Raw genomic sequence first — 53,279 nt, forward strand, 5'->3', positions numbered from 1 at the left:
TATACTCTTATACTTTTATACTCTTATAGCTTTTACCTAATTACTATATTTCTATCTATTCATCTAACTATATATCTTCTCTATTGTTCTATCTCGAATGCTCTTTAGAGCTACTTTCCATAATTTCCCACAAAAATTACATAATTTACCGTAATTTACAACAGTGAGGAAACAGCGCACAATTATGGATGACAGCGCACAATTATGGATGACGTTGCAAATTATGGCCGACGGCGACGAAGCCTGACCGCCACTGACCGGCGACGATCATCTATTGACCACATGGAAAGTTTCCTGTAAAAGTCGGATACCCCTATCTTTACAGGATGGAACTATGCCAAGACTGAATTTCGGAACAAAGATCGCTTTCACGACGGAAGCGGTGCGCGAACATTACTGTTTCTACGTGCATGAAATCTTGTCCTCATTCACCGAAACGAGCGACGACAAGGCGGGCGAAATCTTTTTTGCAGGCGTTTGCAAATTGCGCGACGTTCTCATGTGCCCGGATGCTTACATGAATTCGTGCTGGCGCGAGACTGTCAACGATAGCACGATCATCCGCGCAACCATCATGAGCAGCAGCGAACGTGAAGCGGATATGTTCAATGAACTATCCGGCTTTGTGAAAACCTATCGACCGCATGCAAACGTAAGAGGATTTCAAACCACCGTCCGCGCTGCGATCACTTGCACGGTTGGCCCCAACGCTGGCAAGAGTTGGCAGACACAGGAACGTGCAGCACTCGAAAACGGCATATCGCAGCCTTCGCTATCCAATCACCTGAACGGCAAGCGCGGATATGAGAACATTCGCGGCATGAAATTCAAACGGGGGATAGCTTAAATGCGTGACGAAGCAATGGCACATGCCGAACGCCTGTTCGGAGACACCAAACCGCAAACGGCGCACGACTTGATTTGGAACGCGGCAATCGAAGCCGCTGCAAGTGTTGTTGATCAGGCAAACCGGGACGGCCCTTATAACGCGATCGTTTGCGCGCCAACCATAAGGGCGTTGAAGCGATGACAAACGCACCGAGCAACCCGCACCCCGATTACATCACCGTCATGTTGCTAGGCAGCGGCTATGCCGCCGTCCATATGCGCTACTATGCCGATATGGAAGGTTACGACGTTCAGCAAACCGGCATCGGTCGATACGTCATCAAGAAAGCCGCAATCACCGCAGCCCTTATGTGGTCAACGCGCGACAAAATCGAGTTGCGGCTATGACAAGCACAGCAAACAAACGTACAGGATGGCAGGAAGCAATAATTGCATGGGCGGTTTGCGCTTCGATCCATCGCGAATATGCGAAAGGCAGCGATCCGGTTTTTACGACGCGTCAAGGCGATTTTGTGAAGCGTGAAAATAACGCGCGGGAAATGGATCAGCGCGAAGTCAACGAACAGCGCCGCGCATCTGGGGCACCGACTGTCATTGTCGCAAACGAACCGGGCGAAGTGTTGGATTTTGTAGTTCAGCATTTACGCGAACAGGCATCATTGCGACGAAGGCAAGCGACGCGATCGGCAACGAAGACGGACAAGCGCTCGCATGAACGCCTTGCTGATAATCTCGATTTCATCGCCGCTCAACTTGACAAGGCGGTTATTCGATCGGACGGGGGATAAACGCAATGTTCGTTGTCTACTGGCCGATTTCTGGAACGATCTGGTACGCATCGCGCCATGCGGAATGCTATCCGGCCGATTTTCCATCGGAATGTGTTTGGCTTATTCCGGGCACAGAGGTTCTGGATTAACGATTGACCACGTGGTAAGTTTGTGCCATCGTTCGCCCCGCTCAGTCATGGGCCTTAGACGTTGGGAAGATGGATTGCCGCCAGTGTTTCGCCGCACTGGCGGCATTTTCTTTATTGACCACGTGGTAAGTTCGTGAGACTATTCCCCTACTGAGTGAAGTTCCTTGGCTTCTCTTGGGCGTTTCCTCCTTGTGACTTGGCAAACCCGCGCATGATTAGCCCATGCGCGGGTTTTTTTTATTTCTGTATAATTACCGCTTGACCATCGCGATTACCATCGCTACAAACAACACATCAACAACGGAGTTACTGCGATGACGGCTGCACAGCACATAGTTTTGGAAGCATACCGTGCCACCGGCCGCGTTGCCTTCTACTACCCCCGCAAAAAGCGTATCAGCTTGAACGGCGGGAAGTTGCTTTTGATTGGGGAAGCGATTGCAAAAATGAACGAATGTCTTTCTAAGCGGGCTTAGAACGCAGCACCAAAAACAAAGAAACAGACAACGATATCAACACTGAAGAATGACAATGAACTTCGAACCCGGCAAGACCTATTCCACCCGCTCAATCGGCGATCACAACTGCATCATCAGCGTTACCGTTGCCAAGCGGACGGCTAAGACCATCACCACGACGGAAGGCAAAACCTTTCGGATCAGCGTCTATGACGGCAATGAGCAAATCAAGCCGTGGGGCCGCTACAGCATGGCCCCGATCATCGGCGCGGATGACAAAGACTTGTCTAGGGTTATCCACCCGGCCATTCAGGAAGCCGCCGAACGCGATAACCACGAATACAACGCGGTTTTGCAGATCGTCGGTAAAGCCATCACCGAGCGCGCGGACGGCGTTATTTACCTCGCCGATTACCGCAAGGCATCCTAGCCATGCGTTGCCCGGAATGCGGTTCACTGTGCTGGCGGAACGAAATTGATATTGGCGTTGGCATCGTCGCCGACGAATGGAAGTGTGAAAATTGCGCTTGGGATGAAAGCCAAGCACTCCCAATGAGCCCTGAAAATTGGGAAGATTTCTTGCGCACGGACGATTGAGCAATTTACGCACTCACGAAGCGATAGTTTATTTTGACCATGTGGTAATGTACCACTTGACCGTCGCAATTTAACGATAATAATCTTTCAACCACCAAAGGAAACGATCATGTCTTTTGAACGAGCCGAACTCGGAATTGATGGAAACTGTGGCGGGGCAGCCATAATGACCGACGATATTGAAGAGCGCCTCAAGGCGCTCCGGAAAGAAGTGGTCGGTTATATCGATGCCGGCGCAGCGCGAGATCACGTCGTTGGCGTGTCACAGGGTACCCTTGAGAACTGGTTCGATGCGTTAGAGGGTATCTCCGGTCGCGTCCGAACTGAACCGAAGCCAGCGCCAGAGAGCCCATTTTTCGAGTGCCCTGAGTGCGGCGGCGATTTGGCCGAGGAAGGCCATCAGCCGACGTGCACGGGCTCATGGTCACTGCCGCGCCCGACGCCAGAGCCGCAAGCAGCAGAAGTGCCAACGGACGCACTGATCAATCTGGTGAACCACCAAGAGCAATGCGACGAAGACGGCGCGATGGTGAAGGTCTCGCGCATGGCTCTCGCGGAGGTCTTGGTCTACGTCCAGTTGGTTCGACCCGACCTGAATGGTGAACCGCCGCGATATGCCAGAAGCGACCTGCCGCCACTAGCTGAAATTCAGCAGTTGATAGCCGATTTTGAGGCTCCCGATTGGGACACAAGGAGGGCCTTCGCATCCCATCGCCGCGCGTGGGTCGCGACGTGCCTTCAAGCTGTCCTCAATGAACCGCAGTCAGCGCCAGTGCAGCACGCGGCACCAACACACGCAATCGGATGGGCGCTTTGGCACCCGGAGCATGGTGTCATTGTAACAACCGTGAAAGCATCTTTTGTGCAGGCGCAAGACCTTATGAACCGGCATCCGAGGGAAGGTGTGAAACCCGTTCCGGTCGTTGTTGAACCCCTTCCGGATTGCTGCGCATCGGACCAATCAAAATGCGGCAAGCTTTCGTGGCCGTGGTGCAGCACATGCCCACATGCCGGTTTTGTGCCGGGAGCTATTCCGCCTTCCTCGCTGCCGCGATCAGCAGGCGAGAACTGAAAATGGTTGAGTACTACGGATTGTTAGCAATATGCCTCATCGGTTGCGGAGCAATGACCGCACTTATCTTCATCAATCGGTGAAAAAGGTTCGTTCCCGATGCTGCGAACGTTGGATAAGTTCGCGCACCGCATCTACGAACTAGAAAAGAAATTATCCGATCGCAGTGACCGGCCCGGCTAATCACCGGGCCAAATTATTTTGACCATCTGGCAAGTTTCCTATTGACCATCGCAATTTTCATCGCTATAAATTACGCATCAACCACGGAGTTACGGCGATGACAAACGAACAAATCAAGTTTATCGAGGCAAGCCGCAAGCAACGCGCTGCATACTTCGCATGGCAGAATGCCCCTGTTGGTGTGCAGTCTATCGAAGCACTCGCCGCCTATCGCCAAGCGACGGCTGAACAGCGCGAAATCGAAGCGAAGCGCTAACCCCAACGGCCCGGCTAGTCACCGGGCCAAGCTATTGCCAACGGAACAACCGACATGCCCGGCACCTTCCACATTGCGACCATCGCGGCCTATCCCATCAAGGATGAATTGGGCGGCGGGTTTCGTGGCGTGATGCTGATCAACGCCACGGCTGACAAGGCGAAGGAACGCCGCGCGTCCGATCGCTGCGACACGCTGGAAGCCGCAACCTTTTGGGCGAAGTCGCAAGCGCACGAAGCATATGAAGCGCAGGGCTATTCGCTTGCCGCGCTCCGTCGCAAGGGCGAGTATCAGGCTAACGTGTGGGTGCCCGCATGATCACCGAGACACCACAACAGGTAATCGAACGGCTGTTGCGCGAATTCTTCAAGGGTAAGTGACAATGACCGCACAAACCATCGGCGACGTTCGCAAGCTGATCAGGAAGGCCCGCGCGGTCTATATCCGCCCGTTCTTCGGAGTGCTTGAAGCATGGGTAAAGATCAGCAAGCCGGAAGCGTTGGCAATGTTCGCAGCCTATGCGGACGATCGCACATTGATTGACGCCCTCGATTTCGATCATTCGTTGTTCATCGAAGACGGCAACTTGTATTTGGGTTGATGATGACAAAGCAACCAGTTCAGAACGGCAAAGCATGGGTGGTGATTATCAGCGATAACGCAGGGATGCGGTTTAGCTTTGATCATCCCAACGAACGCGCGGCGCGAGAACACGCCGCAGATTTGGAAGCCGAAGGCATCACCGTCGTTGAAGTTGTCGAACTCAAGTGACCGGGACGCCCCAAATCGGCTATTACGTGACCGTGCAGCGCGACGGCAAAACGTTGATCGCGGATCACGCCCTAGCCATGGCCTTCGTTGATCCGTGGTGCGACTTCGACGCGTTCGGTACATCATCCATCACCACGGGCGGCACCCTGCCCGTTGGTCGGTTAAACAATAGGTGGCAAGCATGACAAACAAGAGCCCTATTCCCGGTCACACCCGGATTGAAACGAACCTTGGTCACGATTGGGTTGAAGTGACTGCGACAAGGCCGGATGATCCTGATTATGACAACGACGCCGTTGATATCAAATTCACCGGGCGCGATCCTGTTGCCGTATCCATCCGCTACACCGACTTGCGCGACGTTCGCGCATTCGCACAGGCATTGCTACATGCTGCGGACTATCTCGCGCCCATTGAACCCCCTGCTTCGCCCTCCTCTGCCGACACCACCGAGCGCGCGAAGGCCATCGTAGCGGAGGCATGGCGCCAAACCTGCGCTGGCCCCGGTGAGTTCGATGACTACGCTGTTCCGCTGATCGCCGCCGCCCTCAATGAACCGCAGACACCACCGAAGTCAATCACGGATGACGAACTGTTCACGCTGACATGCCTTGTCGAACATCTCCGATCGGTCGTTGATCCGGATGACGAAGCTTGCAAGGAACGGCGCGCGGAAGCGGCTTTCCGGTATGCGAGCAAACTTTCGGACATCGTTAAGCGTTGTTCGCCGTGATCACTTGCAGTGTCACCGTTGAAGTAAAGCTAGAGGGAAAGCTGATCGAAAAGCGGGATTGGCCCGCTGTTGACATCATGAAAACGGGCGTAACTCGCGCATGGGCAACGCGACAATTCAACAAACTTTGGACCGTCCGAGAACCCGACAAACATATAGGTGTGTATTGGGAAGCACGATATGGCGAGGAACAAGGTAATCAACGGTTGACCGGTTCGTTATCCGGAGTGAACAGCCTGCGACATAAACGCGGAATTTTTGAAGACTATTAAAAATAGCCGCTTGACCATCGCAATTTTCATCACTATAAACAACGCATCAACAGCGGAGCGATGACCAATGGCTAAGGCAACTGTTACCGTCACCATCAAGGAAACCACGAACGGCTTTAACGAAAAGGCTTTCAAGTGGGGAACGCCTTCGGTCTATCGCAAGGGTGAAGTCAGCTACACGCTGAATAGCTGGAAAACCAAGACGGAAGCTAAGCGCAGCGCTCGCCGCGAGTACGGCAAAAGCCCCGTTCGGTTTGTCGAAGCCTGAACCCCTCCCCGGCCCGGCTAACCACCGGGCCAGCCACTCACTAGGACCGCACACCATGCCGCGCTACATTGTGACCGCTAGGGATAAGTTCCCCGCCGCTGGCGAAACGCCTGGCACTTATGAAATCGACGCCAAGACCAAAGCGGACGCAATCAAGGAAGCCAAGAAACAAGCCGGATGGCGAAGCCGCCACGATAGCCCGGTGATTTATACCGCCGTCAAAGACGAATGAAACCCCGGCCCGGCTAACAACCGGGCCAAATTATTTTTGCCATCGCATAAATAACCGCTTGACCATCGCAATTTTCATCGCTATAAACAACGCATCAACAACGGAGCGGCGACCATGACGATGCAGATTGCGAACACCATCCTTGCCCAACTTGGCGGTAACAAGTTCCTCGCCATGACCGGTGCAAAGCACCTTGTCGGCGGTGATGATACGCTGCGGTTCAAAATCCCGGCTTCGAACGGCATCAATCACGTTTCGATTACGCTGGATTGCAACGATACGTATCGCGTGACGTTCGGCAAATTTCGCAAGCTGGAATTGCGCATTGTTCACACGCAGGGCAACGTGTACGCCGATCAGTTGCGCGATCTGTTCACCAATCAAACCGGGCTGGAAACCAGCCTGTAACAATCCCCGGCCCGGCTAACCACCGGGCCACCCAACCGAGCTAGGAGAGAGAAGGGCCGAACTAATGACGTACATCAACAGCGCAACCGTATGCGGTCAAACGATACACGTCGTCAAAGACTGGTACACGGGGCTTTGGGAAATCAGATATACGCCCGCATATGGTGGGCAGTTGTGGGCCGGGCCTTACAAGACGCGCAAGGAAGCTCGCGAGCGCCTAGACCGAGAGAAAGAGGAAAATTAAACCCCCAAAGCCCGGCTAACCACCGGGCTAATTTTTTGTGCGATGCAAATGCTGGCGCGAAACCTGTTCCAACGTCCGTAACAATATAGAATTTGGCAAATCGGTCAACCTACCATCACAATTTTCATCGCAAATTATTTCGCAATTTTCATCGCAATTCGCTTGACCGAATGGAAAGTCGCCGCTACAAATAACGCATCAACAACGGAGATACGGCGATGGGCTACAGCATCCGAACCACCAAGAGCAAGACCGGCACGTTTTACGCTAACGTCAATACCGGTGCTTACGGTCAGGGTTATTCGGTTCACCGCACCGAGGAATTCGCAACGGCTGCGGAAGCCTATCAGGCTGCAAACAAGTGGAAGACGGACAAGGCCGCAGCGAACAAGGCCAAGAAAACCGGCAGCGATCTTTCGGCCGCTATCAAGGCGATCGTTGCCAAGCTGAACATTTACCTTGCCGACTTGGACGCAGAAATGCTCAGCCGTCAAAAGACTTGGGTTGCCGGGCGCGTTGAAGCCGTCGCCGCGTTCAAGGCTTCCGACGAAGCCAAGACGATGCGCCGCAACGACAATAGCAAGTATTATCAGCAGTTGCATCACGTCGCGGGCGGCAAGACTTGGTATGCCGTTGTCAGCATGACCGAAGCCAAGCGCAACGCCTTCATTGAAAAGAATTGCGAAATGATCCGCGATGCCCGTAACGCCCTGATCGGTCGCAAACTGGCGGATAACAACGTTACTTCCCTCGCCGATGAAACCATTGCGGTGAATTACAGCGACGGTTTCGAAGGAAGCTTTACCGTAAAGACCAACGCGGGCGAAACCAAGACCGTCACGATTAACGTGATTGGCGCGGGCGGTTACAATATCCAGTGCTATCACCAACGCACATTGGTTCACGTCCGCTAGGACCGAACCCCGGCCCGGCTAACCACCGGGCCATTTTTTTTGATTGACCACCTATTGACCATCTGGAAAGTTTCTGACATTATCCACAGGGCCGGAACAGGGGTCATTTTTTTTGAATATCGTGGAATACATCGCAATAGCCGCGATCATCATCGCGAGCGCAACAATCGTTGGCACGGTGCTTCACACCACCGGGGCAAGCATCGAACACGCAACGACCGAGCATCGCTAATGGCTGCTGTTCGCAAACTCTACATACGCTTTTATACGGACGCACAAGGCCGCCGATGCGCTCGCTACTTTCGGCGGATGCAGTGGCGGGCAATCTCGCCAGCCGTCGCACGGGCCATGATTGCGGCTGGCGAGGCCAAGATTGACACGCGCCCCGAAAAGGTATCCCCTCCCCCGGTTTTACAACCGGGAATATCGGGACATGCTCAAGCGTGAATTGAAGGTGTTAGGCGTGCTGATCGCGGCCGGAGTGCTGCTGTTCTGCGGTTTCTTCGGCTACACGTTCGCCAATACCATGCGCCTGAAACGGGATTGCACATTGCTCACACCCGACAAGGTTCTATCCGTGCGCGGTGTTGTCATGGCGCGAGAGCATCCCGAACAGCGCGCGTATCAGTGCGCCGATGGCGTCCATTGGGATTAGATCACCCCGGCAACTAAGCCGGGGCATCCAACTTGCAAACGTCTGCCTCGCGAAACGTCACCACATGCGGGACGGCGCTAGGCTTCGGCGACTGAACGAAACTTTCATAGTAGTAATAGCGACCGGCGTTGATCGCGATTGCTGATCGGCCGATATCATCGTTATCGGTCTCAATGGTCACAACGTCCGCGTTGTCATGACCGATTAGATTAACCGTGAACTTTGCCATTCGTCTTTCCTTCCTGTTTAATACCCCTGCCACACTGCGAAATCTTCAACACGTGCGTTGCGATCGATCGAATAGAGATCGGCGCGCGTATCTTTGTTCTCGCTAAAGTACGCGCGCGGCGCGCGGCCAACGTGATGATAGCCGAGCGTTTCGCAGATGGTGCCTAGCGTCTTTGCAGACACGTTGCGCACAGCCGTTCCCTTGATCCGGTTCGCTACCGCCTGCGAGCTAATCCAGCCGCCACGGAAGCCCGGCAGCGCGTCCGCAACGGCATCTAGGATAGCAATCTCAACCGGCCCGCGCGACTGCCGCACGGCTTCCGGGGTTGACGTGGTGTTAGGCGCTCGCATCGGGACGGCCCCGCGTTCGATCGGGTAATTCAACAGCCAATGCGCAATATATCGATCGCCGCCGACGTTCAGCCATCCGTCATAGAACCAATCGAAATAGCGCTTATCCATCCCGCGCTTTTCTAAGTCTTCCTTCGATTGCAACGCGCTGTAGAAGATCGCAAAACGTCGGCTGTTCTTATCGACCGGGATTGCATCTTTGTGGTTGCTAAAGAAAATCCAGTTGGCCGGGTTGTCTTCAATATCCTGATCGACGCCCTTACCCTGAATTTCAATCGTGTCTTCCGAAATCATCGGTTTCAGAATTTCGATCATGTCGCGTCGTTCGTCGGTTTTGATTTCGTCAACGATGATGAACAGCTTAGATCGCATCCACGCGTTGAACTTCGAACCGCTTTCGATTAGCTCGCGCGCTTTCGGTTCATACGTGTACATTTTGCCGATCGCGGCTTGCATGATGATTTTCAACGCTTTCTTGCCGACACCTTCAACCGATTGGATCAGCGGTGCCCACGGGATTTTGTGACCGGGGAAGCGCACGTTATGCGCAAGGTATTCGATCAAAATCGCCCGATCGCTTTCGTGAGGAAACAGCGCCGCAAGATGATTGAGGAACGGTGTCACGTCACCGGGTTCAGCGTTGATGATCGCGGGTTGATACGTGTTGACACCGAGCCGCCCCAACGCATCGGGGATCATTTCGCGATATGGACGCGACGGCAGAAAGCGAATGTGATCAACCTTCGGAATTGTCCATAGCGTTGAATTCGTCGCGGCTTCAAACGGCTTGTTCACCGTCTTGCCCAATGCATCGATGATGAATTTTTTACCGCCGTAGCTGCTACCGTTGAACTTGGTCGCGTTCATGAACCGACCGCTGGCGGTTAGTATCTCGCCCGTTCGTTCGATGTAGACGCAGCCTTTGAACCATTCGCGTTGCTCGCTATCGGTCAGCAACTCGCCAACCGGCACCGGCATTGATTGCGGCGCTTGTGTCTGCTGCTGTTCATGCGGCATCGGTGCAGTTGTCGGCACGTCCGATGATAGCGAATGCGGCTTGCGCTCTTGAAGCTTCTCGCCGAACAGCCGCAGCGCGTGCAGATTGCCGTTGCGTCGCTCCAAGGATGGCCACCCGACCTCTGTGTTTCTGACACTGTTCCAGTTTTTTCTAAGGTATGCATCGGATGGTGCGCTTTGACCATCAACAATGTATTGCGAACACCATTGCGCCCAAACATCATATAGTTGTTGTTCAGGCGCGAAATTCCATGCGGCTTGCTTCCATGCACTTGAAAAACTCACCCAATCTGCACGGTCCAAGTCATTCGGGTTCGTTTCTTGCAACGCACGTAAACACCAATCCCAACCCGGTGCCTGCATTTTCGGTTCGCCAAGCGGATAGCGTTCACCAGTGCCGTCAATGACGGACACGCCTTGCAATGCTTGCTCTAGAACGACCGGATCAATCGGGTTATTGTAATTCCCGAGTGCCCAACACGTCACAAGATGCGGGCTGGCAGGGTTCTTAAGATGGAACGTCCCCGGCAATCGCAACACTCTAGTTGGATCGGTAACGCGTTTATCGCCATCGAACAGCACTCTAAGTTTGCGCTGTAGCAGAGTGAAGCCGTCAAGATTTCGATGATGCAACGTTTGAAAATAGCAGTGAAACTTACCCGGCGACGACTGTACAGCGAACGAAGGTGCTGGCGTCCATTGTGCTGCACGTTGGTAGTTCTGTTCGGCTGAAAGCGTGTCAAGGTCGATAACGTTGCAACGGATCGCACGAACGTTTGCATACTCTCTGCCGTTTCCATCCATGTCAGAAATATTGACGAAACAACCAAAACCCGCGTTGTTCCAACCCACGATTTCGGCCCACAATTGTGGGAGCGTTCCCCTTCGAGGAATTGCGGCAACATCCTTATTGCTGTCGTGGATAAACCTTACGTCGATGACCGTTGTATTGGGGTCAGACTGTGTAAGGGCAGCAACATAGTGAAAGGCGCTGTTGTAATCTTGAGCATCCATCGCGATTAGCCGCTGATCGTGTCGGCGGCTTGTGCGTTAGCAGGCGAGCGCCAGCGTTCAACGTCTTCAAAATTCCAGCGACGCGGTTTCGTCCCCGGTATCGGCGCGATGAACCGCCCGCTGTTGATCATGTCGTACAACGTCCGCTTTGGAATACCCAAGTGGTTCGCAACATCAATTAATTTTAGGATTTTCGGCACTGTTCCGACCATTGACCATGTGGAAAGTCGAGGTCAAAAGCCGTATCTGCTTCGCCCGATCCGCGTCAATCGATTTCCCACACCTTTCCACACACCCTCGCAATTTTCCGCAACTTTCCACTTGCACGAATCTAGCAAATCAGATCTATGATCGACTCACCACTTGGAAAGCGACGATCGCGCCGCCGTCAACTATGTGAGCGCATCCATGGCGAAGGTTCTCCGGTGATCCAGTTCGTTCTTTATGCGGTCGTGCTAATCTTAACGATTGCGCTCGCGCTCGCGGTTTCCAGTGCGCGTTACTACCGGAACGTTGCTCGCTCCAATGCAAACGAACTTGCGATATTGCGAACCAAGTCACACGACATTGCATCGAATTTTCTGGATTGTTGCCGTTTACTTTCCATTCACCGTAATGGACGGCTTAACGTTTTTACCTTCGCGCGCGGCGATCGTGTTTTTACCGTGGAAACAATGGGGTTGCTGTCGGATAACACCGACGAATGGCGAATAATGGCGGGATTGACACAATGATCCGAGTTAGCGTTCACTTAATCAGTGCAATTGACCACAGTGTTACCGAGCTTGCCCGAATGGATATTTGTAACGATGGAACAGGCAGTTCCGTCAAACGGAACTATGACGGTCAGGCTTTCGTGTACGAAGGAACAGCGTATATCGGTCGGAACGCCGCCGCTTTAGATCGCGCTACACCGTCGAAAACAGGCCGCGTCATCAACTGGCCTAGCCAACGGTTTCATATCTGGAACTTAGTGCGCCAGATGCTCACAAACATGGGATATACCAACGGGGAACTTCGTTCACCGGCTGGTAAATAGTGCTGACACCGTGAAATCACGGATGGACGGATACGAATTAACCACCAACTCGGGATAGCGGCGATGAATGCAACAATTGAAGCGAAATCGGCGGCAGCGAAGTTCCTTGATGAACACGAACGAATTGAAGGCGAGTTGGAAACCGCCCGCTTGACCATTGAGGATCAGCGCCGGGAGTTAGAAAAGAGCGACGCGACGAATTCGATGTTGCGTGAAGCGCTGGAACAGGCGAACTCCGACAAGAATTCGTATCTTCAATACGCGTTTGAGTTGTCCGCACAGTTGCAGTTCATCGTTTCCGGATCGGCCCGCGCTCTCCAAATCGCTCATAGCGTCCGCGCTCGCATCGCATCACAGGCCAACGGCATTCCGCCCGTTCCAGGCACTGATGTTGATCAGTTGCAAGGCATCATCAGCCGTATCGGTGACAACAACGAAGTGGCGGGCGACGGCAACGGCCTAACCAACGGTATGATGGTTGACCGCGAAGGCAAGCCGATCGCGCCGCCGTCCGTCGCATCCCAATCATTGAAGATTGCGAGCTAGTCCAATGCGATCATCAACGATTGATCAAGTGACCGTCGCGCTTAAACGCGCGGAAGCCGATAGCCTCGAAATGATTGCGCGACGTTTGCGCCAAGAGGCGTCCGAACTTGAAAGCAGTTTGCTTTCACAACGCTTCGTCCAAGTCATCGGGCGAGCCAACCGCGCAGGATAAACCAAAGCCATGGTGAAGATCATAGATCGCGACGACCGCGTGATGATCTTCAACGGGAATAGAGTGCTTGGGTACGTTGAAGATGATCGATTGTATGGATTTGATCCGGACAATTACGCGGTAGAAATCTGCGCAATCGACAACCGTAACGAAATCGCAACAAGGTTCATGGAATGGCAGGCGCGACAATAGCCGACAGCATGCGAGACATGTTCGGCACACCAAAATATTGGAGGGACGGCGAAATCTATTTCGTCGAAAACGACTTCCTCAAGATGGCTTATGCCGTGACCGCCGATCGATCCAAAGTCGGCACGATCGGAATTGTGAACGATACTTTCGTTGAATTTATTAGCGAAGGCCAACGCGGTCTTTGGGACGCCGCATGCCAGCGCCCGAGCTAGAACTAGACGAACGATTTTTCGAGGTGATCGCACGCAACGAAACTTGCGTGTTGACCAAACATCGCACCACCGGAGCACTAGGAATTTGGAAACTCGAATGGAGGGATCGAGGGGACTACCCGCCCGGCTTTGAAAGCAACGCATGGGCTGCTTTTCTAAAGACTTGAAGGAACGGTAAGCGGGCGAACCGCAATCGCCTGAACTAACGGGGTACTACCCATGGCAAAGTTGATGAGTAAAGAACAATACCGGGAAGCGGGGCTATCGCACATAAAACACATGCGCGAACTGCTGAAAAAGCACGGCGACGACGCGAAATTAGAACTTCACGCTGATCACATGCGCGCGTTGCTCGCAGCAGCAGAACCATCAAGTAAGTGACCTAAAGGACCGGGGCGCGAATGCCCCGGCTTTATTCCAAGCCGCCAAGATACTTTTTGCGCTCGCTTGGCTTCATACCTTGCACGGCCGGATGGTCGGTTGCCAGCAATTGAACGATAACCTTGGCATTACCGGTTTGGATGGCGTAACGCGCCACGTCCAATTGCAACAGATCGCTACTCCCAAAATGATATAGAATTGCGCTGTGCGACAAGTCTAGTTCGCGGCCGATCGCGCGTGCCGTGGCGTAAGGCCATAGCCTCACCCCGGTTTCCAAAATTTGCTGTTTCACCTGATCTGAATGCGTCATTTCATAATTGCCGTATGATAGCGTGAATGGCTTTTTCATCAGTTACAAACCCTGCATATCCGCCAGCCTCACGCACAATAGCGTGAAACTTTGCCTGCGCGTTCGCGCGTTCATCGCTTGGCGATTGTTGCCAACCCGTTGGCTTGACTTCCAACGCTGTAAACACACCAAGCTTAACCCATGCATTAGCACTGGCTAACCACGCTGTCACCGGGGTTATTCCAATAAGATCGCTTGACTTTATTTCAGCGTTAAGCGCAGCACTATCGTTACCAAGGCCATAGCGAATCAATCGCCCGGTGTCATCGAAACACGCACCGCTATTGTTCCGCCACATAGGGCCGATCTTCGCGAACGCCAAGCGCGTCTTTTGTTGTACAACGGTTTCACTAGACATTGGTTAATGTTCCACCCGAGTAATAAGTGTGCAGAAGTGCACGCAATTTGCGCTCCGCGTCATCAAAGAACCAATTGAAGACGGGTATTTCCATACGCTCAGCAATCCGCAACGCTTGCCCCGTGCCACCCGTCGCTTTACCGTCTTTTGTCCAACAGCAAACGAAATTAACCGGTTGGTTAAGCGATGATCCAAGCATGATTGCCGAGTTGCGCGCGTGTAGCGCCCTCGCCCATTGCGAACACTTGTCCCACGCCGGATGAAACGACGCGGCATGTTCAACCCACTTGCACGCATCAGGGCCTTGCACGTCTGCGGCGTAGAAAATTTCCTTGTGACTGAGCGCAACACTATCGCAACCACGCTCAAACGCTTGATCAGCCCGCAATGCCCCGCCAGAACGCAGCATAAACCCTTGTGCAGCGAGGTACGCACCCCACAGGCGCATGCGTTCGCAAACGTCATCGGGCGTCCTACGTGATCCTATGCCTGCATAGATCATCGCCACACCGCTTTCACCATTCGACGTGAAGCCGTCTTGATCGAATACATCATCGTGCCGTAGTCACAGCAGACAACGCGACCGTTCAGCATCCCGAAGTTTTCAATCTTCAAATCGACAAGGAACGCAGGAAGCGACTTAGGCAAATCCCTTTGCCGCAACGGTTCAACCTTGTCCTGTATCAACACCGTTCCAGCGTTCGAAATGAAGACGCACGGGGCGAACCATTTTTGCATTTGCTTATCGCCCATAACGAACGACCAAATTTCGCTTTCGGCGACGTTCTGAAACGAACGCGCGGCACGCTCGATTTTCACGACCAAGCGCGAGTTGGGTTTGCAGTGATAGACCTTCCGCGCCGAACCTTCCGCTATCAGCGCACCACAAAGAACAGACTGCAACTCGCGTTCGTTGAACTTGCTCATTTGCTCGCCGCCTCAATCGCTCCGAAAGAAACGTCTTCAATGGTTGCATCGCGCCATCGTTGAACATCGATCGTGTCAACAACACCGCCGAAAAGCGCCGTTGTAAATCCGACTTCCTCAACTTGAAGCACAAGCAACGGCTTTTTGAACGCGCGTTGCAAAACTCGAAATCGGCGATTGCCTGACAACTTAATCATGCATTCCCCGCGACGCTGTTGCGCAACTCATCGACAACCTGCTTATTTCCGTTCTGAATATTTTCGATGACAACATTCATCGCTTTTTCCGACGTGACATAACGCTGATCTTGCAATGCGACGATCTTACCGACCATGTTTGCGGCAATTGCCAGCATTTCCAACGAAGTGAGTTTTCCCGCATGCTTTTCGAGAAGCGCGGTAATGTCTTGAAATGCGATTTCGTGTTCCGGCTTCGAACGAAACACACCAAACTTTGTCATCAAACCCACCCCTCAATTTGCGATGCCAACTTTTCCATTTCGACGCGCGGCAATGCTCGCGCACTGAGAACGTCAACACCCGTCGTCAAATAGAAGCGCCGATAGCTTTCCTGATCAACACGACCTAACGCGCGCTGATGCCCTGCCCAAACTGCTATGGCGTGATCCAAACGCTGTTGCATTTGAATGCGCTCGATTTGAGAGTTGATGGCACCCTTCCCCGCGAATTCGTTGCCCGTCGCAAATGAAACACGCCTGCCAACATCGGCCGGGCTTTCCAACTCCGCAGCCGCGCGCAACTCCGCAAGCTTCGCGCGATCCAACAGGATCAAATCACCATCGATCTTTTCGATGCTGCCGCGCCCTGTTGGCGTCACTTCCGGAGCATGACCGCAATGCGGGCAACACGGCTTGCATGCCTCATACGGACGGCTGCACTTCCGGCAAGCGGTCAAGGCGATTTCTTCCGGATCAGGCGCACGCTTGGCGCGCTTCTCTCGCCTATCCAGCGTCCAAAAACGCTTTCTGTCCGGGTATCCGTGGCGCTTATAGTTGCTGACCATATCTATGATCAGCCCGAAAAGCTTGCCGGGGAACGCTCGCAACGCTCGCCCCGCCTGTTGCAGATACACGGCAAGCGAAGCGGTTGGGCGTGCCATTATCACCACTTCGCAAGCGGGAACGTCGAAGCCCTCGCCGAACAAATCGACGTTGACCAAAACCCACAAACGACCATCGCGAAAGCGTTCAACGTAATCATCGCGCACATGGTCAGGCGTCTTTGCCGACACGGACGCGGCGGGAATTCCGACTTCGTTAAACCGCCTCGCCATGTCATTGGCGGTTTCAACGTCGGTAGCAAACACAATGGCGCGCTTGCCGAATGCGCGGCCAACGTATTCCTTGACGACATCGCCAACAATCCGCGATTTCTTAGATGCTTCCCGCATTTTCACAGGCGAGAAATCGCCGCTATCGGTAATAGCGTCGTCGCCAATTTCAAAATCACTTGCCGGAACGACAAGCTCATAATCCGTAATCGCGCCCAAATCCATCAGTTCGCGCGTGGATGGCCCGATAACCATGTCATCAAACACGCCATCGGCATGACGACCTAAGCCCATACCATCGGCGCGCGTAGGTGACGCGGTGACACCAAGCCCGTAAGCATTGGTGAACATTTCAACAGCACGGCCCCACTTATTGCCGCGTAATAGGTGATGGGCTTCGTCAACGGTCCAAAAATCTTGCTGTGCGGCCCAATCCTTCAAATCGTCTTGGCGGGCAAGCAACGTATCAACGCCTGCAACGCTGCAATTCGCGGATGGATTGATAAACGATCGGCCGAATTTGCTGCGATGCTTCGCGACGATCAGCGAAACAACATTCTGCGGCCCGATAATCCGATGCATGATGCCGCGTTCAGCGACATGCATAGACATCTGCCCCACCAACTCTTTGCGATGGGCAATTACAGTCTGTTGCGCACCGAGTTGGTTTTTATCCAGAACGATATCTGAAACGATGACAGACTTACCGCCGCCCGTTGGCAGCACAGCAAGCATGTTGCGGCGTCCGGAATTCCAGCCGTTGTATATTCCGCTCTTTAGCTGTGCTTGATCCGGACGGAGAACGATCACGCGCGCACCATCACCATGATAAGCCACGTACCATCAGATAGCGGCCCGGTAACTGCGGCATTGTCCCATGCCGGGTTATGCGTCATCTGATCGTTGCAACAACAAACAACGTGATCACCGCCGCCGCATTGGCAGAACAGCAGGTAATCAACATCAGGGTTGCCGTTCTTCATTGATGCGAAAATGTCTTGAAGTGATGCGCTTCCATCGAACAACATGATGAACGGGCGCAACCGATGTTCAAGCAACAGCCATGCGCGAAACTCGATTTGCGCCTGTTCGTCATCACCGTCGCGCAAGAAATGCGGAACGTCCGTTGTCTTGTCGATATCGAGGATGGACGCCACCGCCGCTCGCAAGCAATCGCCGTATGAGTTCGGCGGATCATGCTTGACGATGCAGTGATGCGGGATCACGCGCGCACCCAATCCGGAACGGTCGCGGGTTCGGCTGTCTCGCCTTCGTTGCCCGGAATAGGCATGAACATGCCGAACCAATCCGCGCTTTGGATATCGCGAAGAACTACGGGCTTGGTGATATCGATGAATTCGGGGAAACAGATACAGCCGGTTGGCGATGCCGTCGCGAGCGCTGCAATGGAATTCGCGTTCCAGTACATCGCGCCAGCCGAAGCGGTCGGGATTTCATCCGGTGCCCATTCCCGCCAAGTGTTGAAGTAGTTCTTTGCGGGAAGCTGCACCATCCCGTTTGCGGGGTACTGGTATCCGAACGTCGTCTTGATCGTGGTGTAGTTCAGGGCAGGATTTGCGACGATCACCAAAGATGAACCAAACGAGATTTCTTTCCGTGATTGCGCAATCAACACCGGATCAACCGCAATGGCCGTGCGTTCGTCCGGGCCTTCGCTTGCCCCTATTCTTTCGATCGCTACCAGCTTGCCGTTCGTTACCACGACGAATAATTCGTTCTTTTCGCGCTCGATATAGACCGATTTGAAGTATTTACGATCATCATCCGGGGCGAGCAGCATGGGAATTGCGGTCATTCTGGCATAAAGTTCGCATGAAATCTCGCAGTTCATCGATTTACCTCGCCGTTGGAAAAAACTTTCCAGCCGGTTAAATTCCATTTGACCGCGTTTGTCAATCGTGATTAAGTGTCTTTCCATCCATTTTCCATCTGGAAAGGCGACAATCCATGAAATTCACCTTGACGATCTCCGATGCGACCAAGGAAGAAATTACCGCGTTCCTTGGCGGATCATCTGTACTCGCCCTGAGCGTTCCCGCTGTTACGATCACAAACGGCCCCGCCGTCACCACGGGCGCAACGTCCTCTGTGCCGATGCCGCAGAATGGCGGCGCACCGAGCAACGATGACGAAGGCCCCGCGAACGCCAACGCGCCTAGCTTTGATGCTGCCGGTCTTACTTGGGACGATCGCATTCACTCCAAAAACAAGGCGATGAACGCGGACGGCACTTGGCGCAAGCGTCGCAACGTTGACGCAGGGCTTGTGGCGAACGTTGAGGCGGAATTGCGCCAGCGGATGCCGCAGATGCAGCCGCCCGTACAGCAGATGCAGCAGCCCGGCATGAACAACCCGCAGCCCGCGCCGCAGATGATGCAGCAGCCCGTCATGCAGCAGATGCCGAACCACGTCCCGCCGATGCCGGATCAGCAGCAGCCGCAGATGATGCAGCAGCCTGTTATGCAGCAACCCATGATGCAACAGCCCGTCATGCAGCAGCCCGGCCCGATGGATTTCAACGCGTTCATGACGCACTTGGCCGGGCAGATGGCGAAGCGCGACCCGAACGGCGCACCGCTGATCAACACCGATTATCTTGCCGGTGTCGCGCAACGGTTGTCGGTGCAGTTCGGGCGGCAATTCAACGCCATCACCGATATTGCCAATTTCCCCGACGTGATCGCCTTCGCTGTGAACCTGATCACCTTGGATGGCCGCTGGAATTAATCGAGTGCGGTTGTTGTCTCACGACCGTTTCGGACGGGCGGTCTCGATATCCGGTTTGACAACGTAATTAGTCCCGACTTTCCGCGCGACATTTTGAGGAAACGAATGCTTACAATCAACGCAGGCGACTTACCGCGTTTCATGGCTTGCAATGGTTCGGTCAGGATGCCGGTAGCGACACCGGCATCCGCGAGCGATACAGCCCAACGCGACGAAGGCACGGCAGCGCATTACATGGCAGCAGCCGTTTTCAACGGTCAACATTCGTTGGAAGAACTTATCGACCGCAAAGCGCCGAACGGCGTTTTCATGACTGCCGAAATGGCCCAACACGTTCAGGCGTATCTTGACGTGTGCGTTAGCCATCCGGGCGGCAAGATGGAAGTAGACACTTCGCACGATCGTTCACCCCATTGGGTTGTGAATGGTCGCGCGGATTTTGCCGCTCTTGGTCACAACTCCGGCGCGCTGATCGTTCTGGATTTCAAATACGGTTGGCGCATCGTTGAACCGGAAAACAATTGGACGCTGATCAGCCACGCGATCGGCCATTGCAGACAATCGCAATTCGCCCCGCCGTCATCGGTAACATTCGGAATATTCCAGCCGCGTCCATATCATCCGGACGGCACCTTGCGAACCGTGACGATTGCTTACGATGAATTGACGCGGTTGTTCGATCAACTGAACGGTACGCTTTCGAACCCTGCCGATACGCTCAACACGAACGGCAGTTGCGGAACGTGCCAAGCCAACGCAGTCTGCCCGGCCGCGCGCCGTGCTGAAATGAACGCAATCGACGCGTGCGATACTGTATTCACTGACACAATATCGAACGAATTGCTTTCGTTCTCACTCGACAATCTCAGCCGCGCGCAAGACATGATCAAGCAACGCCTTGCTGCGTTCGGTGAACTTGCAAAGCATCGCATCGCAGCCGGGCAAGTTGTCGAAAACTATTCGGTGAAAATGGGTCTAGGCAATTCCGTGTTCAAAGAAGGGCTAAACGCCCCGATGCTCAAATTGATCACCGGAATTGATATGACGGTTCAGAAGCTTTGTACGCCAGCCGAAGGAATACGACGCGGCGTATCGAAAGAAATCATGGAAACGCTTTCCACACGACCAACGACAGGCGTTCAGCTTGAACGCGTGAAGGCAAGCAAAAAAGCTGAAAGGTTGCTTGGTAAATGAAAGCCTTTGGCTACCGGGCATGAATTGGGAAAACCGTTCGTTGCGCGGTTGGCATTTGGATCATAAGCGCCCTTTAGCGTCATTCGACTTGACCGATCCTGAACAACTCAGGGCGGCTTGTCATTACACCAACCTGCAACCGTTGTGGTGGCGGGAAAACCTAGAGAAAGGTAACAGATATCATGCCGACTGAGGTCAAGACAGGTGTCGGAAGACTGGTTTGGGGAAATCCCGCAAAGGCGCAAGTCAAGAAGCAGCAGGAAGGCCCGCAGAAAGGCCAGCCCGTTTTGAAAGACGGGCAGCCCGTCAATCAGTGGGCATTCGGCATCGCCTTTCCGAAGGCCGAATTTCAGGCGACGATTTGGCCCGCAATGTCGCAGGAAGCGGCAAGCGGATACCCGAACGGGACGCCGCCGCGCTTTGCGTGGAAATATCAGGACGGCGACGGCATCGATAGCAACGGGCAACCGTTCAACAAGCGCGAAGGCTATGCCGGTTGCTACGTTCTGACGGTTTCGAGCGAAGCGTTTGCGCCGCCCATCTATAAATTCGAAAACGGCGCATATCGCCAGATGGAGCCGCACGAAATCAAGACCGGTGATTACGTCGCGGTTGCGTTGAAACTTGTTGTGAACGTGCCCGCGTCCAATTCGACGCACACACCATCGCTCTACATCAACCCCGTTGCGATCGAATTCGTTGGATACGGCAAGGAAATTCAGAACGGCCCCGATCCAATGTCGCTTTTCGGCGGTCAGCAACGCCAGTTGCCGCCCGGCGCGAGCCCCACGCCGATCGCACCGGCCAACGGCGTTTCGATGCCCGGCACCGGCCCGCAGATGCAGCCACAGCCGGGCCAGATGATGCAGCAGCCCGGTCAGATGCCCATGCAGCAGCCGCAGATGATGCAGCCCGGTCAGCAGCCGCAGATGATGCAGCCCGGTCAGCAGCCGCAGATGATGCAGCAGCCGGTTCAGCCCGCGCATGACTTCGTTCATAACGCGGGTCAGCAACCGATGATGCAGCCGAACGGCTACCCGAACCCCGGCCATCCGCAGAACGGTCAGCCGGGCCAGATGCAGCCCGCACCGCAGATGATGCAGCAGCCCGGTCAGATGCCCATGCATCAGCCGCAGCCGGGGATGATGCCCCCAAACCGCTAACGGTGCAGCGGGTTTGTAAAAAGTGCGGAGCGGCAGGAAACGAACCCTGCCGTTTCGGCCCGACTACACCGTTTAACGATTGCGTCCCTTTTGAAAGCGCCCGTGTGTTTGTTCGTCAATGACACACGGGCGCGATTATCGACATGAACGGCAAGCGATACGATGTTCAAGCAATGCAGTAAGTGCAATCAATGGAAATCCGTCGAAAATTACCACAAGAAGAGACGTGGAAAATTTGGCGTTGATGCTCGTTGTACTGCTTGCGCGCGCATCTATAAACAAAATCGCAGCAAGTTGCCAGAAGTCAAGGCAATGGAAGCAGCCCGGTATCAGAAAAAGTATTCTAATCCCGCATATCGCGCGAAAGCGCAATCAAAGATGTTGAAGAACTATTCGACCATAAACGGGCGAGCGAAAGCAATTCTGCGCACCGCTCGCAGATCGCTTGCATCACAGATCACACATTGCACTGTCACGCTTGAACACATTGTCAAAGGGATAGAAGCGGGAATTTGCCCCGCCACCGGAATTCGGTTTGAACTAAATAGTCAGACCGCGAGAAAAGCAAACCCTTACGCGCCTTCTCTCGACAGAGTAGATGCGTGTAAGGGCTACACGAACGAAAACACCCGCGTTGTCATTTGGCAATATAACATGGCGAAAGGTGAAATGACAGACGAGGAATTACTTGCGTTGTGCAAAGCGGTCGTTGAGCGCAACCCATGAACTTAGACAACGCGATAGTCTTCGATACGGAATGTTTCCCCAACGTGTTCACGTTGCAAGCGGAAATGCTGCACAAAGACGTTAAGAGCGTTTGGGAAATATCCGACTTCCGCGACGATCGCGCCCAACTCTTGGCGTGGTTCGAATATCTGCGCGCCAATCAAATCCCGATGATCGGCTTTTTCTCACTGCAATATGATTACCCGCTTATTCATTCGCTGATGATGAACCCACGCGCGACCAACGCTGAACTTTTCGCGAAGTCGCAAGCAATCATTTCATCGCAAAATCAAAACCGCTTCGAACATCAGATTTGGCAGCGCGACCGCTTCGCGCCGCAAATCGATCTGTTCAAGATCAACCATTTTGACAACAAGGCGAAGACGACAAGCCTGAAAGCGCTGCAAATCAATATGCGCTCGCAAACCGTCGTTGATATGCCGGTTGAAATTGGCAAGCATCTTACGCACAACGAAATCGGCGGTTTGCTTGTCCCCTACGGAATACATGACACGTCCGAAACCAAGCAATTCGCGCATCATTGCATGGATGCGATCAACTTCCGTATTGGTTTGCTCGATACGTTGAAGGGCGATATTCTCAACTTCAACGATACGAAGATTGGCGAGCAAATTCTAATCCAGCGCATCGGTGAAGACGTTTGCTTTGATCGCAAGGAAACCGGATACGGCAAGACCCCTCGCCAAACAATCCGATCGCGGATCGCGCTCAACGAAATCATTTTCCCATATATCCACTTCAACAATCCCGAATTCGCCCGCGTCCTAGCGTGGATGAAACAGCAGGTTTTGAAGCCGGAAGACTTGGTTACAGAAGACGAAGTTTATTTGGATGATCAGCCGACTGGCATTATTCAAACCAAAGGCGTGTTGAAAGGCGTCAAGGCGAACGTTGGCGGTTTAGATTTCCATTTCGGGACGGGCGGCATTCACGCCAGCGTCACGCCGCAACGGATCATCGCAACCGATGCATGGTGGATTGTTGACGTTGACGTTGAAGGCTACTATCCATCAGCAGCCGTCGCCAACGGCGTTGCGCCCGCGCATTTGGGCGATGCCTATGTGCGCGAGTACGGCAAGCTAAAACCCGAGCGCAAGGAATGGCAAAAGCGCAAGGGCAAGAAATGCGTTGAGGCGAACAGCCTAAAGCTTGCCGGTAACGGCGTGTACGGCAAGAGCAACAGCCCGTTTAGCTGTTTCTATGATCCGCAATACACAATGACAATCACGATCAACTGCCAACTGATGCTTTGCATGTTGGCGGAATGGCTGATCGCGGTCCCCACTCTGCAAATCATTCAAGCGAACACGGACGGCATTACCTACCGCATTCACCGCGATTATGAACCGCAAGCGATCGAAATCCGGAAACGTTGGGAAGCGTTCACGTGTTTGACGCTTGAAGACGTGCGCTATCATCGCATGTTCATCAGGGACGTAAACAATTACGTCGCCGAAGACTTGAAAGGCAAGCTGAAACAGAAAGGTGCTTATTGGCATCCTGACCCGCTCAATTACGCGCAAAGCATCAGCGAAAGCCAGCCGCCCGCGTGGCACAAAGACTTGGGTAATTGCGTAAGTATCATGGCCGCAGTCGCCGCGATGGTTCACGGCATCCCCCCGGAAGTCTTCATTCGCGCGCACACCAACAAGTTTGATTTCATGTTGCGCGCGAAGGTTGGCCGCTCCGATCGGCTGATGTTGGGTAACAGCGAGTTGCAGCGAACGTCGCGTTATTACGTCGCGAACAGCGGCGCGGGGTTACGCAAGATTAGCCCGCCTTCCCTGCCCGGCAACGCAACACACGGCGCATTCAAGAAAGCAAACGGCGTGAGTGAAGCCGACTATTTGCGCGTGATGAACGCGAACGGATGGCAGCATGATCCGACCGTTTGCACAAAGAACAAGAGCAAATATGAGGATCGCGTAACAGCGTTTGAAGCCGGTTGGCTTGTCGCGGAATGCAACAACGCGTCCGCGTTCGATTTCGCGAACGTAAATTATAAGTATTACATCGATGAAAGCAGGAAGCTAATCATATGAGCCAACAAGACAAACTCAATAGGTTGAACGAATTTGCTTTGACCGTCGCACAGGCAGCAATGAAAGCGGGCTTCGATCCGAAATGTTGCGGCGTAGTTTTGCCGTCCGATTACTGGCACGCCTCGCTTTCCGACATGATGCAATCTCGCGCGTTTGCGGACACCTATGTTCGTGAGAGCCGGGACGGCATGTTTCGCTTGTGTGACGTTGCATTCATCAACGATGTTCGTTTGCCGAACTGGAACAACCTGAAATGAATACACCTAAGCTAATCGGCCTTTGCGGGTTCAAAGGCGCGGGCAAGTCAACCGTTACCGCGTCCGCGATCTTCAACCCGGCAACTTCGTTTATCTCGCTGCCGATCTATCAAACGAATTTCGCCAAGCCAATTTATGACATGCTCGCCGCGATCGTGCCCGGTGATATCATGTACAACAAAGCGCGATGGGATGAACCATTGCGGGAATTGGACGGCAAGACCGTTCGCTTTGCTGCGGATACGCTAGGCGTCGAATGGGGACGCAACCGGATGGGGCGCAACATCTGGATTAATCAGATGCGTACCGAAATCAAGCGCAGCATGGAAACGGGCGCGCACGTCGTCGTTGACAATATCCGCTTTCTTGACGAATTCGACATGATGAAAGAGTTGGGCGCGCAAACAATTGCCTTCCATCGTCCTTCCCTTCGCTTCCAAGGCATCGCGCTACCGCCAACGGAAATGTATATTCCCGACATTCAACCACGTTGCGGTCATTCGATCGTGAACCGCGAAGGTCACTTTGCAGAAAGCACGCTTGAAATGCGAGCGTTATTGAAAAGGATCATTGAAGCATGAAAGTCGCAATCATCAAAATGCACGACCATAGCAAATGGCGTGCAATTGCGTTGCCGGAAGGCCAATCGGCAGACTTTGACGAAGGCCGGGCCGAACGTCGGTGGCTTTGGCCCTATCTTGGCACGGATTATCATTTACTCGAAATTGTTGAAGTCGAGACAGAACCGCCAATGGAAAAGCCCGGCTAGAGACCGGGCTTTCTTTTACCGCGCGAAGGGCCAGCGAAGGCCGGGAAGCGGGCCGCGATCATCGGGCGGCTGTTCCTTCTGCAAAGCGCTGGCGGGGCATCCCTGCTGCTGCAACAAGGTGTTGTAAGACAGGATTTGCCGCGCCGTGCCGTCCGTGTCCTTATGGGACGGATGCATATACCCGAACGTGCAAATCCCCGCGCTAGTCGCGCATCCACCCATTCCGCTCAAGAGCGCGAGTAACAGCATTGGACGGCATAGCTTTGACAGTCGCATTGATCTTGTCCCGTTGTTCGGTCGCATGTTCGTTCAAGGATTTCTGCCGGGCTTTTTCACCGGCAACGCCGCGATTACGTCCGTACTGAGTTGCAACCAACACTGCGATTGCGGACGCTATCGACCATCGCGCCCAACCCGGTAGGATTAGCCAAATCGGCGCGATCCATTGCCAACAAAACCCAACCGCAACAATGATCAAGATCGCGGGCACATACCAAGGCACATGGTTCCAAAGCCATTCGAACCACCACATTAGTTGATCTTTCCGCGCTGATAATCCGCGACGGTTGCCAACTTCGATTTGTTGACTTGATACGCAGTCACGATCGCGATTGCCGCGACGATGCCGAACCATGCGAAGCCGGGCACAGCACCGAACCAATCCGCAATCATGTCTTTGTACGGCGCAACCGTGTCATGCGTATCAGGAAGCAATTTCAACGCACCACCGCCGATCGCAGCCGCGCCGCTGAACCATCCGGTAATCCGGCTGATCAATGACGCATTCTTGGCCGGGGGAAGCGACGCGAGCGAACCGCTAAGATCGTCTTCGGTCTTGTATGCGCGAGCCGGGGCAATCGGCCGGTGCCAGCCTTCCGCCTTGGCGGCATCGATCGCGGGCGCAAGATCGCGCGACGGGTAAGCAGCCGGGCTATCAATGCCGCGATCGGTGAAGAACGCTTTGATTGCGCCCAACGTCTTGCCGCCAATGCGCCCATCAGCTTCACCGATTTCATGATAGCCGAAGCCGATCAAAGCCGCCTGATACGCCCGCAACACTTCGTCAACGCGTGCCGTGGGCACTTGGACGGCGAGCGCGGCAGTCTTCGGCGGCGGATCATTGGCGAACACACGGCGCTGCGCTTCGATCCAATCGGCATCCGCAGCGGGATAATGCGTAACGCCCGCTTCGTGACCGGCTTGCGCTTTAAGGAACGCGATACCCATCGCCGAATTCCAAAACGCGTCATCCATGACGGTGTTTTCGGTCAGGCCGGGAACGCGCGCTTTGCAATACGCGATGTAAGACGGCACGTTATTCCCGCCTGACCACGTGGCGATTGCGTCTTTGAATTTCTTGTTTCGGTAGTGATCGGACGTGCGCCACAATTCGAGTTGCGCGCAAATGCCCTGCATAAACGACGGGAAATAAGCGATGTTGTTTCCTTGGTTCAAACCGTCATAGAGATATTCGGTTTGGACGCTGCCCCACTTCACCGCAAGTTTGTTGGTGGTTGGCGCGAACTTTTCGAGTGACTTGCGTTTGCCGCTGATGCCCCACATTGCGCCGGGGTTCTTCGATCGAATGGGGGCGGGAATGATCATAGCCGGAATTCCTTGCGATGATTGTTGCGATGATCACTTGACCACCGCTAGAATTGCAACTAACTATATCACAAACGGTTAAACTTTCCAGCCTGCAAGTTTTTTCCAGGTGGAAAAAAGCGCTAACCGTGACTTGCACGGACTAGTTGCGGCGGATAGTGTCCGCCCCGCAATGAAATATCTGGCACTCGCATTAATCGCTTTGGCTTCCATCGGGTTGGCTTGGCAGCATGCCAATGTCCGGGCGCTACAGGCAGAAATCCTGCGTTCCGCTACAGAACATCAGAACGCCGTTACTGCGCTTCAGTCGTCCGTTGCGGCGCACCGAGACACGATCAACACGCTGTTGCGGCTAGCCGCAACAGAACAACGAAAGCGCGCCATCCTAGACAGGATCAGCGCCCTAGCGCCAAATTCCTATATCGTCGTACTAGGTGATAGCATCACCCAACGCGCACCGTTACCGGCGAGTACATGCGGCTTGGCGCTGGTGAACGCCGGGATATCCGGTAGCCGCACGTCGCAAATCGTTTCATTTGTAGAGGAAATGGACGCAATCGGCGCATCGCCAGCAGCTATCATTGTTGCAGTAGGTGTAAACGATGCACAGTCCCGTTATAAAACATCACCCTACTTTCGAGCGACGTATGATGATTTGATCAACCGCATATCATCGCGTCGGATTGCACTAGCAACTTTGGCACCGATCGATTTTGCGGGGTCTGACGGGAAAAACATTTCGCCAACCCTTGCTAAATCCATCGATCATGAAATCCGTGCGATTGCAGCGGAAAAGAAACTCCCGATCATCGATCTAAACGGCTTGTCTTCGTATGAATTGATTGATGGCGTGCATCCTGCATTGAACAGCTATGCGAGTTGGATTTCCGCTATTGTTGGAGGTATCAACGAGATACTTCCCGAAAAATGCGAACCTACCGAATTGGCGTCACCATCAACAACGTTTGAGCCGCAACGACGTTGAGCGCCCCGCCCGAACTCTGAATGGCCGCAAGCTCGAAATAATCGCCTGCCGCATGTTGAATAACAGTGTTGAACGGGCACACTGTATTGTCACCCGCGAGTGCTGGCGACGTTGCCACCATGCGCAGCGGCGATCCGTTCTTGAAAATGAACGCCTCGCGAATGCCGGTGCTATTGCTCGCGAAGCCGATATGCCCCTCGAAACGAGACCACCCGGCCGCGTTGAAGGTGATGCGCGACGTATTCGATGATGTACTGTGCAAATTGTAATCATCGAAATTTTCAGTAGCGAACAGTATTTGATTATAGGCCGCGTTCGTAATGCTCTGATCAGCGGACATAGCCAAGCAGGTTGCGCCGACGAATGGTATTCTAGCGGGCAAGAGCGCCTCATTGAACGCCGCCGCGATTTGAGAATGACCAAGATCGTTCGGATGCTCATTGTCACCGCTGATGCCGGTTGTGTAGTTCACCCAATCATTCGTCTTCACTAGCGCGACCGGGTAGTTATAGAACTCATTGACGACGCCGCGCACGGCTGCGTCAGCAGCATCGAAAGCCGCCGAAGACCATACACCGCCACCGAGCGAATAGCCCGCTGCATTCGGGCGCGAAGCCTCTGCAACTAGGACCGGTGCGCAAGAGCTTGGTGCGGCCAACGTCCCGAAATAATCGACATAGACGGGGCCAAGCGTACCCGTGACTTTCAGCACAACGGTATGGCTGCCAGTGCCTAGACCCGCCAGAATGACTGCGTTATGCGTGATCTTGTTATCATAGGCACCGTCCGAGATACCATCGGCAAGGCTATCGCCCGTGAAGGTCGTAAAGCCGTTGCCGGAAGTCGCACCATCAACAGCGATCGTGCAGGTTCCATAGCGAAAACCGCTACTTCCGTCTGTATTGAATAGGCCGACCACTAGGCCGTCACCCGTGAATGTCCAACTCAGGGTGTCGTTAAGTGTGGTCGAATACATCAGGCGTCCAGCGCCCGCATTCAAGGTGGCAGCTTTTTCATTGATCGCTGCGCCAATGGTCCATGTGCCTGCCTTGGTAACGCTGGCGTCGTTGATCGGCACCGCTGAAGCCAAAAAGGCGTTGGCGAGGAAGCTGCGCATCTCGCCTTGGATTTTCGCCAGTGTCGCCGCCGCAGCGCCGCCCCGGTAAACGTCGTTATGGTAGGCCATCCAAGCCGACGCCTCGCTGCGACGGTTATAGGGGGCTAGGTTTGCGAAGGCTTGCTTAGTGGCAAAATTCGATGCTCGACCGGAGGTCGAATAGTTATTGTGAGTGAGACCAAGACGGTTCGCGAGAAGATAATTCCAGCCAAATTTGGTTGCCGTGCTCGCGCCCGTTCCCGTGCCGATACTATCGGAAAAGACGTTGAACGCCTGACCCGCCGCGATTGGAACCCGATTGTTCGAAACGTTCAAGTTGCGTCGCGCATTAGGAATATTGGCGAGGTCAGATAGATTGTTTGCGGTTTGTGCCGCACCCGCAGCGGTTCCGGCATCGCCGCAGCGATAGAATGCAACAGCAAAAGCATCCGCATTCGTGAACGCTCCAGATGCGGCACCGCTCGACAACGTAAGCTTTCTGTAACCTGTGCCGTCAACAACCGTGCCGGTGACAATGTACATCGCCCAAACAGTTGGATCAGTTGTTTTCTGAAACCGAACAAACCCCTTAACCGTATTGGTGCTGTCATCCCATGCATCAAGGATGCCGGAAATTGTGCCGCCACCGACTTGCGTATTATCGATGTATGCAGCCGTTGCGCTTGCAGGCGTCGCGTTGTTCAGGCGAAACACACCCGCGCCCGGATCAGCGTCCGTTGTCGTGCTCGAATACGTTAGTTTGATACCAACACTTTCACCAATAGGGCCGGTTGAACCGACATCACCCTTTGAAGCGAGCACAGCCCAATAGGTTGCGTTAGGCGGCGCGTGACCGCTCGCAGCCGTCGCATTGATCCAAACGTAAGACGAGCCGCCCAACGTCGCGACTTCAAGTTGATTGTATGTATGCGCGTTGTCATACGGAGCGGGAACACCAAACCCGCCAAAAATCCCATCGAAAACCCAAACACCGCCTTCCTTATGCCATTGCTTTTTCGTTGATGGTTGCAACGCAAATTGTTCATCTTCACCAAGCGATGGATCAGGTTCGGTTTCATCGATACCGACGAAGATAAAAAAGCCGGTCGTGTTCAACGCCGCAACCAACGTGGAAACGTCTGCCATCGCTTGCCCACCAGCAAAGCGAAACGGCGACATTTGCAAAATTTTGTACGCCGAACCGGCTGCAATCGCACCAAACGGCCAAGGTTCAATGATCAAATGAGTATTATCATCCACGTCCTGAATTGTGCTCGAATACCCATTGCAAACGAACGTGTCACCGGGACGCGCGTTAGGCGACGACCATATGCAGCCCGCACCAACGATCGTTGTTGCACCCGCACCAATCGTTACGGTGCCTGTGCTGTAAGAATTAAGCGGCATTGGGCCATCCCCGAAAACGGCACCTTACCACGTGGTCAGCGCCGCTTTACCACTTACCCGATTTGGCTTGCCGCGTCCAATTCTTCGGGCGTCTTCGCGGCTGCTATCCGCAGCAGAATGGTTTCCGCGATCAGTCGGGACGCATCACGCTACGGGCAGCGCGTCACCGGAATTTGCCTGCGTCAAACCTTCGGCGGCTAAAATTGCGGTGATTTCTTCAATGGTCGTCGCGGCCCGGATCGCGACCACTAGCCGACGCCGCTTGTTTTCCGCTTGCATCATTTCGTCGGGTTTCGACACGACAAGAGCGGCGTAATCGTTGACGTGCATTCCTTCGATCGTTGCAGCTTCCGCGAATTCATCCGGAACGGTTGCATCGCTTCCGTCCCGAACAATTGCAAGCGCCATTTGCCGTTTGCTGAAATGCGCGATGTTCTGTGCATTGGCGGCAAACACAACGTTTATGCGGTTCTCTGCTTTTGCCTTCGCAGCCGGAACCGGATCAACCTTGATCCGCATTAGACAACCTCAATCGATAAGCTGGTTTCGATGATCGGGAAAGTACCGCCGATTTCGACAACGTATTTCCCGACATGATCAAATGATAATTCAATAGTTCCGTCGTCAACTGTTTCCGATGCAACGACTTGACCGTTTGCGATCACGCGGACGGTTGCAGGTTGATCGATCGCCAAGGTTGCCAGTTGATCAACAGCGAGTTGCGACGGAGCATCGCCCGTCACTTTGATGGTTGGCCGTTCGATCACCGCACCGTCAACAACGTATGAACTTACGATGTTGTCACCATCGTAAAAAACGTACTTCGCGCCACCCGGTTCAAGCACCGTTTCCGCGTAGTCCTCAAGGGATGGCGCGACGAAAAGAAACGTTTGTGTGATACGTCCGGTATCGTCATAAATCACAATCATGGTCTATCCTGATGGGCGTTGAAAGATGGTGTAATAGAGCGTTAGTGTCGTTGCGAACGCCTGCGACATAAACGTTATGTTGGAAGTTGATAGTTCCGCAGCCCACCAGTAATCACTTGAGTTGCCCCGGAATACGGCTGGCGTCCAACCGTAAACGTTGCTTCCTTGCTTCACATATCCCATCATCAACGGCACTTCCGGCAACGTTGCTGGAAAACTCGCTGATGCGGTGCCTTGACCACCACTGTTATTCCCCGCAGCCGTCAACGTTCCTTGCATCAGGAATTGCAGCCCGGACCATCGGCTATCGAACTGCATTTGTTCAAGTTGAGCAACGGTGACATCGTATCCCGGCAAACTTACCGAGACCAGATCAACCGCACCACCTTTGATCAGAACACGTTGCGTCATCAGTTTATCTGCTTATTGAACACGATGAAATCCATGTAGTGATCATTGATGTTGCCGCCGATCGGGCCGAACGTGATCCGATCGCTTTTGATTACCGAACCACTAGCGGCATCGGCCAAACCAACAATGCCACCATAGTTTAAATCATGCGGGTATTGCCCAACGCTTCCGTTTTGACTTTCATGAAAGAACAGATAAGGGCGTTTTGTCGAAAACGTTAAAGGGAAAAAAACATCGACAGTAAAGCCGCTGGCAGCGTACACGCGTCCCGACATGATGATCTGCATCACCTGCCGCGTAGAGCTAAATAGAAAATCCCCCTCCGTTGTAGTCGATAGCACGTCAATTCCCGGTTTGGAAATCCACATTCCAACAACACCGAAACCGGGGTGATATCCTATCAATGTTCGCTGAACCATCGGATCACCAAGTTTGCCAAAGAATGTAATACAAGTTCAACGTCCCGAAATAGGAGGTTCGAACATATTGAGCATCATCCACAACTTGGAAATGATCCGTGTAACACACCAAATAAAACGATGTTCGTGTATAAATGAACGATCCGGCATCACGTATCGCGACGGCTTTGTTGTAAACCGGGCCAAGTACGTTACTACCATATGTAATGATATCGATCGCAGGAATGCCGGGGTAAGTTTGTGAGTAGTTGAAAATTGAACCGAAGTTGAAAGACGCGCCGGGGATCAAGCCAACCTCAACCGGCAAGCCACGGTTCAACCTGCTATCGTAAGCGAGATAGCGATAATCAAGCGCAGGCGGGCTTTGCGCGTCAAAACCGGGCTTGCTGATCGTCACCCGGCTAGTATCGATATACATTCGCTTTGTCATTTAATCACTGATGATGATCTGTCTGTTGGTCGCATCAATAAGGAATTTGTTGTCAGTCGATTGAATTTTACCGACCGTCAACGTCCCCATGTTGCCGCTGATCGCGCTCAACGAAATCACGTTCATCATCGTTGCGGTAATTGTGCCATCAATGAACATATTTGCTTTGATGCCGATCGTTGAAACACCGTTCACCGTGCCGATAGCAAATATGTCTTTTGGAGCGCCAGCCGCACCGGACGCAGGGCGAGCGACGCGAAAGTTATCAGTGATAAACGTTGCACTGGTGAGACCGGGCCCGCCGTTGAACAGATTGAAGCCGGTTGCATAGCCGTTCACGTCAAGCGTGATGGCATACTGCGCAGCGGCATAGCCGTTCAATGTCGCGATGGCTGTAGCCTGCGTGGTGACGGACGCGTTAACATCATCAAATTCAGCATCAACCACAAGCTGATAATCAGCGAGCGCGGTTTGCGTATCAACGGCAACTGTTCGCACTTCATCAATGCTTGCATTCGCCGCGCCGAATTGCGCACTGATCTGCGTTCGCAAGAATTTCTTATCCAGCCAATTCCTGCCGTCTTGATTACCAACAAGCGACGAAACCAAGTTTTTGAAATTGTCCAAATCGCTTTGAAACTGCCCCATCAACGTTGTAATGTTGTACTGAATATCAGCGTTCAAATCAGCGTAACCGGTTTTGATATCCAACGTGGTGACGGTCACACCAACATCATAGACGGTCGTTCGTGACGGTTCGGTGACGATGCGTGTCCGAACCGTGTATTCCGTGTTACCAACCACGCCATCAAGCAACGCGACCGTGATCGCAGCCGGAACGGTCTTCAACAAGATGCCATCGGGTTGAGCAGTTGGAAAATACTGCACTTCAACCGCAGTCACCGTGACATCGTTTATTGCGTTCCAACTCGCGCGAATTCCCGGCAGCGCACGCCCGTCATCACCTGTCAGCGCAACAGCAATCGCCGTAAGCGTATCAACTTCGGAAATATAAACGGGCGTACCGTTCGGCAACGGAAAGCTTGGTATGATCGGGCTAGCACTGTCATAAATAGCGCCGTTGCGTTCCTGCAAGCCCAAGATAACGTTGCGCGGCCCGTCCTTTTCGAGCGAAACAAGTTGCTTCGCAGTGACCGCGAATGTTTTGGTGTTGTTGTATCGAGCGGACACCCAATCAACCCAATCGCCAACTTCCAACACCTGAAAGCGCGGGCGAAGCGTGACAGCCCCGGTTGCTTGGTAGCGATTTTCGCGCAAATACAATGATGCCAAATCGTTGGCTTGTCGCATGCTGCGAACTTGCGGGAAATCAATCGAAACATCGCGCGTGCGACGATCTAGCGTTAGATACACCGGATCAGTTTGTTCTTTGTAGCCGTTGGATGACCATACTAATTCGGGATCGGTGAAGTTGCCAGAAACAGAATTCACCAACTCCGACATTGACCGCAATTCGGTTCGCTTAAAGTTGCCAGCCGTGGAAATGATATCAGTATCGTAAAACGTCATCACGGACGGCTGCGCACTGCCGACGATCGGCCAAGACCCTTCAAGCGCATCAACACCCATCGCGCCGCAAGCAAGTTGCAACGTCTTGATATTGTCGCCGTGATTAGCCATGCAATCGAGGAACGCCGAAACCTGATATTTCGTAAGCCCGTCAACCGGTGATAACTCGTCACAAAGAACAGCAGCAGCCGTGTACTTGTCTAAGGGAAGGTCGCTAGGCTGCATATCCATTCCGCAGAACACATCACCGTTGACTGCAAAACCGCGTCGATAGCAATACTCCGCAACCACGGGATTTTCACTGTAAGCCCACGTAGAAACGTCATTCCAACGTTGCGAACCTGATCCGCCTGCGCTGCTATCCCGCCGCCAGTCATAAAGCGGCGCACCCTTGAACTCAAAAAACAACTCAGGAAACGAATTCATGTTGTCTTTGTCGAATTCAACACGAACCATGGCGTAGGACATTCCCAACCCGATATTGTCGGATGCCCATCGCCCTGCGGGATTAGACTGTGCTTGCAACAACCCATCGGCGGTAGTCTGCCGACCATCGTAATACTTGATCCAAATGTAACCACTGAATTCAGCAGTTGTCACCGGGAAGCCCCAACCATCCCCACCGTCCGGACCGAGCGTTACATAGTTGCCATTGATCGCAACTCGATTGATGCCCGAAGTGTAGAAATCCGACAGGACGTAGACGCGTTGCATCGTCCGATTGGCTTGGTTGAACGTGTTAACGTACACATCATGACCCGCCGTTCCGCAAAGACCGATTGCCACTTTGCGCGAAACGTTCGTGCCGTACTGCAACGACAATTCCGAACCTGATGCAGTTGTTACGCTATCAGGCTTTGGCATCATTGCTTGGATCAGATAACCCGCAGCAACACTCAAGCCCGCGCCAATGATCGCCGTTCCGATTACCCCGGTAGCAGCAACGAAAGAACTAACAGCGCCGAAGGCTGCAACGCCAACTTCTATAAGTGGTGCGATAAACGGCATTAGCGATCAACCTTGAAGGCAGTTTTGACTTTGGAATGAGGGAAGAAAATCACGCCTTCGTCGGTACGTGTCATAAACCCAATTGACGTAAATACACCGCCGCAAAGTTCGCCTTTTTCGTTCTCAACAACGCCAATGTCGCCGCGTTGCGCTTGAAGCGGATGAATGGTTTCGAACTTCGCCGCAAATGCATCTTCGACATTCTGAAAGCCGTGCGCGAGCAAGCATTTTGCAGCGCCAATTGGGCTATCGTATTTGATGCCTTCGTACATCGGATGACCGGTGATCGCTGCGACCGCATCGGCCGGGATCAGATAGCAATCCGAAACTCCGTACTGCGACGACAACGCTTGGTGTTTCTTGATGACCGCAGCAAGGGCCTTATCCCAATCTTTCACGCGCATGGCATTCACCTTCCGAACAACGATCGCCCGGCCGCACTAATAAAAGCGCGGTTGAAAACAGATGGGCTGTTCGGGTTTTCCTTGCCCCAATAGACTTGTTCGCGTCCGCGTGTTGCCGCGAATAGAAAGAACCCATCACCGGGATTGCGGCGCTTTTGATCTAGATCAGAACGCTTGCGGCCATTGATACGCGTGTAATCGAGTGCGCGGCTTTCGCAATTCGCAATGATCGTATAACCAACATCTTGCGTATCAACATGATCGATTGTATCAACGTATCCGCGTTTCATCGCCTGAACGAAAAGCATTTCATTCGTATCGGGATGAAAATACGCATCGTAAATCGTAACAGGACGATCACGATAATCTTCGGCTTCGATCGTCTGCAACACTTCCGGCGTCAATCCGTCATCCGGAGACGCTGAAAGCGAGACGGTGAATTGCGAAGCGGTCAACCCGGTATCGTCGCTTAAATCGGAAACCGCGATTGCGCCGCCCGGCTGATAAACGATCGATGAATAGGTGATCGGCACGATTGATTTTGCAAACCCATACGTGCCCGTTCCGAAATCGAAACGGATCAACCCGCGAACGGCAATCCGGCCTTCGTCTAAAAGATTGAGAACCGACGATGGAAGCGTGATCACAGCGTTTGTACCCCGCCGAAGTTCACCGGGGCATCTTCGACGGTGCCACTTTCAACCCAATCGGCAATGATGAATTTGCACCACGGACGCCAAAGGCGGCACACGGCGACGCCAGCCGTGAACACCGACGAATGCAGGAACGGGGCAACCGTGACGGACGCGGTTGATGCACCCCCGGTCACGTCTTCCATAACCTCATAATACCCGTACAGGCCCGCTTGCTCTAACCCTACCCGATCGCCCGCCTTGAACTGGAAACCCGCCAGCGGAAGCCCTGACAGCCCTAGCGCGCCAGATAACCCGACACTCGCAACCGAGCATGTCCCGTTCCAGCCGGGCGCGATATCGGTTGACGCTTTGGCGTTAGGATATGCGCGCAGGGTTGACTTGCGAACGTCATACGCGATGAATTTTTGAATACCGCCGCGAAGCGATTTCTTCCATGCCTGCCAAATTGCGGCATCGTCCCGGTTGAGAATTGCGGTTTTGAATGATCCTTTCCAAGTTGGATCATTCACCTGAGACAAATTGACTTTGTTGCCGTTGCCGAACGGGGATGCTGCAACGTTGTCCATCAACTCAAACCAAGCTTCGCTCATATGAGCGTTGTTCGGCAATTGGCGCGGATAGGTGATGGCCATTAGCGATAATTCCGCTTATTGAGTTGCCTGTTGGCTTGCGCAACGCGACCCGTGAAGTTCGCGCGATCTTCCGCCTGCACTTGCCTCAACTTTTCCAGATCATCAGATGTAACGCTGCCACCGATGTTGTTGGTGACTTGCGGCGCATAAACGATGCTTTGCGAACTGCCGTTGTCGTTACTCGCCTGTTGACCGTACATCTGGACGCCAAGCGCGCCTGATGGCCCGCGCTTCAACGGCAAGATGCCTTCCGCCCCCGCCTCGCCCATCAATCCCGCGCCCGATGCGAATTTGAACAGCGTCGGCGACTTCACGATTTGCCCTGAATACGCGCTAAGGCTTGGCGAATTGTAGACACCGCCTAATGCATTCTTCACGGGCGCGGTTGGGCCGTATCCACCAATGCCATCGGTTGCGTTGCTGCCAAGACCGAATAGACCGAGAATGCTACTGCCGATGCCGCCGCCACCGAAGCCACCCAACAACCCCTGCAACGCCTTCGCGATCGGCGCGAGGATCAACATTTTGATGATCATCTGTTGAATGGCTTGCAGAATGATGACGCCCGCGTTTTTGAAGCCCTGCCCCATCGAAGTAACGCCGTTCATCACGTCTTGGATCGGCTGCACAAGGTTATTGAGCGCACCGGTAACACCGGTATCGAGCACCTTAGCGAAATTGCTGCTATCCAATTCGAGTTGCTTCAACTGCTGTAACGGTGCTGCTGCAATTGCTGCCGCGTCCGAAGTGGCTTTGATGTTGCGCGAAAGCACTAGATGCGCTGCGGCCATCTGTTCGGTATTGGTCTTATCGACCAACCCTTGATCAATCCAATGTTGCAGCGTATCGGACGCCGCCTTTTGCGCCGATTGCATGTTGAAAATGCCAGCCGTCGCCTGTTGATTGACGCGGTTCATTTCGGCTTGCGCCTGAACACCGAGCATGATTTTTTTCGCCATGGCATCGCTAACGCCGACACCTTGCAAACCTGCCGCGTTCAATTCGAGTTGCTTCAAAGTGACTTGCTGCTGAACGGTTGCAAGATCGCCAAGAATTGTAATGCGCTGTTGTGACTGCTGGTTTTCCGCCAACAGTTGCGCTTGCGTCTTTGGATCAGGTTTTTTCGGCCCGGCGTCTTTGTTCGGGCCGACATAAATGCGTTGCTTGCCATCACCACCACTCGCGGCATCGCCAACCGCGCCAGTGCCTTTCAACGCGGCAACGCCTGCCGTGATCGCCGCAGCAACAGCGAGTAGAGTTGCGACGATCAGCGAGAACGGAGCGGTAAGAACAGCGACGACGCCAGCCGCAGCCGCCAACCCATATGTTGCGGCTTTGCTCAACTGATCAAGCCACCCCATTGCATCAATAACGGCACTCTTGAAATACTGCCCCATTTTCGTTGTGGCTCTATTCCAAGCATCGTCAAAATCGCGTGCTTTCTGCACAAGGTTTGCTTCCGCCGAACCGTTGAATTTCACGCTTTCCGCGATTGCAGCGGTAATGCCCTCTCGCCCTTGCGACATGAGACGAACCCAAGCTTGCGTTGTCGGCAAGCCTGCCGCTTCAAGGATATTGCGCTTTTGGACGCCGCTTGCGGTTTGTGCCACAAGATCGGCGACGTTCATCAGATAGCCGCTAAAGTCTTTCGCGCTCTTGCCGCTCGCGATCATAAGACCTTTCAGCGAACCCATGTTATGCTGTGCTTCGTCAACCGACGTTGCAAATTGCATCATGCCTTGCGCGAATTCGTCAGTGGAAATGCCTTTGAACGATGCAGCCTGTTGCAAGCCGTGAAGCTTTTCAACGCTAACATCAATCGACTTGCTCAGATCGTCCAATGCGCGAGACGATGCGATGGTTGACGACACGATAAAGAGCATTGCCGCACCGAGCGCAGCAAACCCAAGTGCGAGCAACCGCACTGGCGTAAGAATGCCTGAAATCGTGGTGCCGATTTCCTTGAACAATCCCGCCGCGCCTTTCGGTGCGGTTGCGAGAACTTGCCCGATTTGGCCCGCCTGTTGTGCGAAGATTTGAAACAGCGGTTGACCACCAATCAAACCTTGCCCCACGTCAACCAACTGATATGACAAATTCTTGGCTTCGAAACTTAAGCCTTGCGCTGCTACACGCGCGTTGTTCGCGCCTTTGTTGAACGCGGTGAACTGATCGTTCACACCTCGAATGCTGTTCACCTGTTGAACGAACGCAACCTTAGTATCCATGATCGCGGCGGCATGTTGCTTTTCGTTCAGCGCGCCGACTTTGAGCGCGTTGTTGATTTCGTTCAGCGTTACTTTGTATTGCTGACCGGCTGCAAACAACGGATCATACTTCGCGCGCAATGCGTCCAAGCTCGCGCCATACGCCGCGATATCGTCCGCGCGGCCCTTGGTATCGCCCGGCAAAAAAACGCCTGCGTAGCGGTTCACCGTCGTTTGAATTGCTGCAAGCTTACGAAGGCTTGCGGTTTGATTGTCGTTTGCAGCCGCAGCCGCATCAGCCACCTTTGCCGCTGCGCTAGTTGTTTGCGTTGCCGCGCCGATCGCCGCAGCCGTCACCTTGGCCGCGCCCCCGGTGTTGGTCAGCGCCGCCGAGGCATTGTTCGCGGCAGTCTCAACAGCCTTGGCCGCTGGCACAAGATTTCGGAGCGCCGGTAAGGCTTGCTCTAGCCCGGACGTGTCACTAGCGAAGCCGATTTGTGCGATATCAGCCATATGGCCCGCCCCTTACCGCCGCCGCGCGGCATCCTCTATTTCGCGCCGCTGTGCTTCGGCCCGCCTTTCGTGATACGCCTGCAACTCTTTGTTGGTTTCTTCACAGAACGCGGCATCCATTGCGCGCAAAATAGCATATTCGTCCGCACTTACCACACGGTCTAATGCTGTTTTCCATGCCAAAAATTCGGACCAAGGGATAGGGAAGCAGACCCCATCATCAACCCGCCTCACGCCGTCCGATATCTCGAAATACCACGACCAAAGGTATTCACCGCCCTCCGGAATGATGAATTCCGGAGAAGCCGTGTCAAACTGTTCGTTGCGTTCGCGGCGAGTTTGTCCGTTTTCGTCCGGTGTTTCATACCGAATGTGAACGGAAATCGCTTCGCAAAGCGCAATCTCTAAGTCTGAAAAAAACTTGCGGTGTCGCCGATCTTTTCGCTGATCTGATCGCGGAACCACGGCAATTCATCAAAGACTTTGTAGACCATCGCTTGATTGAACGCAGGCTTTTCGCCGTGAAACAACGCGGGTTCAAAGTGGGTCTTTGCGGGAATAATCGTGTCACCGTCCCTGCGTTCCGGTTCGTCAACCACCTCAACACCGGTCCAATCCCAACCGGTCATTGCCGTAAAGCAAATGAGGTTGTGGTTGGCTTCGATCTGATCGGCATCAAACGACTTGCCGCGCCGGGAAAGAATGCTGGCGTTGTTCTGAATTTTCTTCTTGACCGCTTTCATCGCTTCATCATCGATCGACAAGAGCGGCACTTTGATGCCGAGCAATTCGAGTGAACGCGGATGAACAATTTCAAGAATGCCTTCGGCCGGTTTGATGTTTGAAAGTTCGGGCATGGTCGCTGTATCCTTTGGTGTCGCTGTTGCAGATAAAGAAATAGCGGCGAGTTGTTACGCTCGCCGCTATCGATTGTTGATACTTAGGTAACGGCTGCGGTTGCGCCCGAATACGCGGACGCCGAACCGCTGGCGTTCGTCGCATTGACGCGCGCCTGAATGATCTTGCCGACCTGTGCGGAAGTCAGGGTGAACGTGTTGGCGGTTGCGCCTGCAATCGCGACACCGCCAGCGTACCACTGATAGGTATACGTGATCACAGCATCGCCGGTAAACGTGCCGTTCGAAAGGTTGAGCGTCGTTCCCTGCGTTGCCGCGCCAGTGATCGCCGGAAGAACGGTGTTCGTCGGCGGAACGCCGCCCGCGAGCGGGTTAACAACAACTTCCTCTTGGTTCAGCGCGAGTTGAAAAACTTCAAGGTCGAAGTCTTCATTCTTGCCGTTCGGGCGCGTCGGCCCCATCACCAAGCCGCGATTGTAAATCACGGTGCCAACACCGCCGACCGATGCCGGATCATTGCGGACCATCTTGAACGCATAGTTCAGATTGGTCTTTGCGGCGGCGCGCAATGCGATCTGACCGGGATCGGTCGGGATGCGTGCAAATTCCAGCGTCGGCGAACCGGCATCGGTCAGGCCCTTCGCCTTCTGAATAACGGTCGTGTCCCACGTGTCATAGTTCAGCACGTTGGTTTTCGAACCGGTTTCGCCGACGTTGCCGATGGATTTGACCTGAACCCATACCAAGGCTTCGTAATCGGCTTTGACCAAATCCGACTGCTGCGGCGTGGTGCAGAAATAGAGTACCGAACCCGCATTGGAGTTGGCGAACGCGACCGGGACAAGCGCGCTCGAAAGCAGCGCGGCGGCTAGGAACTTGGTTTTCATAGGAAACCCCTTCGGAATGGATGAATAGCGCCACGCGACGCGCGCCGGGCCATCTCTCTCATATTCGAAGACTTTCCACAACGATTTACAACGCCTTTCCACTCAAGACTTGAAACAGCGATATGGCAAGCCAACCGGGTATAGCAGTTCTGATCCGTTAACCACCTGACCGGACGCCACAGGGTTTTCGTATATTTCAACGCTCGCCTGCCCACTGACCAACCGCGTGTTCTTTGTGAAGAATGAAGCGAGTTGATCCAAGTAAGTCATTGGGGGATACGGCCCTTGTTCGTCAATCGGCCAATGCAAGATGATGCGAAACACGCCCTGATAAACCCGACTATCGCCCCAATAATCGCCTGTTCGGTTGTTCACGATGTTGACGAATTCAACATATTTGCCGTCCGGTGCTTTCTTGGTGTTGTCAAAGGTTACGCCAATCGGCTTGATCGGCATTGCCGGAATTGCGCTCGCTGCAACAGCCGCGATGCCTGCCGTTTGCAGTGCCTTCAACACGTCCGTTTCAATCATGTTCATTTGCTGCCCCTACTTGCCGGTGATCGCGCGATGATCTGCGCTGCAACTCTGTTGACGATCGTTTGCCAATTTTGAATTCCACTGATCAGAAACCCGTCATAGGCTTCGCGATACTTCGCGTAATTCGCGGTCCATCCGAAATAAATCGTTTGACCAAGCGTGAAATTCGCGAAATCCGCGATAGCGGTTGCGCTATCCCATGCATATCTCTTATCGGGATCACCGCGAACCGGGCCGCTTGGAATTCCGGTTAGCGACATTTGACCGGACGCGCGCAAAAAGCCGGTATCAACACGCATCTTGCCGCCCTTCGCTACGGGCGTTTGAACTTCGTTGATCAAGTCTTGAGTTGCCTGCATCGCCAGCGCTCGCATTCGCTTTTCGGTTTCGGTAACGAACCCCTCAACCGTTGCGCTGAAATTGTAGTTTCGGCTTCCAAGCGTTCTTTCGTAATTGTACGGCCCGTATTTCGCTTGCCTCGCCATGATTAACGACTTTCCAGATGGTCAAAATAGCGCTTGATTTGCGTTTCCGTTGTTGATAGACCGACATTCCAACAACGGATTACCCATGGCTGAAACACTTGCCGACCTAGAGCGGTTGCTTGGGCCGCCTTCCGACTTCATACTTTCGCACCGTCTAATTCAGCCGTTGCGGCGTTGGGCTATTGCGATCGGTATCGCGCCGGTCGAAGTCTACGCCATGACAAACGTTGAACTTTCCAACCTTTACCACGAACGGGCCGACGAAATAAAGTCGGAAACCAGCGAGTTGCAACGGTTAGCCGCCGATTTGTTGCTGAAACTTACCGCGACCGTCCAGAGCAGCAAAGTTGATCCGGATTTGTTGCGCCATATCATCCGCGCCGAACTCGAAAACTTGCCAACGCGCAAGATCGAAATTCTAGGGCTGCAATCGAACATCATCCTTGACGGGCCATTGCATCAATCGACGGAACGCGTGATACAGATTTGCGCGATCAACCATCCCATTATGATGGTTGGCCCGGCCGGTTGCGGGAAAACGACGATCGGCAATCATGCGGCGCGAGCGCTCAACCTGCCGTTCTACATCACAAGCACCGTCACCGAGACGCACGAACTAACCGGGTTTATCGACGGCCACGGCATCTATCATCGCAAGCCATTTCGCGACGCTTTCGAATACGGCGGGGTATGGGTTGCCGACGAAATCGACGCTTGGGACGCGGCGGCTTTGCTGGCGGCTAACAGCGCCCTAGCGAACGGCTACAGCGTGTTTCCTGATAGCCCTGCCCCAATAGCCCGGCATCCGAATTTCCGCATGATAGCCACGGCAAACACGTTCGGGCACGGTGCGGATAGGGTTTATGTGGGGCGCAACGAATTGGACGCGGCGAGCCTAGACCGGTTCGCGACTATCAACGTCGGTTATGATTTGACGCTTGAACGGATGCTATGCAACGGCAACGTTGAATGGCTGGAATACGTTTGGCGCACTCGCAAGAAAGTCACCGAAAACAAGATCAGGCACGTTGTTTCCACCCGCGCAATCATCATGGGATCAGCCGCGTTGCAGGTTGGAATTCCGCGCGATGAAGTAGAGGAAATTTACCTTTGGAAGGGCTTGTCTAAGAAAGATCGGGATAAACTCGATCATGAGTGACGTGAAACAGTGTAGCGCTTGCAAGAATGAAAAGTCACTCGACAGCTTTTATTTGTCGCGCGGAAAACCTGCGGCCGAATGCAAGTCATGCGCTGCCATCAGAAGTCATCAACGCTATGTTGATAATTATGAAGGTCGAATAGCTGCCAACAAGAAACACAAAGAAGAAAACAAAGAATGGTATCGGGATTATCATAAAGATTATTATCAGCGCAATCGTGCTAAATTGATTGAACAATCTGGCGACAGATATTCGAGTTTAGAAGGTCGCGCGTTGTCTTTGCATAATTCCGCGAAACGCAGCGCTTCGAAAAAGAACATAGATTTCACCTTGAGTTTAGGGCGTGTTCAACTCGGTTTGATGATCGGAACATGTGAACGGACAGGGATTGGTTTCGATTTGACACCTTCAAATAAGACTTGGCGCAATCCGTTCGCACCCTCTCTCGATAGAATTAATAGCTTTAAGGGCTACACCGACTGCAACATTCAATTGGTTGTAACTCTCTATAATTATGGAAAAGGTCAACACACCGACGACGAATTTATCAATTTTTGCCACATGGTTGTGTTGAAAAATCCAAGAAAAATGACCGCGTAAATGCCCGTAACCGTATCCGGCAAAACCTTTGAATTGCGCGACCACCTGAAATCATTGGGCGGTCGCTGGAATGCTGACAGCAAGGCTTGGGAATTTTCTTCGCTATCGCCCGCACAACGCAGCGAGTTGAAGGCGCATGTTGGCGTTGTCATCGGCGAACAGTCGGAAGCGCGGCCCGAACCGATCAGCTTTGAATTCGATGATGACGATGACACCGTTGATCTAAACGACTTCGGCAAACAGCGTTCGAATTCCATCGCGCCCGGCCGAACCAACGTTCACGGCGATGATCCGACTTGGTTCAACTATTTCCGCGATCAAAACCCGATCGGCTTTTTTGGCTTTTCCAGCCTTTCGGCAATGGTCAAGTATCTTGAACGATTGCCCGAACGCGACCGCAACGGGCGCGGCTGGATACGCGGCGATGAAAGATGGTCGGGAACCGATTGTATGGGCGATGCGATCGATATCGCGCGCAAGGGTTGGAATGACGGCGTTGAACTCGCGCAAGAGATACACGAAGCACTGATAGGCCAGCACGCCAAGGAACGCAGGCGAAAGCATACGGTCGCAGGCGGATCAGTGAACATCGGGCGGATGCTTGCAGGCAACCCCGCACACATGATCGCGCGTCCCAAGCGCGAAGGAAAAAAAGTCGTCACGTTTTTTGTTGAATGTTTCATGTCAGCGGGCATCGATGCTGATAACGCAATCATTCGTGCTGCGCTGATCGGCGCGATTGCGGACGTTCTCGAAATGAACGGCTATTCCTGCGAAATCGTATCGATCGCAACGGCTGTGACCGTTCGGCGAAATGATCCGGCATACCAAGTTGCAACGACATTAAAAGCCGCTGGCGAAACGCTGAACTTGGACGATGTTGTTTTCGCGTTAGGTCATCCCGCCTATTTCCGCCGCCTTGTGTTCGGCTGTGTCGGAAGTGATCACGCCTTGCGCGACGAATGGCGATCGATGGGTTTGCCATCGCGAGCATTCGATACCGATCATGCACCCCGCGCAAACGAGTTGTTCGTTGACAAGATCGCGCTAGGTCATCAGCGCAAGATTGATCACGACGCACCGCTGATCACGCGCGCAATGCAGATTTGGGATTTGATCGCGGACGGCAACTTGCCCATGACACTTAATCGAGAGGATGCAGCATGACCGATCATAACCACTTATCTGCCGGCAATGTGGAAGCCGAACTTGACGCTTGGGTGGACTCTCTGCCGGAGAACAACGACCTTTGGTGCGGCTGGCATCCCGTCCATGGCTACACAGTTCACTGGGGCGTCCACACCTCTCCGAAGCTTATCCGGCTCACTGAGCAGAACATCAGGCTTGGTTACGAGGTGCGCCGCGTCACCCTCAATGAACCGCAGACATCTGGCGTGTGGCAGCCGATTGAGACGGCTCCACAAGACGGGTCGGAAATCCTGATCCTGACCTCGACAGGCGTAACCCAGGCTCGCTTTGCGCCGGGGGAATGGCATGACCACCACGAAGGCCGGGAATACGAAGGCCCCGTGTGGGTTTGCTGCGATGACCAGTGGCAAATCGAAATCGAAGACTGCGGCAAAGACGGGATGTATCACGGCATGGCGACGCATTGGCAGCCACTCGGGCCATCCCCACTGCCGCGCCCTCAGAGCGAGTGTGCGCCCGTCATCGAAACCGAAATCATCCTAGACGCTATCAACGATCGCAGTCCGCGCGTGCGTGAGGCAATCGAACGGATGCTTTGCAAATTCAACGTGACGCGGAAAGAGGCTTGCTAACGATGATCATCGCAATGATTAAAGGCGCAACGCGCGTGTGCGGAAAAGCACAGGGATATTTGGGCCTTCCGGTTCGCGACGTGATGCTAGTTGACAAAGCAACATCACAACACGCGCCAGCGATGGAAACCGCTTGGACGCCGACACCTGATGAACTTGACCGGCTGAACAAAGGCGCGAACGTCATCGTTAGAATTTTAGGTGAGGTTCCGCCCCCGATGATGTTGACCGTTGACACGGAATTTCCAACGGAAGATTGACCGGAAACTTTCCAGCTGGTAAGTTGACCATCTGGAAAGTCGGATGGTCAAGCGGCATGCAAAACCGTGGAATGTCTAAGCGGGAAGCGGCGGAATATTGCGGTTGCCGCACCATCGCGGCGTTTGACCGTTGGCGTAGGGATGGTGTTATAAGCATTGAGCCAATCCCCGGCACCAACGTTTTCGATCGGGTTGCAGTGGATAGGGCGTTGAATGCGGTTTCGGGTATCACTGATGCCCCTGCCGTTGAGTTGTCACCCTACCAGCGAGCCAAAGCCGAACATGCGAGTAAAGCGCAAGCCGCTTAAGCTGAAAGGCATCAACCGCGTTCCGATGCGGTTAGCTGATGGCTCAATCAAGTTTTATTTCTATCATCGCGCCACTGGAATAAAACTTGATCCGGACAACCTCGCCGAAAGCTACGCGGCAGCGGAAAAGAAACAGCGGACGCGCAACGATGACACGCTGGTTTCACTGATCCGGCATTTCGACACGTCCGCTTATTTCGACGCGTTGAGCGAGGAACACCGCAAGCAATACGTTTGGAAGTTCAAGCGCATTGAAGCGAAATGGGGATGGGTTCCTGTAGCCACGTTCAACGATGCCGACGACGCGCTAGAATTTCGACGGGACGCGCTCGCGTGGCACAATGAGCTAGGCAAGAAATCCACGCGATCGGCTGACAACCTCTTATCCGCCCTCGCCCGCGTGTTGTCCTACGCCAAAGAAAAAGTTGTGATTAAGTTCAACCCGCTGGATACGTTCGAACGGCTTTATAAAAGCCATCGGGCGGATAAAACGTGGTCGGAAGAACTACAGCAAGCGTTTCTAAAGAACGCACGCCCGGCCATGGCAACAGCAATGTACCTAGTCCGCAACACGGCTATGCGGGCGCACGATATCCGCAAATTCGATTGGACTAAATACGACGGCGAACGCGTCCAAGTTCGATCGCGCAAAACCGGCAAGTCACTTTGGATACCGGCAACCCGCGAATTGAAAGCGCATCTTGACGGCTTGGACCGTCGCGGATCGCTTGTGCTTTTGACGGTGACTGATCGCGCATATCAGCGGCGTTACTTCAATGAGCATTGGCGCGAAGACGCGGACGCGATCGGCGCAGGCGATTTGAACTTTCATGACAACCGGGGCACCGCCGCAACGCTACTCGCCGAAGCTGGCGCAACTGCTTTGGAAATCGCCGAAGCGCTGGCTTGGACGGTTGAGCGCGCACAGAAAACAATTGAAGTTTATCTAGCCCGTCGCGGCACATTGGCAGCGCACGCCATCGCAAAGCTTGAAGATTACCGCGATCGGAAAGCGAATGCTGGCATACCAAGCGACGCAAGAATCACCGAAAACGGAACAACCTAAGAACAGATTTTGCAAAATATTTGCAAAAGGGCGGTTTTTGCAAAATGTGCCGATCCGCTAAGTTGTTGAAATCTCTTTCTTAAAATGGTCGGAGCGAGAGGATTTGAACCTCCGACCCCTAGTCTCCCAGACTAGTGCGCTAACCGGGCTGCGCCACGCTCCGAACGTCGTTCCATTAGCTAGGATCGCCGCTTTGCGCAAGGCGAGGTGACACCATTTTGCTGTCTCCGCCGAAAGGCCTCGGAACTGGCCCAAAGCCGACGGAGTCCGGCGTCAGGCGTCCTTCAATGCCTGATCCAGCATTTCGCGGCAGGCGATGAGCTCGGCGAGCACCCGTCCGAGGCGCTCCCGGTCGATGGCGCTGGGGCCTGCGGGCGCGGCGGGGGTGCCGCCCTTGCGGAAGGTGGTGAGGATTTCCTCGTCATCGGTCTCGGAGAAGCGGAAGTCGATGCCCTCCTCCTCCTCGCCCTGGTAGTCGTCATCGTCGCTGTCGCGGGCGCCGCGGACGCCGGTCTCCTCCTCGGGCTCCATCAGGCTGGCGCCGACGGCGTCCTCGATGGCGCCGAACGAGACCGCGGCCGCGCTGTCGGCGAGGCCCTGCACCGATTTGACGCCGTGCTCTTTCAGGATCCGCTGCACCCCGCGGATGGTGTAGCCCTCCCCGTAGAGCAGACGGCGGATGCCCTTGAGCAGGTCGACGTCGTCGGGGCGGTAATAGCGGCGGCCGCCGCTGCGCTTCATCGGCTTGATCTGGGAGAATCGGGTCTCCCAGAACCGCAGCACGTGCTGCGGAATGTCGAGTTCCTGCGCTACTTCGCTGATGGTTCGGAACGCATCCGGCGCCTTGTCCAAATGCCAAATCCTTATCCAGAGGGCGGATTACGCCTCGGGTTGCGCCTTGCTGGCGTCGCCATTGGTGCGGTGCTGGGCGTTGATCCGCTGCTTCAGGATCGCCGACGGCTTGAACACCATGACCCGGCGCGGCGAGATCGGCACCTCGGTGCCGGTCTTCGGGTTGCGACCGATGCGCTGACCCTTCTTGCGGACCATGAAGGAGCCGAACGAGGACAGCTTCACCGTCTCGCCCTTCTCAAGGCAATCGGTGATCTCCTTCAGCACGAGTTCCACGAAGGCAGACGATTCCGTGCGCGACAGCCCCACCTTCTGGTAGACGGCTTCGCACAGATCGACACGCGTTACGGTTTTACTTTGATCGGTCATCGCCCTGCCCCACATCACGGCGAACAATTGTTGTCTGAAATTATGAGCTTACGTTACGGCGGTCAACAGCGCTCATCAATGCAGGCGCATCGATAATTCGCGCCGATTCTGGCAAAATTTTATGGACTGTGGCTTACCAGCGCACCAGCGCGGAGCCCCAGGTGAAGCCGCCGCCCATGGCTTCGAGCAGAACCAGGTCGCCGCGCTTGATGCGGCCGTCCTTGCGCGCCACCGACAGCGCCAGCGGGATCGAGGCCGCCGAGGTGTTGCCGTGAAGGTCCACCGTCAGCACCACCTTCTCCGGCGCGATATGGAGCTTGTGCGCGGACGCGTCGATGATTCGCTTGTTGGCCTGGTGCGGCACGAACCAGTCGATGCTGTCGGCATTGAGCCCGGTCGCCTTGAAGGCGTCGACGATCACGTCGGTGATCATGCCGACCGCGTGCTTGAAGACCTCGCGGCCCTCCATGCGAAGATGGCCGACAGTCTGGGTCGAGGACGGGCCGCCGTCGACGAACAGCTTCGCCTTGTGACGGCCGTCGGAGCGCAGATGCGTGGTCACGATCCCGCGGTCGGTCGCGGCATTGCCCGGTTGCTCCTGCGCCTCCAGCACCACGGCGCCGGCGCCGTCGCCGAACAGCACGCAGGTGCCGCGATCGGTCCAGTCGAGGATGCGCGAGAAGGTTTCCGCCCCGATCACCAGCGCGCGCTTGAAGGCGCCCGTGCGCAGGAAATTATCGGCGGTGGCGAGCCCGAACACGAAGCCCGAGCACACCGCCTGGAGGTCGAAGGCCGCGCCATGGTTGATGCCGAGCCCGTGCTGCACGGCGACCGCGCTCGCGGGGAAGGTGTTGTCAGGCGTCGAGGTCGCGAGCACGATCAGGTCGATCGACTGCGCGTCCACGCCGGCGTCCGCGAGCGCAGCCTGCGCCGCCTTCAGCGCCAGATGCGAGGTGAACTCGCCCTCGGCCGCGATATGCCGCTCGCGAATGCCGGTGCGTTGCACGATCCACTCGTCGGACGTGTCAATGCGCGCCGCCAATTGGGCGTTGGTCACCACCTGCTCCGGCAAATAGGAGCCGCAGCCCAGCACGACCGAACGAATTTGAGTCACGAAACAGCCTCCTGCGCGGCCTGCACGGAACTGAGTGCACCACCTTCGCGATTGAGCATCTGATTGATCTTGTTGAGGAGATCGAATTTGACCATCTCATAGCCAACATCGATCGCATAGGCAAAGCCTTCGGCAGCGATTCCGCCATGGCTCTTGACCACGATCCCGTTCAACCCCAGCAACACGCCGCCGTTGGATTTGTTCGGATCCATCTTGTTGCGCAGGGCCTGGAAGGCGTTGCGCGCAAAGAGATAGCCGAGCTTTGACAGCCAGCCCCGCTTCATCTCGTCCCGGAGCAATTCCGCCATCTGCCGCGCGGTTCCCTCCGCGGCCTTCAGCGCGATGTTGCCGCTGTAGCCCTCGGTGACGATGACATCCGCCACCCCCTTGCCGATGCCGTCGCCCTCCACGAACCCGAGATAGTCGAGCTCGGGCAGGTTCCTGGCGCGCAGGATTTCGCCGGCCTCGCGAATCTCCTCGTGCCCCTTGATCTCCTCGACCCCGATATTGAGCAGGCCGACCGTCGGACGCTTCTTGTTGAACAACACGCTGGCCATCGCCGCGCCCATGATGGCGAGCGACACCAGATGATGCGTATCGCCGCCGATGCTGGCGCCGAGGTCGAGGACGACGGAATCGCCGCGCCTGGTCGGCCACATGCCGGCAATGGCCGGACGGTCGATGCCCGGCAGCGTGCGCAGGTGGAAGCGCGACATCGCCATCAGCGCCCCGGTATTCCCGGCGGAGACCGCAACATCCGCCTCGCCCTTTTTCACCGCATCGATGGCAAGCCACATGGACGAGGTCCTGCGGCCGCGCCGCAGCGCCTGGCTCGGCTTTTCCTCGCCGCTGACCGCGACATCGGTGTGGATGATCTTCGAGGCCGCCTTCAGCGCGGGGTGGCGGTCGAGCTCGGGTTCGATCTTGGCGCGGTCCCCGATCAGCAGGAATTCGATCTCGCGATGCCTTTGGAGCGAGATGGCGGCGCCTGGGATGACCACCGCGGCGCCGGCGTCGCCCCCCATGGCGTCAAGCGCGATGCGAACCTTGCTTGGCATAAAAGTCCTGGAAACCTGGGTCTGGTGCGGTCTTGAACGAGCGGGGCCGCAAATGGGTTCGCCACGAACATGGCGGTCGGTCAAGCGCCACGCCGCACCCGGACCGGGGCGCGACAATAGCGTTTTGTTATCCCGAAACAACCTCTTGCCCCCAGCCTTTTGCATTCGGGAGCATCGGGCTGCGGACGGACTAATTCACAAGAAGTACATCAAAATCAAACGGATAATCGAGCTTTTCAAACCACCGCCGCAAACATCTCGCCCCGTCCCGAAGCGGTCCTCTGGAGAAGGTGGCACCTATTTGTCTTTCTTCCCGTCCTGAAGTGCCTTCAGGACCGCAAAGGGGTGGTCCTCCGGATCGGGGGCGATAACCTCGGGCTCAAACACGACCCCCGGCTTGCGCGGATAGGGATCGACCGCCAGGAACAGGGCATCGGTGGCAAGCCTCCCAAGGTCGATGATGCCATTGACGATCGCCTCCGGCGGGTCGGCGACCTGCTCCTGATCGTCGTGCCCCTCCTCCATCAGGTCGGCCAGGCGGCGGACCTCGGCCTCGGGGGCGAATATCAGGTCCACCTCCTCGTCGATGTCGCTCTCCATCGGGTCAAGCGTGACCACACAGGTCTGGCCGATCCGGGCGCGAACGTGCCCCGTGACCTGGATCCGGTTGCCGCTTTTCGGCACGACATCGAAATCGGCCTGGACCGAGATAACCTCGCGCAAGCCTGCCGTCTCAGCCATGGCCTGCCGCTCGGCGGCCGAGGCCTCGAGCTTGCGATGCAGGCCGGTATCCGGGATCTGTGCAACGATGACGGGCACCCGCCAGGGATCGGGCCCGGATGCTGGTATCGGTCGGGTCATGGCGTCACATCCTCAGGAAGCGCTGGAGGAAACTTGAAGGACGCACCCAGCAGTGCGGCCTCGCCGGTCTGGGCGAGGTTGGCCTCGGCCGCCCTGGCATAGGCTGCGAGCTGCTGCGCCTGGTCCATGCCGGCCCCATTCAAGATATTCTTGCAGATCGCGGATGCCAGCGCCTCGCCGCCGCCTTCCATGGCCTGATCGTAGGCCTGGACCCGGCCGTAAAACGCCTCGCCGAAGGCCCGCATCCGCTTCGGCACGGTCTGGTCGCCTATCCCCATCTCGCGCAGATTGTCGTCCATGTCCTCGCAGAAACGGTCGAACAGCGCCTGCGACAGCTCGGTGGCGCTCTGGACCGTGCGCAGGCGGCGCAGCAGCAGCCAGAGGTGCAGCAGCAACAGATCGAAACGCCCGTTAACGGTATCCGGCACGCCCAAGTCGCGGTAAAACATGGGTTCTCGCGCCTGCGTCACGATCATGCCATAGATGGCTTCAATGGTGCCCGGCGAGGCTAGGCGGGGTTTCCTGAAGTGATTGAACGGCCAAAGCATTGTGGTTTCCGCAAGCGGGCGCGCGCGTGTTGCATTCAGAGCCTCCGCCCGGTACTTCAGCGCCTCGCGCGACGCAAGGGGACGGAATCAGTTCCGCTATGACGATAACGAACCAGACCAGCCTGCGTGCAGACAAGCCGCGCGGCCTTCATGCACGTTGGCGCGGCTTGCGCCTGTTCGCGGCCGCGGCCCTGGTTGGCGCCGCGCTTGCGGGCTGCACCGGCGAGCAGTTCCAGAAGGGTTACATCCTGCCGCCCGGCGCACTGGAGCAGATCCCGATCGGTGCGAGCCAGGACCAGGTGCTGATCGTGATGGGCACCCCCTCCACCGTCGCAACCCTCGACGGCGAGGTGTTCTATTACATCTCCCAGCGCTCCGAGCGCATTGTCGCCTTCATGAACCAGAGGGTGGTCGATCAGCGCGTCATCGCGGTCTATTTCGACAAGAACCGGCGTGTGCGCCGGCTTGCGAATTACG

74 protein-coding genes and 1 tRNA gene (1 of these 75 only partly in view) are annotated in these 53,279 nt (G+C 54.7%); 38 read left to right on the forward strand and 37 right to left on the reverse strand.

Annotation, left to right across the window (positions count from 1 at the left end; translation table 11 throughout):
• Positions 1-334: 334 nt before the first annotated feature.
• The 17 genes from AC0L23_RS11185 to AC0L23_RS11265 all read left to right on the forward strand — a co-directional run bounded on the left by AC0L23_RS11185 (position 335) and on the right by AC0L23_RS11265 (position 8,831).
• Complete coding sequence (locus AC0L23_RS11185; RefSeq protein WP_473356919.1) at positions 335-847, forward strand: hypothetical protein; 513 nt, start codon at positions 335-337, stop codon at positions 845-847.
• Positions 848-1,030: a hypothetical protein gene (locus tag AC0L23_RS11190; RefSeq protein ID WP_473356920.1), complete on the forward strand. Its 183-nt coding sequence runs from the start codon at positions 848-850 to the stop codon at positions 1,028-1,030.
• Positions 1,027-1,236 carry a hypothetical protein gene (locus tag AC0L23_RS11195; RefSeq protein WP_473356921.1) on the forward strand — a complete coding sequence of 70 codons (210 nt, stop codon included), beginning with the start codon at positions 1,027-1,029 and terminating at the stop codon, positions 1,234-1,236. The genes AC0L23_RS11190 and AC0L23_RS11195 overlap by 4 nt, the downstream gene beginning before the upstream one ends.
• Positions 1,233-1,637 (forward strand): hypothetical protein, encoded by a 405-nt coding sequence (locus AC0L23_RS11200; protein WP_473356922.1) that lies wholly within the window; start codon positions 1,233-1,235, stop codon positions 1,635-1,637. The genes AC0L23_RS11195 and AC0L23_RS11200 overlap by 4 nt, the downstream gene beginning before the upstream one ends.
• 662 nt (positions 1,638-2,299) lie before the next feature.
• Complete coding sequence (locus AC0L23_RS11205) at positions 2,300-2,656, forward strand: hypothetical protein (RefSeq protein WP_473356923.1); 357 nt, start codon at positions 2,300-2,302, stop codon at positions 2,654-2,656.
• 276 nt (positions 2,657-2,932) lie between these two features.
• A complete protein-coding gene (locus tag AC0L23_RS11210; RefSeq protein ID WP_473356924.1) occupies positions 2,933-3,895 on the forward strand; it encodes a hypothetical protein in 963 nt (320 codons plus the stop codon).
• 280 nt (positions 3,896-4,175) lie between these two features.
• Entirely contained in the window at positions 4,176-4,334 is a 159-nt protein-coding gene (locus tag AC0L23_RS11215) for a hypothetical protein (RefSeq protein WP_473356925.1), read from the forward strand.
• A 54-nt stretch (positions 4,335-4,388) separates the two neighbouring features.
• Complete coding sequence (locus tag AC0L23_RS11220; protein ID WP_473356926.1) at positions 4,389-4,652, forward strand: hypothetical protein; 264 nt, start codon at positions 4,389-4,391, stop codon at positions 4,650-4,652.
• A gap of 64 nt (positions 4,653-4,716) precedes the next feature.
• Entirely contained in the window at positions 4,717-4,935 is a 219-nt protein-coding gene (locus tag AC0L23_RS11225; RefSeq protein ID WP_473356927.1) for a hypothetical protein, read from the forward strand.
• A 2-nt stretch (positions 4,936-4,937) separates the two neighbouring features.
• The gene (locus tag AC0L23_RS11230) at positions 4,938-5,105 is read left to right on the forward strand and encodes a hypothetical protein (RefSeq protein WP_473356928.1); all 168 of its coding nucleotides are present in this window, start codon (positions 4,938-4,940) and stop codon (positions 5,103-5,105) included.
• Positions 5,102-5,290, forward strand: a complete 189-nt coding sequence (locus AC0L23_RS11235) for a hypothetical protein (protein ID WP_473356929.1) — start codon at positions 5,102-5,104, stop codon at positions 5,288-5,290. The genes AC0L23_RS11230 and AC0L23_RS11235 overlap by 4 nt, the downstream gene beginning before the upstream one ends.
• A complete protein-coding gene (locus AC0L23_RS11240) occupies positions 5,287-5,838 on the forward strand; it encodes a hypothetical protein (protein WP_473356930.1) in 552 nt (183 codons plus the stop codon). Before AC0L23_RS11235 ends, AC0L23_RS11240 begins: the two co-directional genes overlap by 4 nt.
• A 339-nt stretch (positions 5,839-6,177) precedes the next feature.
• Complete coding sequence (locus AC0L23_RS11245; protein ID WP_473356931.1) at positions 6,178-6,378, forward strand: hypothetical protein; 201 nt, start codon at positions 6,178-6,180, stop codon at positions 6,376-6,378.
• A 55-nt stretch (positions 6,379-6,433) separates the two neighbouring features.
• A complete protein-coding gene (locus AC0L23_RS11250) occupies positions 6,434-6,610 on the forward strand; it encodes a hypothetical protein (protein WP_473356932.1) in 177 nt (58 codons plus the stop codon).
• A gap of 114 nt (positions 6,611-6,724) precedes the next feature.
• Positions 6,725-7,018, forward strand: a complete 294-nt coding sequence (locus AC0L23_RS11255) for a hypothetical protein (RefSeq protein WP_473356933.1) — start codon at positions 6,725-6,727, stop codon at positions 7,016-7,018.
• Positions 7,019-7,480: 462 nt separating this feature from the next.
• A complete protein-coding gene (locus AC0L23_RS11260) occupies positions 7,481-8,176 on the forward strand; it encodes a hypothetical protein (RefSeq protein WP_473356934.1) in 696 nt (231 codons plus the stop codon).
• 433 nt (positions 8,177-8,609) lie between these two features.
• The gene (locus AC0L23_RS11265) at positions 8,610-8,831 is read left to right on the forward strand and encodes a hypothetical protein (RefSeq protein WP_473356935.1); all 222 of its coding nucleotides are present in this window, start codon (positions 8,610-8,612) and stop codon (positions 8,829-8,831) included.
• 13 nt (positions 8,832-8,844) lie between these two features.
• Here AC0L23_RS11265 and AC0L23_RS11270 read toward each other — a convergent pair whose 3' ends face one another.
• Genes AC0L23_RS11270 through AC0L23_RS11280 form a run of 3 tightly spaced genes read right to left on the reverse strand, consistent with a single transcriptional unit; the run spans position 8,845 to position 11,653 of the window.
• Complete coding sequence (locus AC0L23_RS11270; RefSeq protein WP_473356936.1) at positions 8,845-9,060, reverse strand: hypothetical protein; 216 nt, start codon at positions 9,058-9,060, stop codon at positions 8,845-8,847.
• A 17-nt stretch (positions 9,061-9,077) separates the two neighbouring features.
• Positions 9,078-11,441: a DUF5906 domain-containing protein gene (locus AC0L23_RS11275; protein WP_473356937.1), complete on the reverse strand. Its 2,364-nt coding sequence runs from the start codon at positions 11,439-11,441 to the stop codon at positions 9,078-9,080.
• Positions 11,442-11,446: 5 nt separating this feature from the next.
• Complete coding sequence (locus tag AC0L23_RS11280) at positions 11,447-11,653, reverse strand: helix-turn-helix transcriptional regulator (protein ID WP_473356938.1); 207 nt, start codon at positions 11,651-11,653, stop codon at positions 11,447-11,449.
• 135 nt (positions 11,654-11,788) lie between these two features.
• On the opposite strand from AC0L23_RS11280, the gene AC0L23_RS11285 reads away from it, so the two are divergent.
• The 5 genes from AC0L23_RS11285 (at position 11,789) to AC0L23_RS11305 (ending at position 13,983) form a co-directional block, all read left to right on the forward strand.
• Positions 11,789-12,175, forward strand: a complete 387-nt coding sequence (locus AC0L23_RS11285; protein WP_473356939.1) for a hypothetical protein — start codon at positions 11,789-11,791, stop codon at positions 12,173-12,175.
• 368 nt (positions 12,176-12,543) lie between these two features.
• Positions 12,544-13,026: a hypothetical protein gene (locus AC0L23_RS11290; RefSeq protein WP_473356940.1), complete on the forward strand. Its 483-nt coding sequence runs from the start codon at positions 12,544-12,546 to the stop codon at positions 13,024-13,026.
• A gap of 181 nt (positions 13,027-13,207) precedes the next feature.
• Positions 13,208-13,390, forward strand: a complete 183-nt coding sequence (locus AC0L23_RS11295) for a hypothetical protein (RefSeq protein ID WP_473356941.1) — start codon at positions 13,208-13,210, stop codon at positions 13,388-13,390.
• A complete protein-coding gene (locus tag AC0L23_RS11300) occupies positions 13,372-13,602 on the forward strand; it encodes a hypothetical protein (protein WP_473356942.1) in 231 nt (76 codons plus the stop codon). Before AC0L23_RS11295 ends, AC0L23_RS11300 begins: the two co-directional genes overlap by 19 nt.
• 219 nt (positions 13,603-13,821) lie before the next feature.
• Entirely contained in the window at positions 13,822-13,983 is a 162-nt protein-coding gene (locus tag AC0L23_RS11305; protein ID WP_473356943.1) for a hypothetical protein, read from the forward strand.
• 31 nt (positions 13,984-14,014) lie between these two features.
• On the opposite strand, the gene AC0L23_RS11310 is transcribed toward AC0L23_RS11305, so the two are convergent.
• Genes AC0L23_RS11310 through AC0L23_RS11350 form a run of 9 tightly spaced genes read right to left on the reverse strand, consistent with a single transcriptional unit; the run spans position 14,015 to position 18,846 of the window.
• Positions 14,015-14,332, reverse strand: coding sequence for a hypothetical protein (locus AC0L23_RS11310; RefSeq protein ID WP_473356944.1), 318 nt, complete (start codon positions 14,330-14,332; stop codon positions 14,015-14,017).
• Positions 14,295-14,690, reverse strand: a complete 396-nt coding sequence (locus AC0L23_RS11315) for a hypothetical protein (RefSeq protein ID WP_473356945.1) — start codon at positions 14,688-14,690, stop codon at positions 14,295-14,297. Before AC0L23_RS11315 ends, AC0L23_RS11310 begins: the two co-directional genes overlap by 38 nt.
• Entirely contained in the window at positions 14,683-15,198 is a 516-nt protein-coding gene (locus AC0L23_RS11320; RefSeq protein ID WP_473356946.1) for a hypothetical protein, read from the reverse strand. Before AC0L23_RS11320 ends, AC0L23_RS11315 begins: the two co-directional genes overlap by 8 nt.
• Positions 15,189-15,617, reverse strand: coding sequence for a hypothetical protein (locus tag AC0L23_RS11325; protein ID WP_473356947.1), 429 nt, complete (start codon positions 15,615-15,617; stop codon positions 15,189-15,191). Before AC0L23_RS11325 ends, AC0L23_RS11320 begins: the two co-directional genes overlap by 10 nt.
• Positions 15,614-15,814 carry a hypothetical protein gene (locus AC0L23_RS11330; RefSeq protein ID WP_473356948.1) on the reverse strand — a complete coding sequence of 67 codons (201 nt, stop codon included), beginning with the start codon at positions 15,812-15,814 and terminating at the stop codon, positions 15,614-15,616. The genes AC0L23_RS11325 and AC0L23_RS11330 overlap by 4 nt, the downstream gene beginning before the upstream one ends.
• Positions 15,811-16,077, reverse strand: a complete 267-nt coding sequence (locus AC0L23_RS11335; RefSeq protein ID WP_473356949.1) for a hypothetical protein — start codon at positions 16,075-16,077, stop codon at positions 15,811-15,813. Before AC0L23_RS11335 ends, AC0L23_RS11330 begins: the two co-directional genes overlap by 4 nt.
• Positions 16,077-17,717 carry a DEAD/DEAH box helicase gene (locus AC0L23_RS11340; protein WP_473356950.1) on the reverse strand — a complete coding sequence of 547 codons (1,641 nt, stop codon included), beginning with the start codon at positions 17,715-17,717 and terminating at the stop codon, positions 16,077-16,079. Before AC0L23_RS11340 ends, AC0L23_RS11335 begins: the two co-directional genes overlap by 1 nt.
• Positions 17,714-18,133, reverse strand: a complete 420-nt coding sequence (locus AC0L23_RS11345; RefSeq protein ID WP_473356951.1) for a hypothetical protein — start codon at positions 18,131-18,133, stop codon at positions 17,714-17,716. The genes AC0L23_RS11340 and AC0L23_RS11345 overlap by 4 nt, the downstream gene beginning before the upstream one ends.
• Positions 18,130-18,846 carry a hypothetical protein gene (locus tag AC0L23_RS11350; protein WP_473356952.1) on the reverse strand — a complete coding sequence of 239 codons (717 nt, stop codon included), beginning with the start codon at positions 18,844-18,846 and terminating at the stop codon, positions 18,130-18,132. Before AC0L23_RS11350 ends, AC0L23_RS11345 begins: the two co-directional genes overlap by 4 nt.
• A gap of 41 nt (positions 18,847-18,887) precedes the next feature.
• On the opposite strand from AC0L23_RS11350, the gene AC0L23_RS11355 reads away from it, so the two are divergent.
• The 8 genes from AC0L23_RS11355 to AC0L23_RS11390 all read left to right on the forward strand — a co-directional run bounded on the left by AC0L23_RS11355 (position 18,888) and on the right by AC0L23_RS11390 (position 25,827).
• Positions 18,888-19,655: a hypothetical protein gene (locus AC0L23_RS11355; protein ID WP_473356953.1), complete on the forward strand. Its 768-nt coding sequence runs from the start codon at positions 18,888-18,890 to the stop codon at positions 19,653-19,655.
• A 105-nt stretch (positions 19,656-19,760) separates the two neighbouring features.
• Positions 19,761-20,849 (forward strand): DUF2800 domain-containing protein, encoded by a 1,089-nt coding sequence (locus tag AC0L23_RS11360; RefSeq protein ID WP_473356954.1) that lies wholly within the window; start codon positions 19,761-19,763, stop codon positions 20,847-20,849.
• A gap of 182 nt (positions 20,850-21,031) precedes the next feature.
• Positions 21,032-22,012: a hypothetical protein gene (locus AC0L23_RS11365; RefSeq protein WP_473356955.1), complete on the forward strand. Its 981-nt coding sequence runs from the start codon at positions 21,032-21,034 to the stop codon at positions 22,010-22,012.
• 162 nt (positions 22,013-22,174) lie between these two features.
• Complete coding sequence (locus AC0L23_RS11370; protein ID WP_473356956.1) at positions 22,175-22,738, forward strand: hypothetical protein; 564 nt, start codon at positions 22,175-22,177, stop codon at positions 22,736-22,738.
• Complete coding sequence (locus AC0L23_RS11375; protein WP_473356957.1) at positions 22,735-24,801, forward strand: hypothetical protein; 2,067 nt, start codon at positions 22,735-22,737, stop codon at positions 24,799-24,801. Before AC0L23_RS11370 ends, AC0L23_RS11375 begins: the two co-directional genes overlap by 4 nt.
• On the forward strand, positions 24,798-25,058 hold the full coding sequence (locus AC0L23_RS11380) for a hypothetical protein (RefSeq protein ID WP_473356958.1): 261 nt from the start codon (positions 24,798-24,800) through the stop codon (positions 25,056-25,058). Before AC0L23_RS11375 ends, AC0L23_RS11380 begins: the two co-directional genes overlap by 4 nt.
• Positions 25,055-25,639: a hypothetical protein gene (locus AC0L23_RS11385; RefSeq protein ID WP_473356959.1), complete on the forward strand. Its 585-nt coding sequence runs from the start codon at positions 25,055-25,057 to the stop codon at positions 25,637-25,639. Before AC0L23_RS11380 ends, AC0L23_RS11385 begins: the two co-directional genes overlap by 4 nt.
• Entirely contained in the window at positions 25,636-25,827 is a 192-nt protein-coding gene (locus AC0L23_RS11390) for a hypothetical protein (RefSeq protein WP_473356960.1), read from the forward strand. Before AC0L23_RS11385 ends, AC0L23_RS11390 begins: the two co-directional genes overlap by 4 nt.
• A 202-nt stretch (positions 25,828-26,029) precedes the next feature.
• On the opposite strand, the gene AC0L23_RS11395 is transcribed toward AC0L23_RS11390, so the two are convergent.
• Together AC0L23_RS11395 and AC0L23_RS11400 are read right to left on the reverse strand one after the other, a co-directional pair.
• On the reverse strand, positions 26,030-26,359 hold the full coding sequence (locus tag AC0L23_RS11395; RefSeq protein ID WP_473356961.1) for a hypothetical protein: 330 nt from the start codon (positions 26,357-26,359) through the stop codon (positions 26,030-26,032).
• A complete protein-coding gene (locus AC0L23_RS11400) occupies positions 26,359-27,432 on the reverse strand; it encodes a hypothetical protein (RefSeq protein ID WP_473356962.1) in 1,074 nt (357 codons plus the stop codon). Before AC0L23_RS11400 ends, AC0L23_RS11395 begins: the two co-directional genes overlap by 1 nt.
• Positions 27,433-27,604: 172 nt before the next feature.
• Here AC0L23_RS11400 and AC0L23_RS11405 point away from each other — a divergent pair, with 172 nt between their 5' ends.
• Positions 27,605-28,417 (forward strand): SGNH/GDSL hydrolase family protein, encoded by an 813-nt coding sequence (locus tag AC0L23_RS11405; protein ID WP_473356963.1) that lies wholly within the window; start codon positions 27,605-27,607, stop codon positions 28,415-28,417.
• Here the strand turns inward: AC0L23_RS11405 and AC0L23_RS11410 are convergent.
• The 16 genes from AC0L23_RS11410 to AC0L23_RS11485 all read right to left on the reverse strand — a co-directional run bounded on the left by AC0L23_RS11410 (position 28,368) and on the right by AC0L23_RS11485 (position 42,825).
• The gene (locus AC0L23_RS11410) at positions 28,368-30,920 is read right to left on the reverse strand and encodes a hypothetical protein (RefSeq protein ID WP_473356964.1); all 2,553 of its coding nucleotides are present in this window, start codon (positions 30,918-30,920) and stop codon (positions 28,368-28,370) included. The genes AC0L23_RS11405 and AC0L23_RS11410 overlap by 50 nt on opposite strands.
• 144 nt (positions 30,921-31,064) lie before the next feature.
• Positions 31,065-31,439 carry a hypothetical protein gene (locus AC0L23_RS11415; protein ID WP_473356965.1) on the reverse strand — a complete coding sequence of 125 codons (375 nt, stop codon included), beginning with the start codon at positions 31,437-31,439 and terminating at the stop codon, positions 31,065-31,067.
• On the reverse strand, positions 31,439-31,849 hold the full coding sequence (locus AC0L23_RS11420) for a hypothetical protein (RefSeq protein WP_473356966.1): 411 nt from the start codon (positions 31,847-31,849) through the stop codon (positions 31,439-31,441). The genes AC0L23_RS11415 and AC0L23_RS11420 overlap by 1 nt, the downstream gene beginning before the upstream one ends.
• Positions 31,850-31,852: 3 nt before the next feature.
• Positions 31,853-32,260, reverse strand: a complete 408-nt coding sequence (locus tag AC0L23_RS11425; RefSeq protein ID WP_473356967.1) for a hypothetical protein — start codon at positions 32,258-32,260, stop codon at positions 31,853-31,855.
• The gene (locus AC0L23_RS11430) at positions 32,260-32,679 is read right to left on the reverse strand and encodes a hypothetical protein (RefSeq protein WP_473356968.1); all 420 of its coding nucleotides are present in this window, start codon (positions 32,677-32,679) and stop codon (positions 32,260-32,262) included. The genes AC0L23_RS11425 and AC0L23_RS11430 overlap by 1 nt, the downstream gene beginning before the upstream one ends.
• A gap of 4 nt (positions 32,680-32,683) precedes the next feature.
• Complete coding sequence (locus tag AC0L23_RS11435) at positions 32,684-33,097, reverse strand: hypothetical protein (RefSeq protein WP_473356969.1); 414 nt, start codon at positions 33,095-33,097, stop codon at positions 32,684-32,686.
• A 12-nt stretch (positions 33,098-33,109) separates the two neighbouring features.
• Positions 33,110-35,647 (reverse strand): phage tail protein, encoded by a 2,538-nt coding sequence (locus tag AC0L23_RS11440; RefSeq protein ID WP_473356970.1) that lies wholly within the window; start codon positions 35,645-35,647, stop codon positions 33,110-33,112.
• Entirely contained in the window at positions 35,647-36,051 is a 405-nt protein-coding gene (locus tag AC0L23_RS11445; protein WP_473356971.1) for a DUF6950 family protein, read from the reverse strand. Before AC0L23_RS11445 ends, AC0L23_RS11440 begins: the two co-directional genes overlap by 1 nt.
• Positions 36,052-36,056: 5 nt before the next feature.
• Positions 36,057-36,698, reverse strand: coding sequence for a DUF2163 domain-containing protein (locus tag AC0L23_RS11450; protein WP_473356972.1), 642 nt, complete (start codon positions 36,696-36,698; stop codon positions 36,057-36,059).
• Positions 36,695-37,339 (reverse strand): hypothetical protein, encoded by a 645-nt coding sequence (locus tag AC0L23_RS11455; protein WP_473356973.1) that lies wholly within the window; start codon positions 37,337-37,339, stop codon positions 36,695-36,697. Before AC0L23_RS11455 ends, AC0L23_RS11450 begins: the two co-directional genes overlap by 4 nt.
• The gene (locus AC0L23_RS11460; protein ID WP_473356974.1) at positions 37,339-40,059 is read right to left on the reverse strand and encodes a phage tail length tape measure family protein; all 2,721 of its coding nucleotides are present in this window, start codon (positions 40,057-40,059) and stop codon (positions 37,339-37,341) included. Before AC0L23_RS11460 ends, AC0L23_RS11455 begins: the two co-directional genes overlap by 1 nt.
• A gap of 12 nt (positions 40,060-40,071) precedes the next feature.
• Positions 40,072-40,524: a phage tail assembly chaperone gene (locus tag AC0L23_RS11465; protein ID WP_473356975.1), complete on the reverse strand. Its 453-nt coding sequence runs from the start codon at positions 40,522-40,524 to the stop codon at positions 40,072-40,074.
• Positions 40,464-40,916, reverse strand: coding sequence for a hypothetical protein (locus AC0L23_RS11470; RefSeq protein WP_473356976.1), 453 nt, complete (start codon positions 40,914-40,916; stop codon positions 40,464-40,466). The genes AC0L23_RS11465 and AC0L23_RS11470 overlap by 61 nt, the downstream gene beginning before the upstream one ends.
• Before the next feature lie 83 nt (positions 40,917-40,999).
• Complete coding sequence (locus AC0L23_RS11475) at positions 41,000-41,803, reverse strand: hypothetical protein (protein WP_473356977.1); 804 nt, start codon at positions 41,801-41,803, stop codon at positions 41,000-41,002.
• Positions 41,804-41,905: 102 nt separating this feature from the next.
• Positions 41,906-42,340 (reverse strand): phage tail terminator-like protein, encoded by a 435-nt coding sequence (locus AC0L23_RS11480; RefSeq protein ID WP_473356978.1) that lies wholly within the window; start codon positions 42,338-42,340, stop codon positions 41,906-41,908.
• On the reverse strand, positions 42,337-42,825 hold the full coding sequence (locus tag AC0L23_RS11485; protein WP_473356979.1) for an HK97 gp10 family phage protein: 489 nt from the start codon (positions 42,823-42,825) through the stop codon (positions 42,337-42,339). The genes AC0L23_RS11480 and AC0L23_RS11485 overlap by 4 nt, the downstream gene beginning before the upstream one ends.
• A gap of 85 nt (positions 42,826-42,910) precedes the next feature.
• On the opposite strand from AC0L23_RS11485, the gene AC0L23_RS11490 reads away from it, so the two are divergent.
• From AC0L23_RS11490 to AC0L23_RS11515, 6 genes are all read left to right on the forward strand, one after another.
• Positions 42,911-43,984, forward strand: a complete 1,074-nt coding sequence (locus tag AC0L23_RS11490) for an AAA family ATPase (RefSeq protein WP_473356980.1) — start codon at positions 42,911-42,913, stop codon at positions 43,982-43,984.
• On the forward strand, positions 43,977-44,585 hold the full coding sequence (locus AC0L23_RS11495; RefSeq protein WP_473356981.1) for a hypothetical protein: 609 nt from the start codon (positions 43,977-43,979) through the stop codon (positions 44,583-44,585). The genes AC0L23_RS11490 and AC0L23_RS11495 overlap by 8 nt, the downstream gene beginning before the upstream one ends.
• Entirely contained in the window at positions 44,586-45,752 is a 1,167-nt protein-coding gene (locus AC0L23_RS11500) for a DUF7192 family protein (RefSeq protein ID WP_473356982.1), read from the forward strand.
• Entirely contained in the window at positions 45,749-46,366 is a 618-nt protein-coding gene (locus tag AC0L23_RS11505) for a hypothetical protein (protein ID WP_473356983.1), read from the forward strand. Before AC0L23_RS11500 ends, AC0L23_RS11505 begins: the two co-directional genes overlap by 4 nt.
• Before the next feature lie 2 nt (positions 46,367-46,368).
• Positions 46,369-46,626 carry a hypothetical protein gene (locus AC0L23_RS11510; protein ID WP_473356984.1) on the forward strand — a complete coding sequence of 86 codons (258 nt, stop codon included), beginning with the start codon at positions 46,369-46,371 and terminating at the stop codon, positions 46,624-46,626.
• A 234-nt stretch (positions 46,627-46,860) separates the two neighbouring features.
• Positions 46,861-48,000: a tyrosine-type recombinase/integrase gene (locus AC0L23_RS11515; protein ID WP_473356985.1), complete on the forward strand. Its 1,140-nt coding sequence runs from the start codon at positions 46,861-46,863 to the stop codon at positions 47,998-48,000.
• Between the two features lie 85 nt (positions 48,001-48,085).
• Here AC0L23_RS11515 and AC0L23_RS11520 read toward each other — a convergent pair.
• The 7 genes from AC0L23_RS11520 to AC0L23_RS11550 form a co-directional block, all read right to left on the reverse strand.
• Positions 48,086-48,163 (reverse strand) — tRNA-Pro (locus tag AC0L23_RS11520).
• Between the two features lie 110 nt (positions 48,164-48,273).
• Positions 48,274-48,852, reverse strand: coding sequence for a MerR family transcriptional regulator (locus tag AC0L23_RS11525; RefSeq protein WP_007611070.1), 579 nt, complete (start codon positions 48,850-48,852; stop codon positions 48,274-48,276).
• A gap of 27 nt (positions 48,853-48,879) precedes the next feature.
• Complete coding sequence (locus AC0L23_RS11530; protein ID WP_018456841.1) at positions 48,880-49,221, reverse strand: integration host factor subunit alpha; 342 nt, start codon at positions 49,219-49,221, stop codon at positions 48,880-48,882.
• A gap of 133 nt (positions 49,222-49,354) precedes the next feature.
• Complete coding sequence (locus tag AC0L23_RS11535) at positions 49,355-50,335, reverse strand: beta-ketoacyl-ACP synthase III (RefSeq protein ID WP_026233249.1); 981 nt, start codon at positions 50,333-50,335, stop codon at positions 49,355-49,357.
• Positions 50,332-51,393, reverse strand: coding sequence for a phosphate acyltransferase PlsX (gene plsX, locus AC0L23_RS11540; protein WP_018456843.1), 1,062 nt, complete (start codon positions 51,391-51,393; stop codon positions 50,332-50,334). The genes AC0L23_RS11535 and plsX overlap by 4 nt, the downstream gene beginning before the upstream one ends.
• A 297-nt stretch (positions 51,394-51,690) precedes the next feature.
• Positions 51,691-52,254, reverse strand: a complete 564-nt coding sequence (locus tag AC0L23_RS11545) for a YceD family protein (protein WP_085353405.1) — start codon at positions 52,252-52,254, stop codon at positions 51,691-51,693.
• A complete protein-coding gene (locus AC0L23_RS11550; protein WP_026233251.1) occupies positions 52,251-52,802 on the reverse strand; it encodes a ubiquinol-cytochrome C chaperone family protein in 552 nt (183 codons plus the stop codon). The genes AC0L23_RS11545 and AC0L23_RS11550 overlap by 4 nt, the downstream gene beginning before the upstream one ends.
• 98 nt (positions 52,803-52,900) lie before the next feature.
• On the opposite strand from AC0L23_RS11550, the gene AC0L23_RS11555 reads away from it, so the two are divergent.
• Positions 52,901-53,279: the 5' portion of an outer membrane protein assembly factor BamE gene (locus AC0L23_RS11555; RefSeq protein WP_018456846.1), read on the forward strand. Its footprint extends 107 nt past the window's final position; 379 of the gene's 486 nt are visible here — the first part of the coding sequence; it begins with the start codon at positions 52,901-52,903; its stop codon lies beyond the right edge, outside the window.

Source organism: Bradyrhizobium sp. MI1.4, from assembly GCF_055811315.1.

Coding starts and splice junctions, on each gene's coding strand:
- AC0L23_RS11475 (WP_473356977.1), bottom strand. CDS start 41,803: ATGAAAACCAAGTTCCTAGCCGCCGCGCTGCTTTCGAGCGCGCTTGTC.
- AC0L23_RS11335 (WP_473356949.1), bottom strand. CDS start 16,077: ATGACAAAGTTTGGTGTGTTTCGTTCGAAGCCGGAACACGAAATCGCA.
- AC0L23_RS11210 (WP_473356924.1), top strand. CDS start 2,933: ATGTCTTTTGAACGAGCCGAACTCGGAATTGATGGAAACTGTGGCGGG.
- AC0L23_RS11275 (WP_473356937.1), bottom strand. CDS start 11,441: ATGGATGCTCAAGATTACAACAGCGCCTTTCACTATGTTGCTGCCCTT.
- AC0L23_RS11485 (WP_473356979.1), bottom strand. CDS start 42,825: ATGGCGAGGCAAGCGAAATACGGGCCGTACAATTACGAAAGAACGCTT.
- AC0L23_RS11470 (WP_473356976.1), bottom strand. CDS start 40,916: ATGCCCGAACTTTCAAACATCAAACCGGCCGAAGGCATTCTTGAAATT.
- AC0L23_RS11240 (WP_473356930.1), top strand. CDS start 5,287: ATGACAAACAAGAGCCCTATTCCCGGTCACACCCGGATTGAAACGAAC.
- AC0L23_RS11205 (WP_473356923.1), top strand. CDS start 2,300: ATGAACTTCGAACCCGGCAAGACCTATTCCACCCGCTCAATCGGCGAT.
- AC0L23_RS11480 (WP_473356978.1), bottom strand. CDS start 42,340: ATGAACATGATTGAAACGGACGTGTTGAAGGCACTGCAAACGGCAGGC.
- AC0L23_RS11365 (WP_473356955.1), top strand. CDS start 21,032: ATGCCGACTGAGGTCAAGACAGGTGTCGGAAGACTGGTTTGGGGAAAT.
- AC0L23_RS11425 (WP_473356967.1), bottom strand. CDS start 32,260: ATGACGCAACGTGTTCTGATCAAAGGTGGTGCGGTTGATCTGGTCTCG.
- AC0L23_RS11405 (WP_473356963.1), top strand. CDS start 27,605: ATGAAATATCTGGCACTCGCATTAATCGCTTTGGCTTCCATCGGGTTG.
- AC0L23_RS11390 (WP_473356960.1), top strand. CDS start 25,636: ATGAAAGTCGCAATCATCAAAATGCACGACCATAGCAAATGGCGTGCA.
- AC0L23_RS11400 (WP_473356962.1), bottom strand. CDS start 27,432: ATGATCATTCCCGCCCCCATTCGATCGAAGAACCCCGGCGCAATGTGG.
- AC0L23_RS11550 (WP_026233251.1), bottom strand. CDS start 52,802: ATGCTTTGGCCGTTCAATCACTTCAGGAAACCCCGCCTAGCCTCGCCG.
- AC0L23_RS11515 (WP_473356985.1), top strand. CDS start 46,861: ATGCCCCTGCCGTTGAGTTGTCACCCTACCAGCGAGCCAAAGCCGAAC.
- AC0L23_RS11370 (WP_473356956.1), top strand. CDS start 22,175: ATGTTCAAGCAATGCAGTAAGTGCAATCAATGGAAATCCGTCGAAAAT.
- plsX (WP_018456843.1), bottom strand. CDS start 51,393: ATGCCAAGCAAGGTTCGCATCGCGCTTGACGCCATGGGGGGCGACGCC.
- AC0L23_RS11380 (WP_473356958.1), top strand. CDS start 24,798: ATGAGCCAACAAGACAAACTCAATAGGTTGAACGAATTTGCTTTGACC.
- AC0L23_RS11385 (WP_473356959.1), top strand. CDS start 25,055: ATGAATACACCTAAGCTAATCGGCCTTTGCGGGTTCAAAGGCGCGGGC.
- AC0L23_RS11290 (WP_473356940.1), top strand. CDS start 12,544: ATGAATGCAACAATTGAAGCGAAATCGGCGGCAGCGAAGTTCCTTGAT.
- AC0L23_RS11490 (WP_473356980.1), top strand. CDS start 42,911: ATGGCTGAAACACTTGCCGACCTAGAGCGGTTGCTTGGGCCGCCTTCC.
- AC0L23_RS11410 (WP_473356964.1), bottom strand. CDS start 30,920: ATGCCGCTTAATTCTTACAGCACAGGCACCGTAACGATTGGTGCGGGT.
- AC0L23_RS11375 (WP_473356957.1), top strand. CDS start 22,735: ATGAACTTAGACAACGCGATAGTCTTCGATACGGAATGTTTCCCCAAC.
- AC0L23_RS11285 (WP_473356939.1), top strand. CDS start 11,789: ATGATCGACTCACCACTTGGAAAGCGACGATCGCGCCGCCGTCAACTA.
- AC0L23_RS11310 (WP_473356944.1), bottom strand. CDS start 14,332: ATGAAAAAGCCATTCACGCTATCATACGGCAATTATGAAATGACGCAT.
- AC0L23_RS11420 (WP_473356966.1), bottom strand. CDS start 31,849: ATGATTGTGATTTATGACGATACCGGACGTATCACACAAACGTTTCTT.
- AC0L23_RS11350 (WP_473356952.1), bottom strand. CDS start 18,846: ATGGAAAGACACTTAATCACGATTGACAAACGCGGTCAAATGGAATTT.
- AC0L23_RS11270 (WP_473356936.1), bottom strand. CDS start 9,060: ATGGCAAAGTTCACGGTTAATCTAATCGGTCATGACAACGCGGACGTT.
- AC0L23_RS11195 (WP_473356921.1), top strand. CDS start 1,027: ATGACAAACGCACCGAGCAACCCGCACCCCGATTACATCACCGTCATG.
- AC0L23_RS11295 (WP_473356941.1), top strand. CDS start 13,208: ATGGTGAAGATCATAGATCGCGACGACCGCGTGATGATCTTCAACGGG.
- AC0L23_RS11430 (WP_473356968.1), bottom strand. CDS start 32,679: ATGGTTCAGCGAACATTGATAGGATATCACCCCGGTTTCGGTGTTGTT.
- AC0L23_RS11440 (WP_473356970.1), bottom strand. CDS start 35,647: ATGCCGTTTATCGCACCACTTATAGAAGTTGGCGTTGCAGCCTTCGGC.
- AC0L23_RS11220 (WP_473356926.1), top strand. CDS start 4,389: ATGCCCGGCACCTTCCACATTGCGACCATCGCGGCCTATCCCATCAAG.
- AC0L23_RS11500 (WP_473356982.1), top strand. CDS start 44,586: ATGCCCGTAACCGTATCCGGCAAAACCTTTGAATTGCGCGACCACCTG.
- AC0L23_RS11225 (WP_473356927.1), top strand. CDS start 4,717: ATGACCGCACAAACCATCGGCGACGTTCGCAAGCTGATCAGGAAGGCC.
- AC0L23_RS11460 (WP_473356974.1), bottom strand. CDS start 40,059: ATGGCTGATATCGCACAAATCGGCTTCGCTAGTGACACGTCCGGGCTA.
- AC0L23_RS11455 (WP_473356973.1), bottom strand. CDS start 37,339: ATGGCCATCACCTATCCGCGCCAATTGCCGAACAACGCTCATATGAGC.
- AC0L23_RS11265 (WP_473356935.1), top strand. CDS start 8,610: ATGCTCAAGCGTGAATTGAAGGTGTTAGGCGTGCTGATCGCGGCCGGA.
- AC0L23_RS11395 (WP_473356961.1), bottom strand. CDS start 26,359: ATGTGGTGGTTCGAATGGCTTTGGAACCATGTGCCTTGGTATGTGCCC.
- AC0L23_RS11280 (WP_473356938.1), bottom strand. CDS start 11,653: ATGGTCGGAACAGTGCCGAAAATCCTAAAATTAATTGATGTTGCGAAC.
- AC0L23_RS11300 (WP_473356942.1), top strand. CDS start 13,372: ATGGCAGGCGCGACAATAGCCGACAGCATGCGAGACATGTTCGGCACA.
- AC0L23_RS11230 (WP_473356928.1), top strand. CDS start 4,938: ATGACAAAGCAACCAGTTCAGAACGGCAAAGCATGGGTGGTGATTATC.
- AC0L23_RS11495 (WP_473356981.1), top strand. CDS start 43,977: ATGAGTGACGTGAAACAGTGTAGCGCTTGCAAGAATGAAAAGTCACTC.
- AC0L23_RS11445 (WP_473356971.1), bottom strand. CDS start 36,051: ATGCGCGTGAAAGATTGGGATAAGGCCCTTGCTGCGGTCATCAAGAAA.
- AC0L23_RS11260 (WP_473356934.1), top strand. CDS start 7,481: ATGGGCTACAGCATCCGAACCACCAAGAGCAAGACCGGCACGTTTTAC.
- AC0L23_RS11435 (WP_473356969.1), bottom strand. CDS start 33,097: ATGTATATCGATACTAGCCGGGTGACGATCAGCAAGCCCGGTTTTGAC.
- AC0L23_RS11200 (WP_473356922.1), top strand. CDS start 1,233: ATGACAAGCACAGCAAACAAACGTACAGGATGGCAGGAAGCAATAATT.
- AC0L23_RS11305 (WP_473356943.1), top strand. CDS start 13,822: ATGGCAAAGTTGATGAGTAAAGAACAATACCGGGAAGCGGGGCTATCG.
- AC0L23_RS11330 (WP_473356948.1), bottom strand. CDS start 15,814: ATGATTAAGTTGTCAGGCAATCGCCGATTTCGAGTTTTGCAACGCGCG.
- AC0L23_RS11510 (WP_473356984.1), top strand. CDS start 46,369: ATGATCATCGCAATGATTAAAGGCGCAACGCGCGTGTGCGGAAAAGCA.
- AC0L23_RS11325 (WP_473356947.1), bottom strand. CDS start 15,617: ATGAGCAAGTTCAACGAACGCGAGTTGCAGTCTGTTCTTTGTGGTGCG.
- AC0L23_RS11185 (WP_473356919.1), top strand. CDS start 335: ATGCCAAGACTGAATTTCGGAACAAAGATCGCTTTCACGACGGAAGCG.
- AC0L23_RS11250 (WP_473356932.1), top strand. CDS start 6,434: ATGCCGCGCTACATTGTGACCGCTAGGGATAAGTTCCCCGCCGCTGGC.
- AC0L23_RS11415 (WP_473356965.1), bottom strand. CDS start 31,439: ATGCGGATCAAGGTTGATCCGGTTCCGGCTGCGAAGGCAAAAGCAGAG.
- AC0L23_RS11255 (WP_473356933.1), top strand. CDS start 6,725: ATGACGATGCAGATTGCGAACACCATCCTTGCCCAACTTGGCGGTAAC.
- AC0L23_RS11190 (WP_473356920.1), top strand. CDS start 848: ATGCGTGACGAAGCAATGGCACATGCCGAACGCCTGTTCGGAGACACC.
- AC0L23_RS11545 (WP_085353405.1), bottom strand. CDS start 52,254: ATGACCCGACCGATACCAGCATCCGGGCCCGATCCCTGGCGGGTGCCC.
- AC0L23_RS11505 (WP_473356983.1), top strand. CDS start 45,749: ATGACCGATCATAACCACTTATCTGCCGGCAATGTGGAAGCCGAACTT.
- AC0L23_RS11360 (WP_473356954.1), top strand. CDS start 19,761: ATGCTTACAATCAACGCAGGCGACTTACCGCGTTTCATGGCTTGCAAT.
- AC0L23_RS11315 (WP_473356945.1), bottom strand. CDS start 14,690: ATGTCTAGTGAAACCGTTGTACAACAAAAGACGCGCTTGGCGTTCGCG.
- AC0L23_RS11530 (WP_018456841.1), bottom strand. CDS start 49,221: ATGACCGATCAAAGTAAAACCGTAACGCGTGTCGATCTGTGCGAAGCC.
- AC0L23_RS11215 (WP_473356925.1), top strand. CDS start 4,176: ATGACAAACGAACAAATCAAGTTTATCGAGGCAAGCCGCAAGCAACGC.
- AC0L23_RS11245 (WP_473356931.1), top strand. CDS start 6,178: ATGGCTAAGGCAACTGTTACCGTCACCATCAAGGAAACCACGAACGGC.